This window comes from Glaciecola punicea, assembly GCF_001756615.1.
Taxonomy (GTDB): Bacteria; Pseudomonadota; Gammaproteobacteria; order Enterobacterales; family Alteromonadaceae; genus Glaciecola; species Glaciecola punicea.
Map to the genome: position 1 here is coordinate 1 of NZ_LZXY01000016.1, position 46,414 is coordinate 46,414.

Annotated in this window: 40 protein-coding genes; 16 read left to right on the forward strand and 24 right to left on the reverse strand. The window is 44.2% G+C overall.

Going from position 1 to position 46,414, the window contains the following annotated elements:
* On the forward strand, positions 1–542 hold a 542-nt coding region (locus tag BAE46_RS13715), incomplete at its 5' end, for a LysM peptidoglycan-binding domain-containing protein (RefSeq protein ID WP_141729354.1).
* 64 nt (positions 543–606) lie between these two features.
* Here BAE46_RS13715 and cysS read toward each other — a convergent pair.
* Positions 607–1,986, reverse strand: coding sequence for a cysteine--tRNA ligase (cysS, locus tag BAE46_RS13720; protein ID WP_006004195.1), 1,380 nt, complete (start codon positions 1,984–1,986; stop codon positions 607–609).
* A gap of 131 nt (positions 1,987–2,117) precedes the next feature.
* On the opposite strand from cysS, the gene BAE46_RS13725 reads away from it, so the two are divergent.
* Entirely contained in the window at positions 2,118–2,612 is a 495-nt protein-coding gene (locus tag BAE46_RS13725; protein ID WP_006004196.1) for a peptidylprolyl isomerase, read from the forward strand.
* 9 nt (positions 2,613–2,621) lie between these two features.
* Positions 2,622–3,344: a UDP-2,3-diacylglucosamine diphosphatase gene (locus tag BAE46_RS13730; RefSeq protein ID WP_006004197.1), complete on the forward strand. Its 723-nt coding sequence runs from the start codon at positions 2,622–2,624 to the stop codon at positions 3,342–3,344.
* On the opposite strand, the gene miaE is transcribed toward BAE46_RS13730, so the two are convergent.
* A complete protein-coding gene (gene miaE, locus BAE46_RS13735) occupies positions 3,324–4,118 on the reverse strand; it encodes a tRNA isopentenyl-2-thiomethyl-A-37 hydroxylase MiaE (protein WP_070113328.1) in 795 nt (264 codons plus the stop codon). The two genes, BAE46_RS13730 and miaE, sit on opposite strands and share 21 nt — an antisense overlap.
* A gap of 307 nt (positions 4,119–4,425) precedes the next feature.
* On the opposite strand from miaE, the gene BAE46_RS13740 reads away from it, so the two are divergent.
* Positions 4,426–7,689 (forward strand): S41 family peptidase, encoded by a 3,264-nt coding sequence (locus BAE46_RS13740; RefSeq protein WP_070113330.1) that lies wholly within the window; start codon positions 4,426–4,428, stop codon positions 7,687–7,689.
* Positions 7,690–7,917: 228 nt separating this feature from the next.
* Positions 7,918–8,358, forward strand: coding sequence for an ATP-dependent zinc protease family protein (locus BAE46_RS13745; RefSeq protein ID WP_006004199.1), 441 nt, complete (start codon positions 7,918–7,920; stop codon positions 8,356–8,358).
* Between the two features lie 14 nt (positions 8,359–8,372).
* Here BAE46_RS13745 and fghA read toward each other — a convergent pair whose 3' ends face one another.
* The 13 genes from fghA to BAE46_RS13810 all read right to left on the reverse strand — a co-directional run bounded on the left by fghA (position 8,373) and on the right by BAE46_RS13810 (position 20,676).
* Positions 8,373–9,272, reverse strand: coding sequence for an S-formylglutathione hydrolase (gene fghA, locus BAE46_RS13750; protein ID WP_006004200.1), 900 nt, complete (start codon positions 9,270–9,272; stop codon positions 8,373–8,375).
* A 1-nt stretch (position 9,273) separates the two neighbouring features.
* A complete protein-coding gene (locus BAE46_RS13755; protein ID WP_006004201.1) occupies positions 9,274–10,419 on the reverse strand; it encodes an S-(hydroxymethyl)glutathione dehydrogenase/class III alcohol dehydrogenase in 1,146 nt (381 codons plus the stop codon).
* Between the two features lie 145 nt (positions 10,420–10,564).
* Complete coding sequence (gene purF, locus BAE46_RS13760) at positions 10,565–12,082, reverse strand: amidophosphoribosyltransferase (protein ID WP_006004202.1); 1,518 nt, start codon at positions 12,080–12,082, stop codon at positions 10,565–10,567.
* Positions 12,083–12,103: 21 nt separating this feature from the next.
* Positions 12,104–12,598, reverse strand: coding sequence for a CvpA family protein (locus BAE46_RS13765; RefSeq protein ID WP_006004203.1), 495 nt, complete (start codon positions 12,596–12,598; stop codon positions 12,104–12,106).
* A gap of 80 nt (positions 12,599–12,678) precedes the next feature.
* Entirely contained in the window at positions 12,679–13,329 is a 651-nt protein-coding gene (locus BAE46_RS13770; RefSeq protein ID WP_006004204.1) for an SPOR domain-containing protein, read from the reverse strand.
* A 39-nt stretch (positions 13,330–13,368) separates the two neighbouring features.
* The gene (locus BAE46_RS13775) at positions 13,369–14,703 is read right to left on the reverse strand and encodes a bifunctional folylpolyglutamate synthase/dihydrofolate synthase (RefSeq protein ID WP_006004205.1); all 1,335 of its coding nucleotides are present in this window, start codon (positions 14,701–14,703) and stop codon (positions 13,369–13,371) included.
* Between the two features lie 9 nt (positions 14,704–14,712).
* On the reverse strand, positions 14,713–15,603 hold the full coding sequence (gene accD / locus BAE46_RS13780) for an acetyl-CoA carboxylase, carboxyltransferase subunit beta (protein WP_006004206.1): 891 nt from the start codon (positions 15,601–15,603) through the stop codon (positions 14,713–14,715).
* 228 nt (positions 15,604–15,831) lie between these two features.
* A complete protein-coding gene (truA, locus tag BAE46_RS13785; RefSeq protein WP_006004208.1) occupies positions 15,832–16,665 on the reverse strand; it encodes a tRNA pseudouridine(38-40) synthase TruA in 834 nt (277 codons plus the stop codon).
* 11 nt (positions 16,666–16,676) lie between these two features.
* The gene (rluB, locus tag BAE46_RS13790) at positions 16,677–17,573 is read right to left on the reverse strand and encodes a 23S rRNA pseudouridine(2605) synthase RluB (protein ID WP_006004209.1); all 897 of its coding nucleotides are present in this window, start codon (positions 17,571–17,573) and stop codon (positions 16,677–16,679) included.
* Complete coding sequence (scpB, locus tag BAE46_RS13795; protein WP_070113332.1) at positions 17,573–18,265, reverse strand: SMC-Scp complex subunit ScpB; 693 nt, start codon at positions 18,263–18,265, stop codon at positions 17,573–17,575. Before scpB ends, rluB begins: the two co-directional genes overlap by 1 nt.
* Positions 18,252–19,079 carry a segregation and condensation protein A gene (locus BAE46_RS13800; protein ID WP_070113334.1) on the reverse strand — a complete coding sequence of 276 codons (828 nt, stop codon included), beginning with the start codon at positions 19,077–19,079 and terminating at the stop codon, positions 18,252–18,254. Before BAE46_RS13800 ends, scpB begins: the two co-directional genes overlap by 14 nt.
* 17 nt (positions 19,080–19,096) lie before the next feature.
* Positions 19,097–19,717 carry an L-threonylcarbamoyladenylate synthase gene (locus tag BAE46_RS13805; protein ID WP_006004213.1) on the reverse strand — a complete coding sequence of 207 codons (621 nt, stop codon included), beginning with the start codon at positions 19,715–19,717 and terminating at the stop codon, positions 19,097–19,099.
* A gap of 113 nt (positions 19,718–19,830) precedes the next feature.
* Positions 19,831–20,676: a PHP domain-containing protein gene (locus tag BAE46_RS13810; protein WP_006004214.1), complete on the reverse strand. Its 846-nt coding sequence runs from the start codon at positions 20,674–20,676 to the stop codon at positions 19,831–19,833.
* A gap of 728 nt (positions 20,677–21,404) precedes the next feature.
* Between BAE46_RS13810 and BAE46_RS13815 the strand changes: the two genes are divergently transcribed.
* The 7 genes from BAE46_RS13815 to BAE46_RS13845 are packed head-to-tail and all read left to right on the forward strand — an operon-like array spanning position 21,405 to position 28,560.
* Entirely contained in the window at positions 21,405–23,114 is a 1,710-nt protein-coding gene (locus BAE46_RS13815) for an anthranilate synthase component 1 (protein ID WP_070113336.1), read from the forward strand.
* Positions 23,111–23,773 carry an aminodeoxychorismate/anthranilate synthase component II gene (locus BAE46_RS13820; RefSeq protein ID WP_070113338.1) on the forward strand — a complete coding sequence of 221 codons (663 nt, stop codon included), beginning with the start codon at positions 23,111–23,113 and terminating at the stop codon, positions 23,771–23,773. Before BAE46_RS13815 ends, BAE46_RS13820 begins: the two co-directional genes overlap by 4 nt.
* A gap of 1 nt (position 23,774) precedes the next feature.
* Positions 23,775–24,800 (forward strand): anthranilate phosphoribosyltransferase, encoded by a 1,026-nt coding sequence (gene trpD, locus BAE46_RS13825; protein WP_070113340.1) that lies wholly within the window; start codon positions 23,775–23,777, stop codon positions 24,798–24,800.
* On the forward strand, positions 24,800–26,218 hold the full coding sequence (gene trpCF, locus BAE46_RS13830) for a bifunctional indole-3-glycerol-phosphate synthase TrpC/phosphoribosylanthranilate isomerase TrpF (protein ID WP_070113345.1): 1,419 nt from the start codon (positions 24,800–24,802) through the stop codon (positions 26,216–26,218). The genes trpD and trpCF overlap by 1 nt, the downstream gene beginning before the upstream one ends.
* A gap of 24 nt (positions 26,219–26,242) precedes the next feature.
* Positions 26,243–27,424 carry a tryptophan synthase subunit beta gene (gene trpB, locus BAE46_RS13835; protein WP_070113347.1) on the forward strand — a complete coding sequence of 394 codons (1,182 nt, stop codon included), beginning with the start codon at positions 26,243–26,245 and terminating at the stop codon, positions 27,422–27,424.
* Positions 27,424–28,248 (forward strand): tryptophan synthase subunit alpha, encoded by an 825-nt coding sequence (trpA, locus tag BAE46_RS13840; protein ID WP_006004220.1) that lies wholly within the window; start codon positions 27,424–27,426, stop codon positions 28,246–28,248. The genes trpB and trpA overlap by 1 nt, the downstream gene beginning before the upstream one ends.
* A 12-nt stretch (positions 28,249–28,260) precedes the next feature.
* Complete coding sequence (locus BAE46_RS13845; RefSeq protein ID WP_006004221.1) at positions 28,261–28,560, forward strand: YciI family protein; 300 nt, start codon at positions 28,261–28,263, stop codon at positions 28,558–28,560.
* An 83-nt stretch (positions 28,561–28,643) separates the two neighbouring features.
* On the opposite strand, the gene BAE46_RS13850 is transcribed toward BAE46_RS13845, so the two are convergent.
* Positions 28,644–29,702, reverse strand: a complete 1,059-nt coding sequence (locus BAE46_RS13850; RefSeq protein WP_006004222.1) for an AI-2E family transporter — start codon at positions 29,700–29,702, stop codon at positions 28,644–28,646.
* Positions 29,703–29,881: 179 nt separating this feature from the next.
* Between BAE46_RS13850 and folX the strand changes: the two genes are divergently transcribed.
* Positions 29,882–30,247: a dihydroneopterin triphosphate 2'-epimerase gene (folX, locus tag BAE46_RS13855; protein ID WP_006004223.1), complete on the forward strand. Its 366-nt coding sequence runs from the start codon at positions 29,882–29,884 to the stop codon at positions 30,245–30,247.
* A 13-nt stretch (positions 30,248–30,260) separates the two neighbouring features.
* Entirely contained in the window at positions 30,261–31,148 is an 888-nt protein-coding gene (locus BAE46_RS13860) for a TIGR01777 family oxidoreductase (protein WP_070113349.1), read from the forward strand.
* A 15-nt stretch (positions 31,149–31,163) separates the two neighbouring features.
* Here BAE46_RS13860 and BAE46_RS13865 read toward each other — a convergent pair whose 3' ends face one another.
* Positions 31,164–31,529, reverse strand: coding sequence for a hypothetical protein (locus BAE46_RS13865; protein WP_070113351.1), 366 nt, complete (start codon positions 31,527–31,529; stop codon positions 31,164–31,166).
* A gap of 1,137 nt (positions 31,530–32,666) precedes the next feature.
* The gene (locus tag BAE46_RS13875) at positions 32,667–35,279 is read right to left on the reverse strand and encodes a VolA/Pla-1 family phospholipase (RefSeq protein ID WP_070113355.1); all 2,613 of its coding nucleotides are present in this window, start codon (positions 35,277–35,279) and stop codon (positions 32,667–32,669) included.
* Between the two features lie 341 nt (positions 35,280–35,620).
* Here BAE46_RS13875 and BAE46_RS13880 point away from each other — a divergent pair, with 341 nt between their 5' ends.
* Positions 35,621–36,490 carry a DMT family transporter gene (locus BAE46_RS13880; protein WP_070113357.1) on the forward strand — a complete coding sequence of 290 codons (870 nt, stop codon included), beginning with the start codon at positions 35,621–35,623 and terminating at the stop codon, positions 36,488–36,490.
* Between the two features lie 141 nt (positions 36,491–36,631).
* On the opposite strand, the gene BAE46_RS13885 is transcribed toward BAE46_RS13880, so the two are convergent.
* Both BAE46_RS13885 and BAE46_RS13890 read right to left on the reverse strand, forming a co-directional pair.
* Positions 36,632–39,142 (reverse strand): ABC transporter permease, encoded by a 2,511-nt coding sequence (locus BAE46_RS13885; protein WP_083256892.1) that lies wholly within the window; start codon positions 39,140–39,142, stop codon positions 36,632–36,634.
* Positions 39,143–39,147: 5 nt separating this feature from the next.
* Positions 39,148–39,840, reverse strand: a complete 693-nt coding sequence (locus tag BAE46_RS13890) for an ABC transporter ATP-binding protein (protein WP_040520390.1) — start codon at positions 39,838–39,840, stop codon at positions 39,148–39,150.
* A gap of 19 nt (positions 39,841–39,859) precedes the next feature.
* Between BAE46_RS13890 and BAE46_RS13895 the strand changes: the two genes are divergently transcribed.
* A complete protein-coding gene (locus tag BAE46_RS13895; RefSeq protein ID WP_083256891.1) occupies positions 39,860–40,564 on the forward strand; it encodes an arylesterase in 705 nt (234 codons plus the stop codon).
* A 91-nt stretch (positions 40,565–40,655) separates the two neighbouring features.
* Here the strand turns inward: BAE46_RS13895 and BAE46_RS13900 are convergent, their stop codons facing one another.
* From BAE46_RS13900 to BAE46_RS13915, 4 genes are all read right to left on the reverse strand, one after another.
* Positions 40,656–41,999 (reverse strand): amidohydrolase family protein, encoded by a 1,344-nt coding sequence (locus tag BAE46_RS13900; protein WP_070113361.1) that lies wholly within the window; start codon positions 41,997–41,999, stop codon positions 40,656–40,658.
* The gene (locus BAE46_RS13905; protein ID WP_070113363.1) at positions 41,996–43,393 is read right to left on the reverse strand and encodes an amidohydrolase; all 1,398 of its coding nucleotides are present in this window, start codon (positions 43,391–43,393) and stop codon (positions 41,996–41,998) included. Before BAE46_RS13905 ends, BAE46_RS13900 begins: the two co-directional genes overlap by 4 nt.
* A 129-nt stretch (positions 43,394–43,522) precedes the next feature.
* Positions 43,523–44,449, reverse strand: a complete 927-nt coding sequence (locus tag BAE46_RS13910; protein WP_006004236.1) for a tRNA-dihydrouridine synthase — start codon at positions 44,447–44,449, stop codon at positions 43,523–43,525.
* Positions 44,449–46,254: a GGDEF domain-containing protein gene (locus BAE46_RS13915; protein ID WP_070113365.1), complete on the reverse strand. Its 1,806-nt coding sequence runs from the start codon at positions 46,252–46,254 to the stop codon at positions 44,449–44,451. The genes BAE46_RS13910 and BAE46_RS13915 overlap by 1 nt, the downstream gene beginning before the upstream one ends.
* Positions 46,255–46,414: the final 160 nt, after the last annotated feature.

Consider the following 46,414-nt stretch of genomic DNA (forward strand, 5'->3'; position numbering starts at 1 on the left):
AAAGTTTAGGGCTTATTGCACGCAAATATTCCACCAGCGTAAGCGTCATAAAACAGGTAAACAACTTAAAATCTAACATGATCGTGGCAAATAACTATATATTGATCCCCGTGTCGCTAAAAGACTTGGATGCTTATAGCCTGTCGGCAGATCAGCGATTGGTAAAAACGCAGTCAATCAAACGCGCTAATCATAAAATAGAACATACAGTTAACCGCGGTGACACCCTTTGGGACCTTGCAGTAGCGCACAAGGTAGGCGTAAGAGAGTTAGCAAAATGGAACAAAATGGCGCCAACTGACACCTTAAAAGTGGGCGCAAACTTGGTGATTTGGACAGACGACATTGCCATACCAGACGCCAATTCTCCGGTTATGCGAAATCTTGTGTATACCGTACGCTCTGGGGATTCTTTAGCGCTTATAGCAAGTCGCTTCAAGGTAAGAATCGCTGATATCGCGCAGTGGAATAACCTAGAAGGTGAAAAATATTTACAACCAGGACAGAAATTGAAGATTCGAGTAGATGTTAAGCGAACCTAAAGTATGAACACTACACAAATAAAAAGGGCCTATACACCCCTTTTTATTTGTGTCGCATACAGTACTAGGCCTTACGCCAAGTAGTCCCTGTTTTACTTTCCTCTAGAATAACACCCAAAGCGCTTAATTCATCGCGTATAGCATCAGCGGATGCCCAATTTTTATCGGTTCTGGCTTGAATACGCTTGGCAATGAGGGCTTCAATTTGCGCTGTAAGATCTTGACTAAGATCCCCCTGCAGAAACTGTTCAGGTTCGTTTTCTAGTATGCCTAATATTTTCCCCAAGTGTCGCAAAGCCCCTGCGGTATCTTTAGCCTCATCACTGTTACTGTCTAGCTTGTTTAGATCTTTTACAATATCAAAGAGCACCGCTACGGCAACTGGCATATTAAAGTCGTCGTTCATAGCCGCTTCAAATTTCGCTAAATATCCACCGTATGACATCTCAACGTCTACGTTAGCTTTAACGTCACGCAAGGAAGTATAAAACCTTTCTAAACTAGCACGCGCTTGATCTATATTCTCTTGAGAATAGCTAAGCTGACTGCGGTAGTGCGCCGACATTAAGAAAAAACGAAGAGTTTCTGCATCATGTTTTTCAAGCACGCTGCGTAAGGTGAAAAAATTATCCAAAGACTTAGACATTTTTTCATTGTTAATTTGCACCATACCTGTGTGCATCCACGTGTTTACATACGGCGTATCATAGGCGCAGCAAGACTGCGCAACTTCGTTTTCATGGTGGGGAAAAATCAAATCAGAACCGCCACCGTGAATATCAAAGTGTTCACCCAAATGCTTGTGGTTCATGGCCGAACACTCAATATGCCAGCCTGGACGACCCTCACCCCAAGGTGAAGCCCATGATATTTCACCTTCTTTCACCCCTTTCCACAGAATAAAGTCGAGCGGATCATGTTTATCACTTGTGGTTTGTACTCGAATACCTGAAACCAATTGGGAAAGGTCTTGTTTGCTTAGTTTGCCATAGCCTTCATACGCATTGACCTTAAACAGCACGTCACCGGTAGATGACTGGTAGGCATAACCTTTGTCGATTAAGCGCTCTATTACCGTAATAATTTCAGGCATGTGCGTAGTAACGCGAGGTTCGACATCTGGTTTAAGAAGATTCAGGGCGGCGAAATCTGCGTGCATTTCTGTAATAGTGCGCTGCGTTAACTCACCCGGCGTTTCATTATTTTGCTGCGCCCTTTGAATAATCTTGTCGTCAACGTCTGTTATGTTTCGTACATACTTTACCTCAAAACCAAGGTGTCTAAGATATCTAAGCACAATATCAAAACTCAAATAGGTGCGCGCGTGACCCATATGACAAAGGTCATATACGGTAATTCCACATACATACAGCCCTACTTTATTTTTAACGATAGGCGTGAAAGGCTGTTTTTCTTTAGATAGGGTATTGTAAATTTGCAGCATAAATTATAGGGCTTAATTAAACTCTGGTGCGTAAAAAGATGCATAGAATTCTAGCATTTTGCTAGCCATATAGGCTACTATTTGTATGGTATAGTTATTCAACTCACATATAGATATAAAAGGAAAACAAGATGGTTTTGTTAAAAACAAACTTTGGCGATATTAAAATCAAATTATTTGAAAAAGAAGCACCCAATACAGTCGCCAATTTTAAAGAGCATGTAGAAGAAGGATTTTACGACGGGACTATCTTTCATCGAGTGATTAGCTCTTTCATGATCCAAGGCGGCGGGTTTGAGCCAGGACTGAGTCAGAAAAAAACTAAATCGTCTATCGAAAACGAAGCAAACAACGGCCTAAGCAATAAAGAAGGCACCTTGGCAATGGCTCGTACTAATGATCCTCATTCAGCGACTTGTCAGTTTTTTATCAACGTGAAAAACAATGATTTTTTAGATTTTAGTGCTGCTAATTCACAAGGCTATGGCTACTGCGTATTCGCTGAAGTAGTGGAAGGCATGGATATTGTTGAAAAGATAAAGAACGTTGAAACCGGTAACTCTGGCATGCACGGCGATGTGCCGCTAGAAGACGTCGTTATTGAATCGGCGACCCTGCAGTCATAAGCAGCGATTATGTCGAAAACGCTGTTTATCTCTGATTTACATTTAAGCGCTGAGCGAAGTGATATCGCTCAGTGCTTTTTTAATTTCATGGAACACGAAGCGCCAGGCTGCGATGCCCTGTATATTCTAGGTGACTTGTTTGAAGTGTGGATTGGCGATGATCACAACACGCCTTTTTCGCAACAGGTCGCTCAAGCGATAGCGAAGGTAGCTAACAGCACAGAGGTGTTTTTTATACACGGAAATAGAGATTTTGCCGTGCGCCAAGGCTTTGCCAAGCGCTGCAATATGAAGCTGCTGCCAGAGCAGTTCGTGATTGATTTATATGGGCGTAAAACGCTTATATCCCACGGTGATGAACTGTGTACCAAAGACATTGAGTACATGAAGTTTCGTAAGAAAGCGCGCGGATGGTGGTGGCCTAAATTGATGTTAGCGATACCGCTTCGCCTGCGCATAAAAATGGCGCACAAGGGCCGAAAAATAAGTAAAAAAAATCAGCTGACCTTAAGCGAAGAAATAATGGATGTCACGCAGTCAGAGGTGGAATCAGCCATGCTGCACTTTGATGTTAAGTTGTTTATTCACGGGCATACCCATCGCCCAAACATACACAATTTCACGCTTAATTATCAAGCCGTGCAGCGCATTGTGTTAGGCGATTGGTATAGCCAAGGCAGTATTTTGATCGCCAACGCTGATTCGCTGTCTTTAGAAACTCGCCGCTTTTAAGCTCTGCTCAGCGCTGTTAATTGCTGCACATGGAACACCACTGTGAAACTTGAAATCTGAGTCGTGCGTGCTGATAAGCTCAGCTTCTCTTTCACCAAAAAACGCTATTCTGGGGGCAATATCTTTTTGTGCAATATCGGTGGCCAAGGTTAAATAATCTTGATAATGACGCGCTTCTGAGCGTAACAAACTGGTATAAAACTCACCAAGTTTAGGATCTAAATGCGGCGCTATTTTGGCAAAACGCTCACATGAGCGCGCCTCTATATAAGCACCACAAATTAACTTGTCAATTAACGCGTCGGGCTCGTGGGTTTTGCAGTGCGTCAGTAAGCCTTTTGCATAGCGACTAGAACTGATGTTTGTATATTCAATAGCATAAATATCCATCATTTCTAGTACTTGATAAAAGTGATGCAGCTCTTCTTTTATCAACAGCACCATTTTATCAATGAGGTTTTGGCTGTAGGGTGAATCACTTTTCGCCATCATCGACTTATTTAATTTGCACTTAGGTAAGTCTTGCCAATTACCCTCTTGGCGATAAGTAAATTTTTCGTAAGGCGCCAGCCACTCCAGCAGTGCTTTTGCGCTGGTAGCGTCTACAGCATAGCGGCGAATGAGAAACATCGCACTTTGCGCTGCCTTTAGCTCGCATACTAGATGGTCGTTCAAAAGCGTAGGTAAATTAGCCGGCTTTACAGCCTCATCTACCCAACTTTGTGGTGTGGCGCAGTGCAAGAAATGCTTTATAGGGTGTAATATTGTATCCAAACCAAGATAGCCTTATAAAAAAGATATGGCATAAACATAGCCAAGAAAATAATCAGTGTACTACCTAAAATTATAGCATAAAAAGTGCTGAGCTCAATCGTCACTTCTATGCTATCAAATACATTGCAATATATAAATATCGCTTAGTGCATAGCGTTTTACTGATAAACAAATTGTTATCTTGTGAGGCATTAAGACGTGCATTGAGCATTACGACTTTTCACGCTATTATCGGCCTATAACTTGCGCCTCGCTGAATCTTATTGATAGAGATTCGCTAATTGATTTGGCCATTAAAAGAGAATTTATGAAAATACTATTAACGGGCATTATTTTAATGTCTTTTTGTTTTACCACACTTGCTCAAGTTTCGCCGCAGTGGGTGCGTTATCCCGCTATTTCACCCAATGGTGAGAGTATTGCATTCACCTATAAAGGCGACATATATAGTGTTGCTTCAACTGGCGGTGAAGCAACACGCTTAACTTTTCATAAGGCTCATGATTTTAAACCTGTTTGGAGCAAAGACGGTCAACAATTAGCCTTCGCCTCTGACCGTTTTGGCAATTTCGATGTGTTTGTTATGGATGCTTTAGGCGGCAAAGCCAAAAGACTTACGTTTCACTCCAGCGATGAGCAACCGCATACTTTCACGCACGATAAAAAAATATTGTTTAAAGGCCAGCGCATGGACAGTGTTGAGCATAGGCAATATCCAACGTCACGACAGTTCGAGCTTTACAGCGTGCCAGTAAACGGCGGCCGTGTTGATCAGTTTTTAAGCCTAGCGCTAGAAGATGTTCAAATTAACAACGCCGGTGATCAAATTATTTACCATGATAACAAAGGCAGTGAGAACGAGTGGCGTAAACATCATAAATCGTCTATTACACGTGATATATGGACCTATGACTTACTATTGCGCAAGCATACAAAAGTTACTAGCTACGAAGGTGAAGACCGCTCACCCATTTATGCTAACAACGATGTAATTTATTATTTGAGTGAAAGAAACGGGTCTTTTAACATTCATTCATTGTCTTTAAGTCAGCCTTCTCGCAGTAAGCAGTTGACCAACTTCGACCTACACCCAGTTCGTTTTTTATCAAAAGGTGAGCGCAATGGTGAAGATATATTGGCATTTAGCTATCATGGCCTACTGCATACCATGATCCCCGGCAGCACACCAACGCCATTAGAGATTAGCATTCGTACCCAAGACGTCGAAAACAGCGAAGAAATGGTCAGTATCAACGGCGACATCTCCGATATGGCAGTATCTCCAAATGGCAGAGAAATAGCCTTTATCTCAAACGGTGAAGTGTTTGTATCGTCAAGCGACGGTGCGTTTACCAAGCAAATTACCAATACCGCCTCACAAGAAAACTTCATAAGCTTTTCGCCCGACGGTGACTACCTGCTATATGCTGCCCAGCGCAATAACAAATGGAGTATTTTCAAAGCCAGTAAAAGACGTGAGGAAGAACCGTTTTTCTACGCAGCCACTTTAATTAACGAGCAAATGTTGGTCAGTAACAAGGCCGATAATTACCAGCCACATATTTCACCAGACGGCTCAAAATTGGCGTTTATTGAAGACAGACGCACCTTAAAAGTAATGGATTTAGACACCTTAGAAACCGTTGTATTAGTTACGCCCGAACACATGATACACATGCGCGATGGCGACCAAACCTTTAGCTGGAGCCCAGACAGCGAATGGATTTTATTTGAATACCGCAAACTATTGAATAATGCTGACATCGCCATGGTCCACGTGACGGGCGAACAAGACATGAGGGTAGTTATTCCCAGCGGCTATTATGATGCCCAGCCTAAATGGGTAAATCAAGGCAAGCAAATAATATGGTTTAGTAATCGCAATGGTTTGAAAAGCTATGCTACCAGTGGACGTTCACAAAATGATGTGTACACCCTTTTCTTAAACCAAGTCGATTGGGATAAATTCAACTTAAGTGAAGATGACTACGCCTTGCAAACGGCTATAGAAGAGGCCGCACAAGAAAAACTCGACAAAGAAAAAGCTAATACTGATATTGATAATAACGACGCTTCCAGCGATGATAAAAATATTGAAAGTGAAGAACTCGACTTTGAACCAATTACAATTGAGTGGGACGATCTAAACGATAGAGTCAGTAAGCTGACCATACACTCCTCTTTTTTAGCCGATGCCGTGCTTAACAAAGACGCGACCAAACTTTACTATTTATCGCGTTTTGAAGACGAATTCGATTTATGGGAAACCGATTTACGCACCCAAGAAACTGCCAAGACCATTAGTTTAAATACGCCAAACGGCAGCCTAATGTGGGGCCCAAATATGGAAAATTTGTATTTACTAAGCGATGGGCACATTAGCAAACTGCTTATAGACGAAGGTAACAGCGAGAGGGTTTTTATTAATGGTGAAGTTCTCATTGACCGCGATGCCTTGCGCCAGCATTCATTCGACCATGTGTGGCTGCGCACCGCGAAAATATTTTATGAACCCACTTTTCATGGCACTGATTGGCCCCTAATGCGAAGCGAATATAAACCTAAGGTTGCTCATGTTAGCAACACACATGAGTTCACCGAATTACTCAGTGAAATGCTGGGTGAATTGAATGTATCTCACGCTGGCGCAGGTATACGAGGTGGCAATGAAACCGGTGACAGCACAGCTTCATTGGGAATATTTTATGACTACAAACACCAAGGTGATGGCGTTAAAATTACAGAAGTTATTAACGGCGGTCCTTTAGACAAAGCTAGATTTAATGTACAAGCAGGCATGCTTATTGTCAAAATTGATGGTGAAACAATTACCAATAGTCTCGACTGGCCTATGTTGCTTAATCGTAAAGCAGGCAAATTTACACTACTTGACATACTCGATAGTGCCACAGGCAAAAGCAAGCAAGTAACGGTTAAGCCTATTTCAGGCTCGCAAGAGTCTGACCTTTTATATGAACGCTTCGTTAAAATAAATGAGCAAGAAGTATTAGCAAAAAGTGATGGAAGACTCGGTTACGTGCATATTCCAGGGATGGGCGATGGCCCATATCGCGATATATACGACGATATGATGGGGCGCTTTTTTGATAAAGAAGCCATGATTATAGACACGCGCTTTAACAGCGGCGGTGATCTAGTTGCCGATTTAGCCATGTTCTTTACTGGCGAATCTTTTTTAACCTACGCTATTGAAGGCAAAGTGGTAGGCGGGGAGCCTACATCTCGGTATACCAAACCTGTTGTTTCGCTGTTTAACGAATCAATGTATAGCGATGGACATTGCTACGCCAGTGGTTTTACCGACTTAAAATTAGGCAAATCAGTCGGCATGCCAGTACCGGGCACCTGCAGTTTTGCAGGATGGGAAAGTTTACCCATGGGCGGCTATTGGGGTGTAGTGCCGATAAGCGCCAAAAACCAAAAGGGAGAATGGCTAGAAAACAATCAAACCGCACCTGATATTGAAGTTAAAAATGCGCCAGGCATGATTGACAAAGGCCGCGATCAGCAGTTAGAGCATGCTATTAAGCAGATGCTTGAAGACTTTTAGCGCGGTGCGCCAAAAGCCGAACGCGATAAGTAAAATGCACATAAAATAGCGGGTAGTTGTAGGCGATTTTTATTTCATCCTTTACACTACCTCCAATATAGGACGCTGCAAGTTTTGCGATTATATGAGATGTATAGGCACTAATAGCAAAGCAAGGCTTTTCATTTAGGAAACTCTACATAAGTCGGACAAGCTTACACTGGGTTTTTATTGATATAATAGGTATTTATGGATAGTTCTGCTGGAAAATTAGTTGTTGGCGCATTAGAAAAATGTGATTTGCCCGATTTAGGCATCTCTAATTTAGTCATGCGTGTAGACACCGGCGCCGCGACGTCTTCACTACATGTAGAAAATGTCGAAGAATATGAAAAAGGCGGGAAATCGTGGATTAGCTTCGACATCCACCCCGATGTGTACAATGTAGCAAAAATAACCCGACATTCAAGCGTTGTCAAAGCAAGACGCAAAGTCAGAAGCTCGTCCGAGACACTCGAACACCGATACGTCATCGCAACCACGCTAGCGATAGGTGAACATAAGTGGCCAATAAGGATCAATCTCACCGATAGAACAGAAATGACCTATCTAATGCTACTTGGTCGCCAAGCAATGGCGAATAAAATATTAGTTGATCCTAGCCAAGAGTTTTTAGTCTCGGATTCGTAATAGTTAAACTTGCGTTAAACTGCTTGCAAAAACTGCGCGTGAAACACGATATGCTCTTCAATAAAACTGCTAATAAAATAGTAACTATGGTCATAGCCAGGGCGCATATTTAATTGGATAGTATAGTCGTTTATCAAAGCCGCTTTGAGCAAGCTCTCTGGTTTTAATTCACTCTTTAAAAAACTATCGTCTGCGCCTTGGTCAATCAAAATAGGCGTTTTTATATTTGCTTTTTTGATCAGATGTGAAGCGTCATACATCGTCCATGTGTCGGTGTTATCTCCTAGATAATGCGTGAATGCTTTTATTCCCCATGGACATTCAACGGGGTTACAAATGGGACTAAAGGCTGAAATAGAAGTAAAGACTTCGGGGTTTCTCAAACCAATGGTTAATGCGCCATGCCCGCCCATTGAATGACCACTGATCGCTTTTTTACTGCTTACCGCAAAGCTAGCTTCCACCGCAGGGATAAGCTCTTTAAGAATATAGTCATACATCTGGTAGTTGCGATCAAATGGTGGCTGTGTCGCATTAAGATAAAAGCCTGCGCCTAAGCCAAAATCATAAGCTTTATCAGGATCATCAGGCACGTCCTCTCCACGTGGACTGGTGTCGGGCGCAACAATAGCAATGCCCAATTGCGCCGCCATTTTGAGCGCCCCTGCTTTTTGCATAAAGTTTTCATCGGTACAACTTAAACCTGACAGCCAATAAATAACGGGCACATTCTCAAGCTTACCTTCAATACCAGCACCGGTAGCATGGGGCGGTAAATAAATAGCAAAGCGCATATCGCAGTTATTATGCTGTGAATAATGGCTGTATTGGCTAAGCGTGCCGTTAAAAGCTAAGGTTTGCGATACCCTCTTTAGCTCTTCGATTTGTTTGCTTGTTGATGATTCATTGGACATATTACTGACTCACTTTAGGGCTATCACCAAAATGTATAACGCTGCGTATGCTTTTACCTGCATGCATTAGCTCAAATGCTTCATTAATGTGCTCAAGTGACATGTTATGGGTGATAAAGTCGTCTAGCTTTATGTCCCCTTTTAAATATTTTTCAACGTAATCAGGAAGCTCTGTGCGCCCTTTTACGCCGCCAAAAGCAGAACCACGCCAAACTCTGCCCGTGACCAGTTGAAATGGCCGTGTACTAATTTCTTGACCAGCGCCGGCCACACCTATAATAACTGACTCCCCCCAACCCTTATGGCAACATTCTAAAGCGCTGCGCATAACGTTTACGTTTCCAATACATTCGAATGAAAAGTCTACGCCGCCGTCAGTAAGCTCAACAATGACGTCTTGAATCGGTTTGTCGTAATCTTTTGGGTTGATGCAGTGCGTCGCGCCAAGCTTCTTGGCCAATGCAAATTTACTTTCATTTATGTCCACGGCAATAATAGTGCCTGCTTTAGCCATAACGGCGCCAATAATAGCCGACAAACCAATCCCGCCTAGACCAAATATAGCAACACTGTTTCCGGGCTGTACTTTAGCGGTATTCATGACCGCACCAATACCCGTGGTCACACCACAGCCAAACAAGCATACTTCGTCAAGAGCGGCTTTCTTGTTTACCTTGGCTAAGGAAATTTCAGGTAATACGGTATATTCAGAAAAGGTTGAACACCCCATATAATGAAACAGTGGTTTGCCGTCTTTATAAAAGCGGCTAGTACCGTCAGGCATTAAGCCTTTACCTTGGGTTTCACGAATTTTTTGACACAGATTGGTTTTACCGGATAAGCAGAATTTACATTCACGGCATTCTGGCGTGTATAAAGGGATAACATGATCCCCTACCGACACTGAGGTAACACCTTCGCCAATTTGTTCAACTACACCACCGCCTTCGTGTCCTAGCACTACTGGGAATAAGCCCTCTGGGTCTTCGCCTGATAGTGTAAAAGCGTCGGTATGGCAAACACCTGTTGCGATTATTTTTACTAATACTTCACCAGCTTTAGGCAGCATTACGTCTATTTCTTCAATACTCAGTGGCTGATTAGCTGCCCATGCTACCGCTGCTTTGGATTTAATAAATTGTGACATGTGTCGTCCTTATGTGTGAATAAAGTTTTGCGTGAAATAAAAAGCGAAGCTGAATAAAAGTACACGTCAAAGGTGCTTAAATACCAATTAGCTTGAAACAAGTCAAAACCATCAGTGTAAGAACCAAGTATCTTTGCAGCAAAGCTTAGTCGTCAATATTATACATCTCTAAATTACTTAGCTCAGCCTGAACGGTAGGACTACTTTTACCTGCTTCACCACGCGCTTTGTCGATGCCTTCTAAGTACTCATGATCTATATCGCCGGTTACATAATCGCCGTCAAACACAGAAGTTTCGAATCGACTAATGGCGGGGTTTTCTTCTTTAACGGCGCCTATTAAGTCACAAATGTCCTGAAATATTAAACCGTCTGCTTTTATCAAGTCTCGTATTTGCGGTATCTCGCGACCATAAGCAATAAGTTCGTTTGCCGATGGCATATCAATGCCGTAAACATTAGGAAAACGAATTTCAGGCGCAGCGGAGGCAAAGTATACTTTTTTCGCGCCCGACTCTCGTGCCATTTCAATGATTTGCTCTGAGGTTGTGCCGCGCACGATTGAGTCGTCAACTAGTAACACGCTCTTGTCTTTAAATTCAGATTTAATCGCATTTAGCTTACGGCGAACCGACTTTCTGCGTTGAACTTGACCCGGCATAATGAAGGTACGACCAATATAGCGGTTCTTCACGAAGCCCTGTCTATAGGGTTTTTCAAGCGTGTTAGCAATTTGAAGAGCCACGTCCATAGACGTTTCGGGAATTGGAATAACCACGTCTATGTCTATATCAGCCCATTCACGTTTAATCTTTTCACCCAACCTTTTGCCCATATTAACACGCGAGGCGTACACTGAAATGCCATCAATAAAAGAATCGGGCCGTGCAAAATATACAAATTCAAAAATACACGGGTTTAAAGACGCTTTTGGTGCACATAGTTTGGTAAATAACTGACCTTGTTCGGTAACATAAATTGCCTCGCCTGGGGCTACATCACGCACAAATTCAAAGCCAGCTGCGTCAATCGCTACGCTTTCAGATGCCACCATGTATTCATCTCCAAGAAGGGTGGCGCGTTTGCCTAGCACCAAAGGGCGAATGCCGTTTGGATCTCTAAACGCCACCATGCCATAGCCTATTATGGCAGCAACTGCGGCGTAAGCACCTTTTACTTTACTATGCGAAATTTCAACGGCTTTGAAAATGTCCTCGGCGGTAACCTCTAACTCACTAGTTTGGGTAAGCGCGTGGGCAAAAATATTTAATAATATCTCTGAGTCTGATGTCGTATTAATATGGCGGCGGGCCACCCGAAACACTTCGTCTTGTAATTCATGCGCGTTGGTCAAATTACCATTGTGAGCAAAAGCAATACCAAAAGGGGAATTTACGTAAAAAGGCTGCGCTTCTGCAGAGCTCGAAGAGCCTGCTGTTGGATAGCGCACATGTCCAATACCCACGTTACCACTTAGGCGTTTCATATGGCGGGTATGAAATACATCGCGCACCAGTCCGTTGTCTTTGCGCAGATGAAACATATTGTTTTCTATGGTCATTATGCCTGCAGCATCTTGGCCTCTGTGTTGCAATACAATGAGCGAATCATAAATTAACTGATTAACTGAATCTTTACCGACTATACCTACAATGCCGCACATATTTAACTTCCTGTGATTGAATTAAACATTATTCACCTGATAAAAACTTGAGCGCTCTTTCATAAATTCAAAGAACCACTCTATAATAATGCCAAACTCGGGCACCAGCATCGAAGACGTCCACCACCCTGCTTGAGCAAACGTTGTAAAAGTGTCAATAGCAAACAACAGAGCACTCACAATTAGCACACCACGCAGCGCACCAAACACCATGCCTAGGGCGCGATCAGTGCCGCCAAGACCCGTGACTCTAACCAATTGAGAGATTACATAGTTTATGAGCGCGCCAACAATTAGCGTGCCTGTGAATAAAATACCAATGGCGGTGGCGTTTCGAAGTGTAGGTTCATTTATTTGGTTTAGGAGTTCTGCTAACTGAGGATAAAAAGTACGGGCAACGAAAAAGGCGGCTATCCAAATAAAGAGAGATATCGCCTCTTTAACAAAACCGCGCACTAAGCTAATAAGCGTTGAAAACGCAATAATGCTTATGATCGTGAAATCAAACCAGTTCATGGGCTGTCTTTATCCTGTAAAAAGGTGTTGCTTTAGCCTTTTTGAGTGGAGCGCACTATAGCAAAGATTCGCAAAAGTAACTACCCAGCGTTTACTTCAAATGGGGTAATTCTGCCCTTTAATTTTGTTATTTCTGTTAGATGGGGAAGCGCCAATTCCAACTTTTCTTTGTCAAGCTCAGGGCCGACAAATACTTTGGTTAGTTTACCCATTGACGTCATTACCGGACGGCTATAGGCGCGATATCCGGCAACATTTAACTTTCTGAGTAAGTCCTTAACATTTTTTTCATGCCTAAAACTGCCCAATTGCACAACCCAACCAGAGTCTTTTATATCTATTTGAGAAAATTCGTCGCCTTGCTCAGAAGGACCTAAGGGGTTTGCGCCTGCAGACGCAGCGATATCGACGATAGTTTGTTTCTCACCTTGAGCAAGTTGTCCATTGGTACTGTCTTTAAGATTAACGGGCGTTTTCGCACTGCCTATTTCGGGATCATCTACGGGGTACTCGTCAATTACTTCAATAGCCTGATTTAACTGCGCTTGTAAACTGTTTGTATCAAACTCAGCGGTGTTTTGGACTTGCACAAGCTCTGCAACTGGCGGTATGTCAACAAACTCTTGTTTGCTAATACGCTTTTCGCCGTCTAAAAATTCTGGCACGAGTATTACCACCAATGCCACCACAATGATGGTACCCACTAATCTGTTTTGAAGTGCACTTGTCATTGGATTTCGTTTGCCTTGTAAATAAGAAAGCCGTTAAAATTAACGTTTGTAGTCTAACAATGCCTGCATAAAATTTGAAGCCAATATAAATGAGCCGACTACCAAAATGATATCGCCGGTTTGACATTCTTGAACACAGCGCTTAAGCGCTGTGGGTACATCATTAAAGGTTTCCGATTTTTTATTGAGTGAGTGCAGTGCTTTTTGCAATCTATCTGCTTTTTCACCCCGCGGTGCGGGCAAGTCAACACAATACCACTGCGCATTTACACTGATGAGTTGTTCTATCGTTGCCTCAATATTTTTATCCTTTAGCATACCTATAAGGATGTGACACTGATTAAACTGTTTTTGCTGCAAACGCCACAGCAAATATTTAGCAGAGTCTTCATTGTGTGCGACGTCTAAAATTATATACGGTGATTGACTGACTACTTCGAAGCGCCCAGGCACGTTAACTTTATTAATTAACGCTTCAAGTGTTTTATGCTGCAATAATAAGGGTTCCGAGTGTGCAAAAAATTGCGCGATAAAGTGCAGTGTCGCAATTGCGGTCATCACATTTTGCGCTGGAATTTGAGTATGCTGCAGTGAGAAATGTTCAAGGGTGTTGTCCACCCTAATCCAGCCTGTGCTAAGCGAGGAAGCGACTGCGCTTGATTTACTTTGGATTAAACCAAAATCTTGCTCGCACAACAAGGTGTGAATAGAAAATTGCGTCAGGATTTTGCCAACGCTGTCCTGCATACTACTATAGCCAATGACCACTCTTTGGGCAGGCTTTATAATACCGGCTTTCTCCCCAGCAATAGCGTCTAAGGTATTGCCTAAATATGACTGATGGTCAAACCCGATACTGGTAATTACGCCAATGTTGGCGTCAATAATATTAGTCGCATCTAACCTTCCCCCTAAGCCAACTTCCAATACACACACATCTACATTTTTCTCAGCAAAAATAAGCAATGCACAAAGAGTCGCGTATTCGAAGTAGCTTAACGAAATTGTTTCAACACTATCATTATTGTGGCTTTTTAAGCCGCTCGCCGCTTCATAAATTTTAGTAAAAGCAGCGCACAGTGTGGCATCGTCAACGTCAAGCCCGCCTATTCTTATTCTTTCGTTAAATAAGGAAATATGAGGAGATGCATATACACCCACAGTCTTTTCGGCATGCAAACAAGCTTGTTCTATAAAACGACAGGTTGTGCCTTTACCGTTAGTGCCAGCAACGGTCACTACGCAGCGAGCGGCAAAATCAAGAGACAGCCTCTTAAAGACCTTTTGCACGCGCTCAAGGCCCATATCAATTACTTGCGTGTGCGCGCTCTCGATATATTCAAGCCAGTCATGCAAGCTACGCGTGTTATCCACTATTTAACCCTATTGGGCAGGAGGCAGTTCAATCGCTTCCTCTGGTTTATCAACAAGGTTCATATGATGCAATTTAGACAACAAACTGTATATTTTATCGCGCATTTGGCGTCTATCTACAATCATGTCTATCGCGCCTTTTTCTAACAAAAACTCGCTGCGTTGAAAACCTGGAGGCAGCTTTTCTCTCACTGTTTGTTCTATTACTCGCGGACCAGCAAAACCAATAAGCGCTTTTGGCTCACCAATGTTTATGTCGCCTAACATAGCTAAACTAGCAGAAACACCGCCCATAGTCGGGTCAGTCAACACCGATATATACGGCAGACCTTGTTTACTCAATTTGGCCAGCGCTGCGCTGGTTTTTGCCATTTGCATTAACGATAGTAAGGCTTCCTGCATCCTGGCACCGCCGCTGGTAGAAAAACAGACAAACGGACAGTTATTTTCTAATGCCGCATTAACGCCCGCGACAAACTTGGCGCCCACGACAGAAGCCATAGAGCCACCCATAAAGGCAAATTCAAAACTAGCGACCACAATGGGCATTCCGTTTAAACTGCCTTTCATGACCACTAACGCGTCTTTTTCGTTTGTGGCTTTTTGCGCCGCGCTTATTCGGTCCTTATATCGCTTCGAGTCTTTAAACTTTAATATATCTTGCGGCTCAAGCTCACTGGCTATTTCTTGTCTATCTTTTGGGTCAAGGAAACTATTCAAGCGGCCGCGCGCGGTTATACGCATGTGATGGTCACATTTAGGACACACTTCCTGCTGTTTTTCTAATTCAGTTTTGTATAACACCGCGTTACAAGCCGCACACTTTGTCCAAATACCTTCTGGTACATTTCCTTTGGCGCCACTTTGTGTCTTTGGCAGTATTCTTTCAATCCAGCTCATAAAGCATTCCTGTTGTTTTCGTTTTTCATGTCGAATTTATAAATGAGTGCAAAACAACCCCGCATGCGTTTACACGCGAGGCCTACTTAAGCGTTATCCAGCTAATATAACCAAATTAAACCACAAAATTGAAGTATTCTAAATGTTTAAGTGCTTTAAAGTGTTGCGCTTGAGCGTATATTTTGTTGTTTTGTGCAATTAGTAGTAACTTGACGCTTGATTGAAGCACTAACAATCTGGCAAAAACAAAGGGCCAACATTGGTTCTAGGCAGTGCAAAACGGCTGTCGTAGTCTACTTGCACCAGATACAAACCGTTTGGTTTAGCGGTAGTCGACGCCTGACTTCTATCTTTAAGCGCAAGTAAATCAGCAATATAGCTAATGGGTTTTTCGCCGCTGCCTACGTCTAATAAAGCACCCACAATGTTCCTCACCATGTGATGCAAAAAAGCGTTCGCTTTTACATCCACAATAACAAACTGCTGCAGTCGATATACCTGTATATGGTGCATTAATCTTATTGGGGTTTTGCTTTGGCAATGAGCGGCGCGGTAAGAAGTGAAATCATGCTTACCAACTAAACCTTGTGCGGCTTGGTGCATAAGCGCTGCGTCAATTTTCTTAAATACGTGCGTCACTCCGGCGTTGAATACGCCGGAACGCAGCGCACTGTTGTAAATTACGTAACGATAGCGCCTCGCGGTAGCACTAAAGCGCGCATGAAAGTCATCGTCTACCGATTTAGCCCAAGTAATTGCCACGTTTTTGGGTAAAGTAGTATTCATGCCGCGTGTGTAAGCTTTTAATGGTCTGGTAACAGGCGCATCAAAATGCACTACTTGCGCGGTAGCATGCACCCCAGCGTCGGTTCTGCCAGCGCAGCTAACCGAGACCTCTTGCCTGAGGATCTTAGCGAGTGAATCTTCTACGCGAGACTGCACCGAGTCGACGCTTAATTGGCGCTGCCAACCGCTGTAGTCGGCGCCCATGTATTCTATTCCAAGTGCAACTCGCCCCGGATGAATAATAACACCGTCGTCTTGCGCCCCTAAAAAGGTCATTTTTGCAATCACTACCTATTTTGTGATTGATTTCGGCGGCTACGCTGCCCCACCGCTTTATTTTGCTTGTGCTTTCTAACGCTGCGGCGCATACGGCTTAATTTTGTATGGTCGAGGTTTTCAGCGACATGCATTTTTGTTTCAGTTTCCAGCGGCAGCTGCACCATTTTGCGAAGCGCATTCACATTGAGAATATCAAGTTCTACCCAAGCGCCTTGGGGCAGGCGCTTGAACAACTCTAAGTTACCATAGCGCACGCGCATTAATCGACTCACCTGCACACCTTGAGATTCCCATAGGCGTCTAACTTCACGGTTTCTGCCTTCAGAAAGAGTCACGTTAAACCACCGATTGTTACTTTCAGGATCGCCTGGCCTTACGTGAATATGATTAAACTTTGCCGAACCGTCTTCTAGCTCAACGCCCTGCGACAGTATGCGCAGCATTTTGGGTGTCACTTCTCCGAATATTCTTACCGCGTATTCACGCTCTACTTCATGACTTGGGTGCATGAGTCTATTGGCAAGCTCACCGTCGTTGGTAAACAACAGCAACCCACTGGTGTTTATATCTAGTCTACCCACGGTTATCCAGCGTTCGCCGGTCAATTTAGGCAGGCGTTCAAATACGGTAGGCCTGCCTTCAGGGTCAACCCTAGCACACAGTTCGCCCTCAGGCTTGTTGTACATCAGCACCCTACAAGGAGACTTTTCTTTTGAGCGTGTTATTAAGTGACCGTCAACTCTTATTTGAACACTCACTTCTACTCTATCGCCTAAAGTGGCTTTGGTTCCATTAATCGAAATACGACCTTCTTGGATCCATCTTTCCATTTCACGACGTGAACCTAAACCATTGTTCGCTAGTACTTTCTGCAGCTTCTCAGATGCGTTTTTATTGTCACTCATTAGTGTGTATTTGCCTTGCTAGGTGTATTTATCGTGTTTACTTCATCAAGCACTGATTGCGAGCCAGATTCATTGTTTTTCGCCAATGCTTCAGCCTGCGGTGCGTGTTCTTCAATGTCTATGGTCACTGTGTTAGAGGCCTGCATAGCCGCCTCAATATTTTCGGCAAATACCTCAGCCGACGGCAGTTCTGTTAACGAAGTTAGTGCGAAATAGTCGAGAAAAGTAGCGGTGGTGGCTAACAGTGACGGCCTTCCCGGTACTTCTTTATGTCCTACTACTTTAATCCACCGGCGTTCGCTTAGTGAGCGAATAATATTGCTACTCACTGCCACCCCTCGAATATCTTCTATTTCGCCTCGAGTGATGGGTTGTTTATATGCAATAAGCGCTAAGGTTTCTAGCATAGCGCGCGAATACTTAGGCGCCGTTTCTTGCCAAAGCTTGCTCAACAGCCGGCCTAGGCCAGTATCTGACTGAAACCGGAAGCCGCTAGCCACTTTAATAAGCTTGATGCCTCTTGGTGCGTAGTCTAATTCAAGCTCTTTTAGCGACTTGTTAAGCTGCGATGAAGACACTGCTAATTCACTCAGAATAGTACAGCGCATTTTGTCGATGCTCAAGGGACTTTCATTCACAAAAATCGCGGCTTCTAGCAATTGCTTTAGTTGACTGTTGCTAATCTTGCTCATAGGTGCCTAGTTTAACATGAAGATCGCCAAATGGTTCACCTTGCTCAAAAACTATCAAAGATTCTTTTACCAGTTCAAGAATGGCGATAAAGGTGACAACTATGCCTGCCCTGCCTTCGTTAATACTGAGCAATTCGCTAAGTGCTATGTAAGTATGACTATTGAGCTTGTGCAGTACCATACTCATGCGTTCACGCGTCGACAACACTTCTCGTGCAATGTGATGATGGCTATAAGCATTAGCGCGCTTTATTGCCCCTAAAAACGCCATTGTTAGTTCTTGCAATTGTACTTGCGGCACATTTTTTATGGGCTGCACGTTATCGCTTGTATCAGCACTGGCAACAAAAAAATCACGTTTTAAGCGCACAGAATTATCAAGTTCAAACGCCGCGGCTTTTATCTGTTCGTATTGTTTGAGGCGGCGCACAAGTTCGGCGCGTGGATCATCTTCATCGTCATTCACACTGTCGTGTTTAGGCAATAACAGGCGTGATTTAATTTCTGCCAGCATAGCAGCCATCACTAAATATTCTCCCGCAAGCTCTAACTTTACCGTTGTCATTACCTCTACATATTCCATATATTGACGCGTTACCTGCAGCACCGGCAGTTCAATAATATCGAATTTTTGCTTGCGGATTAAATACAGCAGTAAATCGAGCGGTCCCTCAAAGGTGTCTAAAATTAATTCCAGAGCGTCAGGAGGGATATATAAATCTTCAGGCTTATCAATGAAAGCCTCGCCATTAATAAAGGCGAGCGCTAGGGGCTGCTGCTCAGTTATTTTCGATTTGTCTTTTGAACCGTTCATAGGTATTTCAAAATTGCCTATTCAAACTGCGAAGGATCACCACTGCCACGGCGTATTATGGTTGTTTCACCTTCTGACATGTCGATTACAGTTGTGGGTTGTTCTCCTAAATAACCGCCGTGCACAATCAATCCAATGCGTTTTTCTAGTTTGTCTCTTATTTGCTCAGGATCGGTTTCTGCCATTGCAGCGTTGGGCAAAATTAGTGTGGTAGACATAAGCGGCTCGCCTAACTCTTCTAATATAGCAAGTGCAATGGCATTGTTAGGCACGCGAATTCCAATGGTTTTACGTTTTGGATTTTGTAATCTTTTCGGGACTTCTTTGGTGGCCTTTAAAATAAAAGTATAGGGCCCAGGAGTATTGTTCTTTATTTGCCTGAAAGCGACGTTATTCACGCGTGCATATATGGATAGTTCTGACATATCGCGACACATTAAGGTGAAGTTATGCTCTTTAGGAATGTCCCTAATAGTGCAGATTTGGTCAAGGGCCTTTTTGTTTTCCATTTGACAACCAATGGCATAACCTGAATCAGTCGGATACACAATGACCTCGCCCTTTTTAATCAGCTCGCAGGTTTGCTTGATTAATCGCACTTGAGGATTGTCAGGGTGAATATAAAAAAACTGGCTCATAAATTCTGCTACTAAACATACTAAAGAATGTCGCTAAATTATACCACGCATTTATAATCGCTAAAACTACTCATAATATAGGTTTACTTTTTTACGCACATGAAACCTGACTATTACGCACCTAAATGCGTTTTAAAACTTGTCCAAACGGGCGTCAAACTCGCTGGGATGTTAAGCCTACGGCCCAGCTCGGTCCACTTTGACGGCGCATGAAAATCAGAGCCAGCTGAACCCATAAGGCCTGTTTTTAAGGCAATGTCTACCATGAGATCGTGTTTTTCCTTGGCTAAATTCGGATGTTGAACTTCCATGGCATCACCGCCGTATGATGCAAACTCTTCGGCTAAACGGCGCAGCCACTTGGTTGTCATATCGTAATGAAACGGATGCGCAATTACGGCTTTGCCGCCGGCCTCATGAATCCACTGCACAGCTTCTTGAATGCCTATCCACTGAGGTACTATATAGGCTTTTTTATCCTTGCCTAAATACTGAGTAAAAGCCTGCTGAAAATAATCGCACACGCCTTTGTCAACTAAGACTTGGGCAATGTGAGCGCGCGAGATACAGCCACTGGTTACCATATTTTGCGCAAGGGGTAATACGTCATGAATGCCTATTTTACTGAGCTTTTCGCATATTTTTTGGGCTCTTATTTGGCGTTTTTCAAGCTGCGTAGCGAGTCTTTGTACAAAAACGGGGCATTCATGATCCACCTCTAAGCCTAAAATATGAATTTCAAAGCCATGCCATCTAGTTGATATTTCGGTGCCGCTTATTAACGTAAGTTTTTGCTTATTGCGGGCTAAAATTGCGCGTGCGGGGGCTATCGCATCTATACAGTCGTGGTCGGTAATAGCGAGCACATCAACCTGCATTTGCTGCGCACGCATTAGCAATTCGGCAACGCTTAGCTTACCATCTGAATGATGAGTATGACTGTGTAAATCAATTTTCAAATATATACCTTTCCCGCGTAAAAAATGTTTTAAAGTGGTGTCTGTACAAGCAAAGCAGTGACATAAAACGAGCCCCGTATTGACGTACACAGCAGCTTACGCTTTAACTTCAACCTCAGCTTATGTGACAACTTATCGTGGTGACTTGTACCGCCCCTTTTTTATCGCATTAACAGGCGATAATCCGTCAGGGCATCAAAGTCAGTAACCATCACCACTGCACGGTGAAACATACCTTCAACTCATTTTGCATTTTACCATTTTACCATTTTACCATTTTGGTATTATAACGCACAATTACACACAGTGTACATTGCGCTTTTGTCCGTCCTCAAGATAGACAAAAAGTATTTTACACCGGTGATGCATTTTAATTTATATTTGTGGTTGACATTAACTGCGTTATGGTTTCTCCTATGGGCTTAGAAAACTAGCAAATTATTTGCCTTGCGGTGTTATCAATCACACCTTTACAAAGTTAATCGATAACAAGACCCCCGAGATAACGCATAAACATATTGGATATTTCATGCATTTAACACACATAATTACAATCTGTTGGTGGCACAGCCAGACTTAGGGTCAGGTTGCATGTGCGTGTTCGCATATCCAAGGCCCACATACTGGGCCTTTTTTGTTGTCAAATTTTAATACAATAAACACAAAGAAAGCCCGACAGGCATATTACCTATTGACTATACACCCTATACTAAGAGGCGCAGTAAACTATGAATTTGTCGGATTTAGGAAGCCAGCCAGGCACAGTTGAAAGTATAGTGGTTGAAGCACCGTATATTGCTAATCCATTACACGCATACCATACACTTGCTAACAAGCATTCTATACTGCTTGAATCAGCAGAAATTGACAGCAAAGACAACTTAAAGAGCCTTTTGTTGATTGACGCGGCTTTGCGTATCGAATGCAACAAAAATACAGTTGTTATTACAGCGCTGTCTGAAAATGGTCAACCATTATTACCTTTCATAGCAGAGTTATTAAGCGATTATGCAAACCCCCAGCTACAGGCTGAGGCAGAGCATGCACAGGTCACTTCGCTTACGCTCAACTTCAATACATACGATGTCGACCTAGACGAAGACTCACGTTTAAAGCAGCGCAGTGTATTTGATGCCCTGCGCATTATACAATCATCGCTCAAAGCGCTTCGTCAACATCCTCACGCCGTTTTTTTAGCCGGTGTGTTCGCTTATGATTTATTAGCTAATTTTGAATCTCTGCCTGAGGTGCCTGAATCGAGTAATACCTGTCCTGACTATGTGTTTTATTTGGCTGAAACACTCATATTGGTCGATCATCAAACCAACAGCACCCAAATTATTGGTAGTGTATTTAGCGGTGAAGAAGTCGCCAAGCATTACTTTTCAGTCCATCAGCGATTAGAATTCATCACTAATCAAATAGCAAAGCTGCCAGAAGCAATTAATAGCAAGACCATACTGCCTATAGACCCTTCAACGCAGGTCTCAGTGAATAAATCAGACCAAGCCTATTGTGAAGATGTGCTCGCGCTAAAAGAGAACATCCTCGACGGTGACATATTTCAAGTGGTGCCCTCGCGCACTTTTACCCTTGCTTGCCCTAATCCTTTACTCGCTTACGAGCAGCTAAAGTTAACCAATCCGTCGCCCTACATGTTCTATATGCAAGACCATGACTTTGTTATATTCGGCGCCTCGCCTGAATCAGCGCTCAAATACGACGCAACCACAAACTACGTTGAAATATACCCCATTGCCGGCACCCGACCGCGCGGTAAACGCAGCGATGGCAGTATTGACGTCGATTTAGACAGCCGCTTAGAACTCGATTTACAGCAAGACAACAAAGAAAAGTCTGAACATATTATGCTGGTAGATTTAGCTCGCAACGATGTGGCTCGGGTGAGTAAACCCGGCACCAGACACGTTAAAGATCTGCTGAAAGTTGACCGCTACTCGCACGTTATGCATTTAGTGTCGCGAGTCGTAGGTGAACTACGCGACGATTTAGACGCGCTGCACGCTTATCAAGCCTGTATGAATATGGGAACCTTAATAGGCGCACCCAAAATTAGCGCGGCCAGCTTAATAAGACACACCGAAAAAGAGAGGCGCGGCAGCTACGGTGGCGCGGTTGGCTATTTTAATGGCTTAGGTGATTTTGATACCTGTATTGTTATCCGTTCAGCCTTTGTAAAACACAACTTAGCGTACGTACAGGCCGGCGCTGGCGTGGTGAATGATTCAGTGCCGCAGTTTGAAGCTGATGAAACCACCGCAAAGGCACAGGCGGTGATATCGGCAATAAAACGCAGCAACTCGGCGGTAAGCGAAAAAACGCAAACTGCTAAAGCTTCCACATTAGTGCAAAAGGCCGATGATACAAGTCTTCAACATGATAAAAATATGCAAAAGCAAGGGAGTAAGCAGCCGTGAAGAGCCAAACCTTGAGTCACCTAAAGCTGGTACTAATAGATAACCAAGATTCATTTACCTATAATTTAGTAGATGAGCTTCGTGTGCTGGGCGTCACTCTAACGGTGTTTAGAAACAGCATAGATACGCATAAAGTAATGGATAAGCTTCACCACTATAGTCAGCTTGGCCCTACTCTTCTTATGCTATCACCGGGACCCGGTTCACCCAGCAATGCAGGTAACATGCCCGCCATTCTTGAACAAGTAAAAGGCAAATTTCCCGTGCTGGGTATCTGTTTAGGGCATCAGGCTATAGTGGAAAGTTACCACGGTAAAATAGCCAGAGCGCCGCAGGTTATGCACGGAAAATCGTCCATGATGAAGCATGATTATCCTAAACTCTTTAAAAATCTACCATCGCCTATGGCCATTGCGCGCTATCATTCCTTGGCCGCAGTGCATGTACCAGAATGTTTGCAAGTTATTGCACATATAGACGGGCTTCCTATGGCAGTGCTGCACAACAATGATAAGATGCTCGGCTTCCAATTTCATCCCGAGTCGGTACTAACCAGTCAAGGTAGCCAACTGTTATTACAAGCGATACAATATTTACTTAGCGCGCCTATTACCGCAAGCAGTGCAGATGAAACCAATGCACAAAGCGAAGGGAAATAACATGAACCCAGCATATTTTGACCTGCTTGAAGCACTTTACCAAGGCGGCTCACTTAGTCAGTCGCAAAGCTACGCTATTTTCAACGATGTTATGCGCGGAGATATGGGCAATCTAGAGCTAACAGCTTTTTTAGTGGCGCTTAAACTCAAGGGTGAAACCAGTGAAGAGATAGCAGGCGCTGCTGCTGCCATGCGCGACAATGCCGTTGTATTTGCACGACCCGACTATGCGTTTAGCGATTTAGTAGGCACAGGTGGAGACGGTCACAACACTATCAATATTTCAAGTGCAGCGGCGGTAGTTGCGGCGAGCTGTGGTATTAAGGTCGCTAAACATGGTAATAGAAGTGTGTCGAGTAAATCAGGCTCTTCTGATCTATTCGCTGGTTTTGGTATCAAGCTTGATATGAGCCCGCAAACTGCTCGCAAGTGTTTAGACGAGGCTGGCTTTTGCTTCTTAGCCGCGCCCGTTTATCACACCGGTGTAAAGCATGCTATGCCAGTACGTTTAGCGCTCAAAACGCGCACCTTGTTTAATGTGTTAGGCCCGTTAGCAAACCCTGCTAGTCCAAGCCATGGCATATATGGCGTATACGATCCCAAATTAGTGCCTATTTACGCGCAAACCTTATTAAACTTGGGCCATAAAAACGCCTTGGTAGTGCATGGTTCAGGCCTTGATGAAATAGCGCTGCATGGTCCATCTACAGCCATTCATGTGCATAATAACACCTTACACGAATTCACGCTCGCGCCTAGCGACTTCGGCATAAGTGAAATGCCGCTAGGTGCGATACTAGGTGATACACCTGAATATAATGTGAGCGCAATAAATAAGGTGTTTAATGGCGAGGGCGAATCTGCACACGTCCATGCCATTGCGATTAACGCCGCCAGCCTGCTGTGGTTACATGACACGCAGCAGCCATTTAGAACCCACTTCAATACGGTTATGCAGGCTATTGCAGAAAAAAAACCTATGCAGACCATTTCCCATGCAGCACTTATCAGTCAAGGAGGTATATAGTGGCAAATGTGTTAGAACAGATTGTTGCGGATAAACGCGAAGAATTAATCCTAAAAAAAGAGCAGCTTCCCTTAGTGCACTTCAAAGACAAACTTACCTTAAGTGACAACTCGTTTTTTGACGCCCTAGCAGCAAAAGGCACTAGCTATATTTTCGAATGTAAAAAAGCGTCGCCTTCAAAAGGTCTAATAAGAGAAAATTTCGATCTTGATGAAATAACCGAGGCTTATCAAAAAGAAGCTGCGTGCTTTTCTGTACTAACCGACGAAAAATACTTTCAAGGTAAATTCGAGTATTTACAGTATGTAAGCAACAAAGTGTCTCAGCCAACTATTAATAAAGATTTTTTTGTAGATGAGTACCAAGTTTATTTAGCGCGCTATTTAGGCGCTAACGCTGTATTACTGATGCTGTCGGTGCTAAGCGATGAAGAATATACACATCTTGCTAGCGTAGCTCACGCTTTAAAAATGGATGTATTAACCGAAGTTAGTAACGCCCAAGAGACCGAGCGAGCGCTTGCGCTTGGTGCGAACATCATCGGCATAAACAATCGCGACTTGCGAGATTTGTCTACCGATTTGGCGACCACCGAACGTTTAGCCCCAGTTATTCGAAGTGATGCACGCTTTAAGGGTGTTATAATTTCAGAATCCGGTATTTACACGAATCAGGATGTCCGCAGACTCTCCCCGTTTGTAGACAGCTTTTTAGTCGGCAGTGCACTAATGGCTAAAGTTGACCTAAACCTAGCGGTTTCGCAACTTGTTTATGGCGACATTAAAGTGTGCGGTATCACCAGTATTGAACAAGCAAAGCTGGTGGCAGGTTTTCCGGTTAGTTATTTAGGCTTAATTTTTAGCCCAAACTCGAAGCGCTACATAAGCATGGAAACCGCGCTTGAAATTACCCAACAGGTGAAGCAGGCTTATGTGGGCGTGTTTGTTAATCAGCCCCTAGAGCAAGTGCTTGAGTATGCACACAAACTGTCTTTACGGGCGGTACAACTGCACGGCCAAGAAGGTTTACAATATACGGCCGATCTTAAAAAACTACTGCCGCCACAGTGTGAAATTTGGAAGGCAATGTCGGTAGACGTGGTTGAGTCTCAATCGATAAATGCGGCCTTTAGTACCCTTCACTCGCAAATAAACTCTGGGATATTGTCGCGTGTATTGCTGGACTGCAAAGTGGGTGAGCAAACAGGTGGCACCGGCAATAGTTTCAACTGGCGCTTGTTAGACAGCATAAAAGAAAAGTCTGCGCTTGTATTGGCAGGCGGTTTATCAAGCACCAATATTCAAGCGGCAAGCCAAATAGGCGTTGGTATTATTGATGTCAATTCAGGCATTGAAGATGCGCCTGGCCTTAAAACGCAGGCTAAATTAATAGAATTGTTCGCGCTCGCGCGTTCGTAAAACGCATATAAAGAGACATATAATATGAATAAATTAGACTCAAAGTTTGGCGAATTTGGCGGTACGTATGTACCAGAACTCCTTATCCCGGCACTTGACCAATTAGAACAAGCCTTTTTAGACGCTAAAGATGATCCCGCGTTTCAGAAAGAATTTATGGATTTACTTAAAGACTATGCGGGTCGCCCTACGGCCATGACCTTGTCTAGAAACCTAGTTTCAAACCCGCTGGTAAAGCTGTATTTAAAGCGTGAAGATTTATTGCACGGCGGCGCGCACAAAACCAATCAGGTTTTGGGACAAGCGTTGTTATGCAAGCGTATGGGTAAAACCGAAGTAATTGCCGAAACAGGCGCCGGACAGCATGGCGTAGCAACCGCCCTAGCCTGCGCGCTGCTTGGCTTAAAAGCGCGCATATACATGGGTGCTAAAGACGTTGAACGTCAGTCGCCCAATGTATTTAGAATGCGCTTAATGGGCGCACAAGTAATACCTGTCAATTCAGGCTCAGGCACCTTAAAAGACGCCGTAAACGAAGCCATGCGAGACTGGTCAGCCTCTTACGAAACCTCGCATTACTTGCTAGGTACCGCCGCAGGTCCTCATCCTTTCCCTACTATAGTACGTGAATATCATCGCATGATTGGCGAAGAAACCCGGGCTCAAATTATGGAAAGAGAAGGCCGCCTGCCCGACGCTGTCGTGGCCTGCGTTGGCGGTGGCTCAAACGCCATTGGCATGTTTGCTGACTTCATCGACGAACCAAGCGTGAGACTTATAGGCGTTGAACCAGCTGGTAAAGGCGTGCACACCAAAGAGCATGGCGCGACTATTGTTACCGGCAGCAAAGGCGTACTACACGGCGCATACACCTACATTATGCAAGACAAAGACGGTCAAATTGAAGAGTCTTACTCGGTCAGTGCAGGACTAGACTACCCCGCGGTAGGCCCGCAGCACGCCTTTTTGCATGAAACAGGACGCGCCGAATATTACGCCGTTACCGACACCGAAGCATTAAACGCATTTAAACTCTTGTGCAAAAAAGAAGGTATTATTCCCGCGCTTGAACCATCCCACGCACTAGCGCATGCGCTGAACATGGCCGATGATGCCGAAGAAGAAATGATCATTGTGGTCAACCTGTCAGGTCGAGGCGATAAAGATCTTGAGCACGTCATTAAAATTTTAGGAGATGATTTATAATGCAGTCACCAAAAGATACTGGTCGTTATAAAACAATGTTTGCAAACTTATCGGCTAAAAAACAAGGGGCCTTTGTGCCCTTCGTGATGCTGGGCGACCCTGACTTTGAAACCTCACTTGATATCCTTCGCACATTGGTAAAGAACGGTGCAGATGCCTTAGAGCTTGGCATACCCTATTCCGACCCTATTGCCGACGGCCCGACTATTCAAAAGGCCAGCATACGCGCTTTGGGCTCGGGCATACGCCCCCATGACTGCTTTGCCATTTTGAAGCAGCTTAGAGCTGAGTATGCCGATATTCCTATCGGGTTATTATTATATAGCAACTTAGTGTTGGCAAAAGGCGTAGACACGTTCTATAAATCTGCCTTTGAAGCCGGCGTTGACTCAATTTTAATTGCCGATGTACCGCTGCGTGAAGCCCAGCGTTTTATTGACGCTGCCATAAACAACAGCATTCAACAAATACTCATTGCCCCGCCTAACGCGAGTGACGAAACCCTGTCTTTAATTGGCGAAAAATCTAGTGGCTACACTTATTTACTTGGCCGCTCGGGTGTTACTGGAGCTGAATCGGCGGTTGAAATACCTGCTGCAGAACTTGTGGCTAAACTGGAAAAGTACAAAGTAGCGCCGCCTTTAATCGGCTTTGGTATATCAACGCCGCAGCAGGTGAGTTCAGCCATTCAAGCAGGCGCAGCAGGCGCTATATCAGGCTCAGCCACGGTGAATATAATTGCTAAAAACTTAGCTAACAGCAAAGACATGCACCAGCAGCTAGGCGAATTCGTGGCCACCATGAAAGCAGCCACGCATTTATAAAAGGAAGTCAGCATGTATTATATGATTTATGCGCAAGACGTGCCAAACAGCTTGGGAAATCGCTTAAAAGCACGCCCTGACCACGTGGCAAGACTTACCTTATTGGCCAATGAAGGCAGGCTGCTCGCCGCTGGGCCGACCCCGGCGATAGATGCCCACGACCCTGGCCCTGCGGGATTTACCGGTTCTCTTATTGTGGCTGAGTTTGGAAGTCTTGAGCAGGCACAACAATGGGCCGATGCCGACCCTTACATTAGCGCCGGCGTATATGAAAAAGTAACGGTGAAGCCGTTTAAAAAGGTACTTCCTTAACAACAACCGCTGGATTAAGGATAGGCAATACCTATTGTTAATTAATCCAGCTTTTTTAGCCATTCAGCCGAGGCAAAATCTGACTATTGAGGAAGCTCAGCGGCAGTAGGCGTGACCAAGTCTTTATTATCTCCCGACAGCAAAATAGCGAGCCATCTGCTGCTTTCTTGCGACTCTAAACCAATCTTAACGACCATGGTTAGCGGCACAGATAGCAGCATGCCCACTGTGCCAAGTAGCCAGCCCCAAAATATTAAAGATAGAAATACCACCAAGGTAGACAAGCCCAAGCCTTTGCCCATAAAGCGTGGCTCTATTAAATTGCCCATTACCATGTTCACCGTTATAAAGCCTAGGCCTGCTAATCCGGCTTGTACAAAACCAAATTCAACAAAGGCCATAAGCACCGCCGGTATCGCCGCAATAATTGAGCCTATATTAGGAATAAAGTTGAGCATAAAAGATAGCACCGCCCACAGCATATAGTGGTCAACGCCTAAAAAATATAGCCATGCACCTATAATGATACCCGTTGCTACGCTCACCATCATTTTAATAACTAGATATTGATTAACCGATTTCAAAAACCGGTCTATGTGAGGAAGCTTCATGTCGGGATCTGAAAACGCAATGTGCACTCGTCTAGGCATAGTCTCGGCTTCAAAAAGCATGAAAATAACGGTGAGTAAAATAAGAAATACGTTTGAGAGCACCGCGCCCATACCTGCGATAAAGTTAGTCGCGACGGTCATCGCCATGGCTGGATCGAGGTAGTTAACGACAATACTTTCGTCAATATGAATATTTACCAGCGCCATTTTACTCACTATCCATGCAAATTCACCCGAGAGCTGTTCTTTGTAATTCGGCAAGTTAGCCCGAAACTCTGCCATTGACTGGGTAATTAATCCTGCCAACATAAATCCAATCACTACTATTAGGAGTATTACAAAGGTGACGGACAGCCATCGAGGCACTTTGTATTGGCTTGACCAATTAATGAGTGGGCTGACCGCAATCGCAATAAAAACAGATAATAAAAAGGGCACTAACACGACACTGGCAGCTTTAATGCCCGCCAGAACGATGATCACACTGGCCATTAGGATAAATGCTTTTATTACGGGTGTATTACTTTCCATTTTATTTCCAAGGTGGGTTAGGATTTTTCAATACCGTCGCATGGCAAAATCGTTAAGGCAGTATACATTTATTTTTTGTGTATCTGATTTTTCAATGAAGCGTTTTTACGGCAATTTTTAACAACTCAACGTTGCAACAGTTTTCACTAACGCAGTATTATCAAGGAATACAATATTTTATGAATCTTAATCTTGCCACTATTCGCATTAAAAATCTTAGGCTACGCACTTACATTGGTATCAATGAAGATGAGATAAAAAATCAGCAAGATGTCGTAATAAATATATTAATTCATTACGATGCAAAACAGGCCTCCGACACAGACCAAATGCAAGACGCTCTAAATTATAAAACAATTACTAAAGCAATCATACGTTTGGTCGAAGACAACCGGTTTTCATTACTAGAAAAGCTTACCGCAGATATTTTGGCTGTAGCCGCTGAACACCCATCGGTTACTTTCGCAGAGGCTGAAGTCGATAAACCGCACGCACTGCGTTTTTCTGACTCAGTTTCTTTAGCACTTTCATGCACCAAAGATTAAAGAGAGAATAATCATGCAACATGTGCTTATTTCAGGCGGTACTGGACTTATTGGCAGGCGCTTAATTAAAAACCTGCAGGACAAATACAAAATAACCGTGATTAGTCGCGATCCAAGCCGCGCTAAGCGTCTTTTAGGAGATAACATAGGCACCGTGAGCCTTGGTGAAATTTCACATATAAACGACTACAGCGCTATTATCAATTTAGCCGGTGAGCCTATCGCGGATAAGCGCTGGACCGATAATCAAAAGCAAGTCATTTGTGACTCTCGCTGGGACATTACCACCCGCCTCGTTGACCTAATTAACAATGCCCGCGACAAGCCTGAGGTATTCATTAGTGGTTCAGCGGTTGGCGTATACGGGCGTCAAGGAGATACTCCTATAGATGAAGACTTTGAAGACTATCACGACGAATTTTCATCGCAGGTGTGTCGCAAGTGGGAGAGCATTGCGCTTAGCGCACAAACCCGCGTATGTATCGCCCGTACAGGTATTGTACTAGACGAAAACGGCGGTGCATTAGCCAAAATGATTATGCCGTTTAGATTAGGCCTAGGCGGTCCTATTAGCGCTGGCACCCAGTTTATGTCATGGATTCATATTGAGGATATGGTTAAAGCCCTCGAATTTATGCTGACCAACGGCAAATGCAAGGGCCCTTATAATTTTACCGCGCCTAACCCTAACACCAACGCATTTTTCTCGATTAAACTGGCCAAACGCTTAGACAGGCCCTGCATATTCAGGGTGCCAAAAGTGGTCATTAAAACCCTCATGGGCGAATCGTCTGACTTAGTCCTTTATGGGCAAAAAGTGCTGCCCGAACGCTTAATGGCGGCAGGATTTACCTTTAGCTACCCTACCCTTGAGGAAGCTTTAAACGCTTTAGACATATAAGTAGTGCCTTTAAGCTTACTCTTGGCTCTTAGGTAAATATTGAATGCTATTAGCCACCTGCTTAGGTTTACCGCCGGTGCCGTTATCTTTTTGGGTAGCGGCACCGGCGATTTCTGTCGGCAATAAATTTATTGGTGATATTTTCTTAGATAAGCACACCAGTGGTTCTGTCAAACCTATATTCAATTGCGTTTGGGTAGTTTCCCGTTGAAGAAATGATATTGTTTGTAACCACTGTCTGGGGGGGCTGCTTTCTATACCAATACCCACGTCAGCAAAAGGATGCGAAGTGGCGGTATGAATAATAAGGTTGTTGCTAATAATGCTACTTTCTTTGCTGGGCTGGCTATACTTTTGAACGTGTTGTTTTGCACTATCCAATCTACCGAGCGATGCACATCTGTTCCAACAATATAGAAATAAGGCCCTATTCCTGCAGTAAAAAGAATCATAAGTTTAGCATCGTCTAGTTAAAAATACCGTTCAATCAATCAATAATTAATACTAAGGGCCAGTTTCATGCTGGTGCGTCATTTGTTAGTCTTGTTTAGTGGGCAGGGAACTAGAGCTTACGCAAAATTAGCCTGCTTGTAACTAGGCGCGCTATAACGTTTGATTTTGGCATTGTAGATATTGCTTTAAACAACGCCGCTTTATTAATTAGTTGCTTACCAAATATCTCGATTTGAAAAGTACCGAGTAAACGGAACTTAAAATAATCTCAAGGAGAGACAATATGCAAAAATTAAAATCTGATCAAGTAGCAGTTGTAAGTGGTGGAATGTTTGGGAACGTACTCATTGGCGTCGCATTGGGGTATGTAGGAAAAAGAATAATTAGCAGTGGAAGTAGCAGCTTCAGAAACCACATAAATAGCTTTAGTTTGAGAAACCATAGTGGAAGCAACAGTTTCTTTTTGATAAACAGACATCATTTCAACTCAACGATTTAATATTTACTAAGTGTAGGTAGGTCTTTTAATTTTGCCCTATCCTGTTTACCAAGCTACAGAGATTTAATATATATGAGATTTTTATTTTTTATTTTTATTGGATTTTTGACCTCAATTATTCTTGACCGGTTTTTTGATTTTTCATTTTTAATCGAAATGAGTATCCTGGGTATTATTATCGTAATAGTCTATTTGACTGATAAGTACCTCGTAAAAAAGAGAGGATCTAAGGATCAGGTTCGTTGAACGCTAAATAGCGCTTATTTCAAAATGACTGTTCATAGGCACAGACAAATTTAAACTAATATTTCAGTGCATATACGGGATTTTATTTTTAATGAGCTTGACCCTTTGGCCCCCTCAACAATACCGCCAGCGCTACTAAGCCACCTTCTTATTGTTTATTTAACACCTCTGCGTTAGCGAATAACGCCCTTTTCATTTAGGTTATCTTCCTTTTAGTCAAAGTAACTCGACCTTCTTTTAAGTGGTTGGGTTTGTCAGCTTCGCTGGGCAAACAAAAAAGGCCAAGTCAATGACTTGGCCTTAATAGTACCTAAAACTGATTAGTTACGAACAACAGCAGGGTTAGTTACCACTATGGTGGCTGTACCGTCTTGTGCAGAAGCAAAAAACTGTGCCAGCTGTAGCTGCATTTCAACCGTGGTTGGCGCACTTGGTACTGGCGATAGTAGCGAACCATGAGAGCCGGCTATAAACCGCACAAGTCCACTGCCTGAACTTGTAGTGCTCACTCCTTGTAGACCAATTAGGCGAGCTAGCGCTTCGGTGCCAGTAAGAGGTGGTACAAAGTTCGGAATAGTTTGGTCGGGCAAGGCTGTGCTGCCGTCGTCGTTGGTGCCACCACCAACAACCTCTGCCATATATACCGGAGTAGTTTGCGCCCCAAGAATACTTGCATAAGTATTAGGGTCGCCCGCATCTAGCATCGTTTGTGCAGCATAGGCAAATTGACCAAATAATGCAGCAGCGCTTGCTTGTTGCTGCTCATTAAACCCTGAAGAAAACGCAGCATAAGCACCTGGTATGGCAGCCGTTACCGATAATTCGTTTTCTGCGGCAAACTGACCTAAGAATGCTTGAAATTCGGTTGATGAGGCAGCAAACAACGAGCCTTTAACTAAATTACCAAACGATCCCGACTCTAATAAGAAACCAGCAATACCGCCACCGGGAACGTTTAAGCCTACACCTTTAAATGCGTACATACTGTCAAAATCAGCTAATGCAGGATTCACCTGAGCGAGGCTTTCATTAGCCATAGCAACGGCGGTATGTCCAACAATAGCGCCTAAAGATTGCCCAGCCAGATACACACTAGACACATCTAAGTCAACGCTACCGGAGGCGTCTACCACTGCGTTTAAACCTAACCTTAGGCCCATTAAATCAACCACACCTTGGCGGTTATTATCGCGAAAAGACAATAAACTTGCCAAGTTAAAGTAGTCCGTTGTAGATCCACCAGCACCGTTTGTAGCGTTAACAATAGTGCCATCTTCTAATACAAACCCGCGCTCACCGTGTAGAGGTAGATCAATTGCAACAGTTGCAAAACCCGCCAATGAGAGTGTGCCGCTAGCTGCCAACATTGCTTCTTTACTACTTGTAATACCATGAGCTAGTATCACTACAGGCCAACCTGCATCAGGTTTGCTTATTGCTGTAACCGCAGGATTAAGGGCAGCAAGAGCGGAAATTAAGTTGACGTCTGGCACCGATATTTGAACATTGAGCGTTTCTGAACCATCAACATTACGACCTTTGGCTCTAGGAATAGGACTGTAACGGGTTAAATGTCGGCTATCAAGAATGCCTAAACCCGAAACATCTAGGTCAAGTAAATTACCGCCAGACGCTGCCTGACAATAATCATTTAAAGGTCCAACAGGTAACGAGCCGTTGGCAATGAGAGTCGGAATATTGGCCGCACCAATTCCTTGTAATGCAACGCCGTTAGAACAAGCTGCTTGCCAGCTGTCTGTTAATGGCTGGGTTGGGCTTAAATAATAAGGTAAGTCGATTGTCCCTTTAGTCACCTGAGCAGAACATAGTAGGCCAAAAGTCGAAAAGGTAGCTGTTGCTGTAGCAAACAACGGTGAATCTTGGTTATTTAGTGTTGCAAGAAGTCCTCCACAGGTGCCTAAGCCTACAGCTTGTAATCCTCCAAAACGTTCAGCGCCTAAGAATAATGGCGCCACAACGTCAAAAGCCGTTTTTGGTGATGATGCATCTACCACAATGGCAGGCAAAAGCTTACCCGCCGCCGCTGTTGCCGCTCCAACATCGCCACCTCCCGCTAAGGCAGCACCAAAGGCTTGAGCAAAACCACCAATTTGTAAGCCTTTTATGGTGTTGAAAATGCCAGTGGTGGTTTGAGTCGTAAATGTTGAGCTATAGATAATAGAATCTACGGCAACACCACCTTGACCAACAATAACCGACTCATAAGAATTTATAAGCCCCTGTAGTGCTAACTGTGCATCTGAAGCAAGCGGCAATGACCCACTAGGCTGACGTACTAAATCATAGGTTGTTGAGCCTTGTAATGATTGACCGTCACTCGCTTTGAGCCCGTCAGTTAGCACAACGTAATAGCTTGTAGCGCCGTCAAAGGCTTTTAATGGAACAATATTAATGTTGTTGCCTGATGCTTGGGCTACAAAATCCTCGCCAAAATTGAGTTCATTATATATTTTGCACCCAGTTAACGGGAGCGCACTAGTACAGTCTGGATCTCTTAGATCGCCACCAATGGCGCCCCTAAATATCCTCACTGAGCCGGGCGTAGCAACAGACCCTGCATCTAAACTAATCCCATCAGGGTGAGCGGTAGATATCGCAAATGCCGCCTGCGTGCTCCACCCATCTTGAGCACCAAGAGCAATACCAGGTTCGGCGTAGTTGGCAACCCCCTCATTGAGTGCTCTAGATGCTACCTCTGCAGGAAGCTCAAGTGTGCCATCTTGCGTTTGGCCAGCTAATGCAAATAACAAATCAGTAGGCACGGGTAAAACACCGTTGGAAGGGTCAAACATGACTCGTGATGCAGGTCTTTCAGGTGTTACCTCTGCTTGTAGATCTTCAATCGTTTCTGTGCCACATCCAGCTAAACCTAAGGCAGTCACAACACACGTGCTCACTAACAGTTTTTTCATTCTATCTCCCACTTCTTATGTAGATATGTAATTAATTATTTTATGCATACGGCTTAAAAACACACGCTAATGCTAAGTACTAGTATGACCAGTTAATATAGCGAACTATATTATTGACTTTATGTTCAATTTGCAAAGTGTTTGTAAACGTAATGTAATAAAACCGCACTATCGCCCGCTATGTACTCGTGTAGTCTTTATATATATTTCATATACTGCGCTATTTTTCGCGACCTTTCATCTTATCTTCAAGCGGCGCAGCTTGCGCAAATTTACGGCGATCAGCAAAAGCGCGTTCTTCTATGATATATTGACCCACTTTCAGGCACATAGAGTATTTTATGAGTTCAACCCTGCAAGCCGCACTGTGGATGCTGGGCGCAATATTTAGTTTTACCACCATGGCGATTGCAGGACGAGAACTCAGCGCTAATTTTGATACCTTTGAAATTATGCTGTATCGCTCAGCTATTGGCCTGCTGATTGTGCTAGTGATACTGTATGCAAGTGGTGCACACAGCAAAATTGGGATTGGCGCCTGGCGCACTCATCTAGTACGCAATGTCTTTCATTTTACCGGTCAGAACCTGTGGTTTTTTGCGCTAAGTGTTATTCCCTTAGCACAGGTTTTTGCGCTGGAATTTACCTCGCCACTGTGGGTTATTTTGCTTGCGCCCTTTTTACTAGGTGAACGTCTTACCCTCACACGCTCTATTGCCGCTCTTATGGGCTTTTTGGGGATATTAATTGTGACGCGCCCTTCTGTTGATAATTTACATCCTGGCGTTTTTGCAGCCGCAGCGTGCGCATTCTTCTTTGCGCTTACCTACATATTTACCAAACGCTTAACGCGCACCGAAAGTATCGGGACAATTATGTTCTATCTTTGTGTTCTGCAGCTTATTTTTGGTGTAATTTGCGCCGGTTACGATGGTGACATTGCCGCGCCTAGCAAAGCAGATATACCTTTACTAAGCCTGCTTGCCTGCTGCGGACTATTAGCCCATTTTTGTATCACAAAAGCGCTCACCATAGCGCCAGCGACCTTTGTTGCCCCACTTGATTTTGTGCGCCTTCCCATTGTTGCGATAGCGGCAATGGTCATTTATAAAGAAGCGATTGACGTGTGGGTTATTGTAGGGGCCATTGTTATATTTGCTGGCAACTACCTGAATGTATGGGTGGAAACGCGCAAGCGCACGCAAGTATAAACTCGTGTGCGCCTACCATTTTGTTCAGGGCATTATAAAGGAAACTAATTGGCAGCAGGTGAAAAACCTACACACCTGAGATCATAACAGTGATCAGCCTGCAGATATAAAACCTGGCTACCTCAAACCTTAAAGCTTCACCTATACCATTTTACGCAACAAATGCGCGGTGTTCAGCGACAACAGTCGCCAGCAGCTTAACGCGCCCAGCAGACCAACAACCAATGCACCCACTAGCGGTGCAATTATCCAGTATTCAAAATGCAGCGAAAATGGCATTTGAAAGACCAATGTTTGCAGTAAGTATAAGCTGAATTCATTCGCTAATGCGGCCATTAAGCCTGCCACCCCGCCAATAATAAAGAATTCGTTTATGACACTAAAACGTATGCTGATGCCTTTTAAACCCAAGGTGCGTAAAATGGCAAGCTCTTCTAGGCGCTCATCCATGCTGGCCTGCACTTGGGCCACTAGCACTAAGGAGCCTGCCACTAAGACCAATATTAAAATAAACTCAACGGCCATAGACACCTGATCAATAATTTCGCGCACCTGATTAATGCGGGCGTCTACGTCAAATAAAGTCACGCTGGCAAACGGCGCCATAAGCGCAGCTATTTCATTTTTGCGCGACTCATCTAAATTAAAACTAGTGATGTAGGTGGCACTGAAGTTTTCCATTGCTTTAGGATGAAGCACAAAAAAGAAATTAGGCTGCAGAGTTTGCCAGTTTACTTTACGCATGCTGGTCACTTCGGCGTTAATGATTTCACTGCCTAAATTAAAGGTTAACGTGTCGCCCAATTCAATGTTTAACCTGCCGGCTATTTCGGTTTCAACTGACAGCGGCACCGGTTCGCCTTCTTGCCAGTTGTCGTGCCACTTACCGTCTACAATTTCATTGCCGCTTTGCAGCACCGTGGTCCAGCTTAAATTTGCCTCGCGGCCAAGGCCCTGGCGTCCATCGTTAGCTGCCTCTTCACCCTCTTTAGTCACGTCGGTACGTACTTTGTCATCGTTAATCGCCACAAAGCGACCGCGCGCGACGGGGTAAAATTTCTCGTAGCTTACGTTATTGGCAGTAAAGTGTTCTTTAAGACCTTCTTTTTGCGCTTCGGTAATATTAGCAACAAAATAATTTGGCGTACCTTCTGGCAGCTGGTCGCGCCACTGCTTAACCAAGTCGTTACGCATCACCAGCACTACTAACAGCAGCATTATGGTAATAGCAAAACTAATTAGCTGGACCGAGTTACCCATAGCACGGCGTCTAATTCTGGCCCATGCCAAGGTCCATGCGCCCATGCTGCCGCTGCCTAATTTTCTACCCACAATAATGAGTACGTGCGTCATCAGCAGTAAGCTTGCAACCAACACAATACCACCTGCAAACAAAATGCCACTTATTTTTAAATTGCCGCTATATACCCACATCAGTAAAAATACAGCGCCGCCTGACAAAGCAAACTGTAGCACTTTTGACGACACTGTTGAGCTTATGTCTCGACGAAGCACGCGCAACGGCGGCACCGAAAACAGCTGTAACAAGGGGTATAAAGAAAACAGCAAAGCACAGGTAACGCCGGTAAATACCGCAATTCCAAGGGGGCGCCAGTACCATGTATTTAAGGCAACCTCCACTTGGCCCTGCAGACCAACCGCCACCGCCTGCTGAATTAGGTAGCCCACAATACTACCAAGCACAATGCCCAACAGCGTAATAAAGCTGATTTGAATCAGGTAAATAGTTCTTACCATTGATTTACCCGCGCCCAGGGTTTTCATTATTGCCACAGGGTCAAAATGACGCTGGCTAAAACGCTGGGCCGCCACCGCGATAGACACCGCCGCTAATACAATCGCCAACAGACTTGCCAGCAAGAAAAACTCTTCGGCGCGCGCAATTGAGTTGCCTATCGCCGATTCATCATCTTCAATACTGGTCCACCGGTGCACTTCTCGATTCATCTGCGGACGTAGCCAATTATAATAGTCGTCTAAGTCGCTAGGCTCGCCGGTAAAATAATATTTGTATCGGACTCTACTGCCCGGGCCCGTAATTTTGGTTTGCTCAATATCAAGCTGATTCATTAGCAAGGTTGGGTCGGTGTTAAATACGCTAAACCCAGCGTCAGGGATTTCACTCAAGATTTGGGTCACTTTGAGCTTTGCTTCGCCTACTTCTACTTCATCACCAATATTAAGGGCTAACACCTGCATTAAACGCGAGTCGGCCCATACTTCGCCAGCGGGCACTGATTGCGAAGTGACAATACCTTCACCAAAAGGTATGTCAGCTAATTTTACACTGCCTTTTAGCGGATACGCCGCGTCAACCGCTCGAACATCTGATAGTGCTAACTCGTCACCGGCGAATACCATAGAGCGTGTGGACAGCTGAAATGCCGTGCTTAAATTATACTTGCTGGCCTCTTCAATCCACAGAGGATCGACCGGCGCTCTTGCGCGAAGCTGACTATCGGCGGCAATAAATTCGGCGCTGCGATCGGTGAGTGCCTGCTGCAGGCGCTCTGAGAATAAGGATAGGGACAGTACTGACGCTACCGCCAATATTATTGCTAACAATATGATTGTTAGTTCGCCACGGCGCGCTTCATGCTTAAATAAGCGCCATGCTAAATTAAAAGCCATCATAATTAGTCTCCCGACACCACTTTAAGACGCGGCTGCTGCTCCACTAATTCGCCCGCGGTCATGCGCAATTGCCGGTCGCATTTTTCTGATAGCTGGCTGTCATGGGTGACTAATATGAGCGTAGTGTCAGAGTTCTTGTTTAAGGCGAACAATAAATCTTCTACTTTTTTGGAGTTTACTGAATCGAGGTTGCCGGTAGGTTCATCAGCGAATAAAATTTTTGGGTTGGTAATAAAGGCTCTAGCAATGGCCACTCTTTGTTGTTCGCCGCCCGACAACTGATTAGGAAAATGCTGCGCACGATGTTCAAGCCCTACTTTGACTAAAATGTCATTAGCCAGTTTTTTTGCATTAGGCAGACCCGCGATTTCAGCCGGTAACATAATATTTTCCAGCGCTGTTAAGCTTTGTACCAGCATAAAGCTTTGAAAAATAAAGCCTACTTTTTCACCTCTTAGGCGAGCGCGCTGTTCCTCATCTAAGCTGTGAAGTGGCTCGCCGTCTAATGTAATCTCCCCGGTGCTAACCTCATCTAAGCCTGCTAGTAGGCCTAGCAGGGTTGATTTACCCGAGCCAGAGGCGCCTATTACTGCCACACTTTCGCCCGCTTTTACTTGAAAGCTAATAGGATGAAGGATCTGTAGCTCACCTTCATTCGTAGTGACTTTCTTAGTAACGTTTTTTGTTTCGATCATCAAAGGGGCTTGACTCATAGTGGCACATTTTTCCTATAAATTGGTAGCAAGCTATACAGCACGCAAAAAAAGTGGACTTTTAGGTATCCGCTTAGGGCTATTATTAATTAGTCTTTTATTCGCAAATTTTGCAGTTTCAGATCAGAGTGGCAGTGCTCAAAAAGTCGCTGGTGAACACAAATTACTGATTCTAGGCGATAGCCTGAGCGCCGCGTATGGACTAAGTGCGCATCAAGGTTGGGTATATTTACTCGCCCAGCAATGGCAGCAAAGCAACACGCCTATTGAGGTTATAAACGCTGCTATAAGCGGCGATACTACCGACGGCGGCCTAGCGCGCTTGCCCCGCTTGCTTGCCTTACATCAACCCACTCATTTATATATTGAGCTGGGGGGAAACAACGCATTGCAAGGGCATAACCCACGTAAGATTAAACAAAATTTAATTAACATGATTGAATTAGCCAAAGACAATAACGTTGAAGTTATCATTCAAGAAATGCAAATACCGACCAACTATGGCGCTCGCTATACCAAAGCTTTTACAGCTATTTTTCACGACTTAGCAAAACAGTTTGATATACCGCTTATTCCGTTTTTTCTGCAGGATATAGCACTAGATGCAAGCTTAATGCAGCGAGATGGTATTCACCCAACGAAAGAGGCTCAGTCTTTAATTGTTGATTTCATGGCGCCTAAGTTATTAATGGCGATTAACTCTTAATACCTGCTTTACGCTAGTACAGCCTCAGCTTAGGTAAATTACACGCGAAAAAAAAGACTTCATATGAAGTCTTTTTTATTTGCCTAAGCGCTTATTGCGAGTAGCCTGCAGGCTTGCTCACATCACGATGCAAATAACGGTCACGCAGTTTAGTTTGTCTAGACTGCATGGTCATAGACTCCCCTTTAATGAACACCATTTCAGCGGCCTGCGTTACCTCAAGCGGATCGCCAGACCAAATCACTATATCGGCTTGCTTGCCCGCTTCTAAGCTTCCTACTATATCATCTACACCATATAGCTTAGCGGGGTTAATGGTAAGAGCTGCTAACGCTACACTGTGCGGTAAGCCATTTGCCACTGCGTTTCCCGCGTGCTGCGGTGCAAGGCGAGCGTTATGCGTTTCTATGCCAATAGACAGCTCTACGCCAGCAGCGTGCAGCCTAGCGGCATTTTGCAGGGTTGCACCAAGACGGTCAAACTGACCCGGCAAGTTTTCTTCAGGGCTTAATACCACCGCCACGTTTGCCGCCGCAATTTGCTGCGCCACTCGCCAGCCATCACTTGCGCTTACCAGCGCCAGCTGTAAATCGCTAAAACGCTCTTTAAGTGCCAGTACCTGCAAAATATCGTTCGCTCTGTTAGCGGTCACCAGCAGCGGCATTTCACCGCTTACCACTTTCACTAGTGCAGTTGCATCGGCGCGAGAAATCATGCCAAACCACTCCCACGACGGCGTAATAGGATTGCTTTGCACGTATAATGCTTCTTCTAAACTTTGATTAAGTGCCACCCATAATGCTGCGCGGCTACCGCCCACTTTGTCAGCGCCACTGCTGCTTAAATCAACGTGCATAAAGGCATGCGATTTAAGCACTGAATTAAAGTCGGTACTCAAGCTTATAAAGGCGCCTTGTCCGTCAAACAACTGACCGGTAGATCCTAAGCCCGTTGCCGCGCTTGTAAAGCCTTCTAAGCGTGTAACGCCAATTAAGGTTGAATCAGTATTAATAGCGTATTGAACATCGTAAGCAGCACCTACAGTTGATACTCCATGAGCGTTTACCCGCGAGTCATTAACACCCGCTGACATGCTCACTTCTACCAAACCAAGATTGGTTAATGCACCAATAAAACCAGGCGTAACTACTTTGCCTGTTGCATCAATTTCAGTGTAACCTGCGGGAACAGCAACGCCGCTAAGCACTTGCTTAATAGTACCATCTTCTATCAACACAGTGCCGCCTTCAATAACACCCTTACTTGACATAGTGTGAACTTGACCGCCAGTAATGGCGATTCTTTGCGCATATGCATAGCCGCTTAACGCGATCATTAACACCAATAAAGCACTGGCAGCGCGCGCGGCCAACAAAGTATGTTTTTGACAGCGTACATTTTGGATTAGATTACTTATCACTGCTGAACATTTCATTTGGCGTCTCCTTGCGCAATTTGACCTAGCTCGAAGTCACTCACCGGCCAGCTCTCAGGGTCTGCTCTGTCGTATACCATTGCGCCGTCAATAAATACTTTTTCAGCTTGGGTATAGCTTGAGAAAGGGTCGCCAGACCATAATACTACATCCGCGTTTTTACCTTTTTCAATGGAGCCGGTATGCTCAAAAATACCCAATGACTTTGCTGGGTTAGCCGACAGCCACTGCCAAGCATCAGCTTGAGAAATATCAATGCCGGCTCTAACACCGTCCGACCATGCTTTTGCTGCCTCTTGATTTAAGCGCTGAATGCCAATAGCGTCATCTGAATGCACAATCGCGCAAGCACCCGCTTGATGTACCATGGGCACGTTTTCACGTATACCGTCGTAGGCTTCCATTTTGAATCCCCACCAGTCGGCCCACATAGCAGAACAGACATTATTTTCAGCTAGCTTGTCGGCAATTTTGTATGCTTCTACCGCATGATGAAAAGTGCCAATTTGGTAATTAAATTCTTTCATTACGTCCATCATTATGGCCATTTCATCTGCACGGTAGCAGTGCATGTGCACAATAATATCGCCGTCTAGCACGCCGGCTAGCGTTTCAAGACGCAAATCACGCATAGGCGCTTTACCGTCTTTTGCGCCGGCTTCATAATCGCTCCATGTTTGCTGATAAGCTTGTGCTTCAATCCATGCCTTACGATAGCCTGCTACATTTGCCATGCGCGTCATTGGACCGCCTTTTTCACCATATACACGCTTCGGGTTTTCACCACAGGCCATTTTTATGCCGTATGGCGCTTCTGGAAATTTCATGTCTTGCATGGTTCTACTCGGCAGATTTTTAACCACCACCGAGCGGCCACCAAACAAGTTTGCCGAACCCGGTAGTATCTGCAATGAAGTAACCCCGCCCGCTAAGGCGCGTCCAAAACCTGGATCTTGTGGCCACAATGAGTGTTCTGCCCACACTTCTGCGGTGACGGGACCGGTCATTTCATTGCCGTCTGCATGAGAACTAGTGCCGGGCGATGCATACACGCCTAAATGGCTATGATTATCGATAATACCAGGTGTTAACCACTTGCCCGTGCCGTCAATTTCAATTGCGTCTGGGGGCACCGGTACCCCGATACCAAAAGCTGATATCTTACCGTTTTTTAAGAGCACTTCACCCTCTTCTATCTTGTTACCAATACCATCTAAAATAGTCACATTAGTAATCACAATCGGTGCAGATTCAATGCGCTGATAGGTGCTGGGAAAAGGGTTATTTTTGTCTAGTGCGATCTGCTTAGCGCTTTCATTATCGCTGCATGCACTCAATAATAATGACGAAACTACTAGACTAAGCAGCAGCTTAGGCGTGGATAATGTATACATGAATTTCCTTGCTAAAATAATAGATAAGAGGGATTACCGTGTTTCGTAGACTAATCGGCTCTGGTGTTTTTCGCAAATTTTTTTATGAACAGCAGGCTAAACATCAAACTCGGATAAATATTGGGAAAATTAAGCACTTAATACTTTTACGATTTCGTCAGCGTCTTTCATTCTTCTAAGCGTCATAAACATTTCTTGCGCTTCGGGGTACTGCTTCTTCAAATATGAAAACCATTGCTTAATGCGGTTAGGAAAATATAGGCCTTTTTCGGAATATATTTCATAGCCGGTATAGTCCACTAAAAGTGATTTAACCTCATGCCATTCATAAGGCTTGTGACCGAATTTAATAGCAGCGGCTAAATTAGGCAAGGCCAGTGCACCCCTGCCTAACATAATGTCGCTAGTGTGGCTTTGCTCTATGCATGCTAGTGCGTCTTTTTGAGACCAGATTTCACCGTTGGCAATTAAGGGAATGGTCGTGTTCGCTTTTATTTTTGCAATCCAAGGCCAATAGGCTGGCGGTCTATACCCATCTGTTTTTGTGCGTGCATGCACGACTAATGACGAGGCGCCTGCGCTTTCAATTGCCTGCGCGTTTTCAATGGCCAGTGATGTATCTTCATAACCTAACCTGACTTTGGCCGTCACTTCATGTTCGCTTGGTACCGCGTCGCGCACCGCTTTAACTATGTCGTATAGCGTTTCAGGATATTGCAATAACACTGCGCCACCTTTTGATTTATTAACCGTTTTCGCTGGGCAGCCAAAATTTAAGTCAACGCCGTGTGAACCTAATGCAATGGCTCTTTGAGCATTTTGTGCAAGCCAATATGGATCTTGTCCTAATAGTTGCACTTTCACTTTAACACCGGTGGAGGTGTAGCCTTCATTGTGCAATTCAGGGCACATACGATAAAAAACTTTATCGGGAAGCTGCGTAGCCACAACTCTGATAAATTCAGTCACGCATAAATCGAAGCCGCCCACTTGGGTGAGCATATCGCGCATAAGATGATCAACAACGCCTTCCATAGGCGCTAAAATTATTTTCATTAGGGTTTGTCCGCCTTAATACTGAGTGACAGCAACATATTTTCAAGGATCTCGTCTAAATCGTGAAAGGTCTCTGCGCTACAGTAAATACTCATACTCGAGTCGACGCTTATCGCATGACGATTATTGTGCTGAGCGAAGGTGCTCGTTAGCGCATCTTTTACACGTTCAGAGAACGCTTGCGCCGCGTCTTCTTCAATGTCGACTAAGCATAGTAGAAATTGCTCTGGCCCAAGTCGACCGAGTAGGTCTGAGCTACGCGTAATTTTTTTCAAGGTGATGGCAATTTGTTCAAGTACAAAATCGCTTTTAGTTGAACCAAGCGTTAAATTCACTTCGGTGAAGTTTGCTATATCAAAAATAACGAGCGCATTGGTGCAGTGGGTGCTTGGCTTGGAAACATACCTTAACTGTTTAATCAGCGCGCTATTAGTTAGCACACCTGTAATGTTGTCATAAGACTTACTATCATGATATTTGCGCCAAAAAACGAAAAACACGGCTAGAAAAGCGATTAGCATTCCACCCACCAGCAAGCCAATAACTTTATGCCTATTTCGCTCTTCATGCTCAAGGCTGGCCTCAAGATTCAATATCTTACTGTGCAAGCGACCTAGATCTAAGGCACTGTAATTATCGTGCGTTAGGCTGACAATGCGCTCCATTTTTGTTTTGTATTGCTCAAACGCCGCGATACTGCCCTGCTGGTTGTCAATACGCATATTCGCTTCAACAATGAAGCGCAAGTAGTTCTTACTGCCGCTGATATAATTTATATACGAGGAAGGCGCATTTTTTTCATTTTCAAGAAAATCCACTAAACACTGTATATTGTTCTTGTATAGGCAAAGTTCAGACAAATACCACCTGAGCAAACCTTGATTGACTGGGTTTTTACTGTTCCCAGCGACTTCTTGCCAATTCTGCAAACTGGTTTCTAAGCTTTGGAAGTCTTTAAGGGCGACATAGTAGGCTGCTTCAAAAAAATATTGTAAAAACCAAGTGCGTTTGGTACCACTTACTTCATTTATAGCACTAAATTTATCAAGTGCTTCTTTCGTGCGCGCTAAATTACCTGTGGATTGAAATGCCGCCACGGCGCTGCCTAATACAGACAATAAATTTTCATTAGTGTATATATCTCGGGCTGTTTCAAAAGCTTTCATATATTGGGCTGCAGCTAAGCCTTGCTGGCCTCTGGTGGCATAAAACAACCCTACCCTATTGTGAGCGTGAGCAAGCGCGGCGGCGTTATCCATAGCGGTTACATCCACGAGTAACTGGTATAGCTCATATACTTTTGTATCAACATCGGATGTTGAACATTCGGTGATATAGCCAAGACTAGCGCTTAAATGAACGTCTACATATCTTCCCTTAGCGGAGTCGCGGGCCAAAGTGAAATAGTCGCAGCGTTCTGGCTTCTCGAGAATGTCATAAATAAAACCATACTGGAAAATAGCGGAAAGATAGTATTGTGCGCTTCGGTCAGACTGCACATTGGCAAGCAAACGCTGTAATATTGACTGGGCATCGGTCACATTGCCAGCGCAAATTAGACCATGAGTTTTCATACTCGACAGTTGAAGCTGCTGCTGGGGTGAAAGCAAGGCTGATTCAAGCGCAGTATCTATTTGCGTGTTCAATGCACTACTTGGACAGTCGAAAGTGGGTGTGTAAGCCTGTTTAATAAAAGCACTTACGTTGGCGTTATCAAAAATTGGCGTTTCTTGCGTACGTTCACCAAGCGCATGAAATCCAAGCGAATAAACCAAAGAGAAAAAAAATAATGTTTTACAAACCAAGTTATAACCCCAAGATAATGCGCTAACGCAAACTTTAATGACACTGTTTAAAGCTGCAGTGTACTTTGTTTTACACTGCCAAGCTTATTTATGTAGGCACCGATGCACCTTAGCTTATAGCTGTTAGCAAAGTCCTTTACGAAAACAAAAAAACCAGCTC

What these genes read in the sequence shown, in the direction of transcription:
- cysS (WP_006004195.1), bottom strand. Translation starts at nt 1,986, where the DNA reads ATGCTGCAAATTTACAATACCCTATCTAAAGAAAAACAGCCTTTCACG.
- BAE46_RS13725 (WP_006004196.1), top strand. Translation starts at nt 2,118, where the DNA reads ATGGTTTTGTTAAAAACAAACTTTGGCGATATTAAAATCAAATTATTT.
- BAE46_RS13730 (WP_006004197.1), top strand. Translation starts at nt 2,622, where the DNA reads ATGTCGAAAACGCTGTTTATCTCTGATTTACATTTAAGCGCTGAGCGA.
- BAE46_RS13740 (WP_070113330.1), top strand. Translation starts at nt 4,426, where the DNA reads ATGAAAATACTATTAACGGGCATTATTTTAATGTCTTTTTGTTTTACC.
- BAE46_RS13745 (WP_006004199.1), top strand. Translation starts at nt 7,918, where the DNA reads ATGGATAGTTCTGCTGGAAAATTAGTTGTTGGCGCATTAGAAAAATGT.
- fghA (WP_006004200.1), bottom strand. Translation starts at nt 9,272, where the DNA reads ATGTCCAATGAATCATCAACAAGCAAACAAATCGAAGAGCTAAAGAGG.
- BAE46_RS13755 (WP_006004201.1), bottom strand. Translation starts at nt 10,419, where the DNA reads ATGTCACAATTTATTAAATCCAAAGCAGCGGTAGCATGGGCAGCTAAT.
- purF (WP_006004202.1), bottom strand. Translation starts at nt 12,082, where the DNA reads ATGTGCGGCATTGTAGGTATAGTCGGTAAAGATTCAGTTAATCAGTTA.
- BAE46_RS13765 (WP_006004203.1), bottom strand. Translation starts at nt 12,598, where the DNA reads ATGAACTGGTTTGATTTCACGATCATAAGCATTATTGCGTTTTCAACG.
- BAE46_RS13770 (WP_006004204.1), bottom strand. Translation starts at nt 13,329, where the DNA reads ATGACAAGTGCACTTCAAAACAGATTAGTGGGTACCATCATTGTGGTG.
- accD (WP_006004206.1), bottom strand. Translation starts at nt 15,603, where the DNA reads ATGAGCTGGATTGAAAGAATACTGCCAAAGACACAAAGTGGCGCCAAA.
- truA (WP_006004208.1), bottom strand. Translation starts at nt 16,665, where the DNA reads ATGACCTTTTTAGGGGCGCAAGACGACGGTGTTATTATTCATCCGGGG.
- rluB (WP_006004209.1), bottom strand. Translation starts at nt 17,573, where the DNA reads ATGAGTGACAATAAAAACGCATCTGAGAAGCTGCAGAAAGTACTAGCG.
- scpB (WP_070113332.1), bottom strand. Translation starts at nt 18,265, where the DNA reads ATGAGCAAGATTAGCAACAGTCAACTAAAGCAATTGCTAGAAGCCGCG.
- BAE46_RS13800 (WP_070113334.1), bottom strand. Translation starts at nt 19,079, where the DNA reads ATGAACGGTTCAAAAGACAAATCGAAAATAACTGAGCAGCAGCCCCTA.
- BAE46_RS13805 (WP_006004213.1), bottom strand. Translation starts at nt 19,717, where the DNA reads ATGAGCCAGTTTTTTTATATTCACCCTGACAATCCTCAAGTGCGATTA.
- BAE46_RS13815 (WP_070113336.1), top strand. Translation starts at nt 21,405, where the DNA reads ATGAATTTGTCGGATTTAGGAAGCCAGCCAGGCACAGTTGAAAGTATA.
- trpD (WP_070113340.1), top strand. Translation starts at nt 23,775, where the DNA reads ATGAACCCAGCATATTTTGACCTGCTTGAAGCACTTTACCAAGGCGGC.
- trpB (WP_070113347.1), top strand. Translation starts at nt 26,243, where the DNA reads ATGAATAAATTAGACTCAAAGTTTGGCGAATTTGGCGGTACGTATGTA.
- trpA (WP_006004220.1), top strand. Translation starts at nt 27,424, where the DNA reads ATGCAGTCACCAAAAGATACTGGTCGTTATAAAACAATGTTTGCAAAC.
- BAE46_RS13845 (WP_006004221.1), top strand. Translation starts at nt 28,261, where the DNA reads ATGTATTATATGATTTATGCGCAAGACGTGCCAAACAGCTTGGGAAAT.
- BAE46_RS13850 (WP_006004222.1), bottom strand. Translation starts at nt 29,702, where the DNA reads ATGGAAAGTAATACACCCGTAATAAAAGCATTTATCCTAATGGCCAGT.
- folX (WP_006004223.1), top strand. Translation starts at nt 29,882, where the DNA reads ATGAATCTTAATCTTGCCACTATTCGCATTAAAAATCTTAGGCTACGC.
- BAE46_RS13860 (WP_070113349.1), top strand. Translation starts at nt 30,261, where the DNA reads ATGCAACATGTGCTTATTTCAGGCGGTACTGGACTTATTGGCAGGCGC.
- BAE46_RS13875 (WP_070113355.1), bottom strand. Translation starts at nt 35,279, where the DNA reads ATGAAAAAACTGTTAGTGAGCACGTGTGTTGTGACTGCCTTAGGTTTA.
- BAE46_RS13880 (WP_070113357.1), top strand. Translation starts at nt 35,621, where the DNA reads ATGAGTTCAACCCTGCAAGCCGCACTGTGGATGCTGGGCGCAATATTT.
- BAE46_RS13885 (WP_083256892.1), bottom strand. Translation starts at nt 39,142, where the DNA reads ATGGCTTTTAATTTAGCATGGCGCTTATTTAAGCATGAAGCGCGCCGT.
- BAE46_RS13890 (WP_040520390.1), bottom strand. Translation starts at nt 39,840, where the DNA reads ATGATCGAAACAAAAAACGTTACTAAGAAAGTCACTACGAATGAAGGT.
- BAE46_RS13900 (WP_070113361.1), bottom strand. Translation starts at nt 41,999, where the DNA reads ATGAAATGTTCAGCAGTGATAAGTAATCTAATCCAAAATGTACGCTGT.
- BAE46_RS13905 (WP_070113363.1), bottom strand. Translation starts at nt 43,393, where the DNA reads ATGTATACATTATCCACGCCTAAGCTGCTGCTTAGTCTAGTAGTTTCG.
- BAE46_RS13910 (WP_006004236.1), bottom strand. Translation starts at nt 44,449, where the DNA reads ATGAAAATAATTTTAGCGCCTATGGAAGGCGTTGTTGATCATCTTATG.